Below are 55,754 nucleotides of genomic sequence, written 5' to 3'. Positions count from 1 at the left end.
TAGGAAAGTGCCAGTACAGCGCGCCGGGTGCAACTCCTAGCACGGTGGCTAATCGCCGCATGGAAAGATCGGGTAGGCCGTAGGTGCCCAGAATTTCCTCGGCGGCGTTCAGGATCACGTTGCGGTTGAGTTGCACGGTTTTCAGGGTAGTCTTTCTTTTCATGAAGTATCGAAAGTCCCTACTTGCCCTAACATGCGCTATACCGCTTGTCCTGACGGCCTGTGGTAAAGACGAGGGCGGTAACGACAATGGCGCTGCCACGAACGCTGCTGAGAATTCGTCGGCAGCGGACTCTTCGGCATCCACACCCGGCGGCGATAAGCCGGCAGAATCTAGCGATTCCTCTGGCTCCGCGAAAGCCGATGATAAGGCTGATAAAGACGAAGGACAGCAGGGCCAGGGGAGCGATGCCGATTCCACGAAGGGCGATCGCGATGGGGCCGATAAGCCTGCAGAGGGTAATCGTCCACCGGCACCTGCGGGGGACCGCAATGAAGGCGGCCGGGAGCAGAAACAGGGAAATCGCGCGTCAGGTGGGGCAAACGGTGGCGATACCCAGGCAATCACCACTTTGGTGCAAGGCATGGGCAAGCAGCGCTCGGCCTACGACTTCCTCAATTACAGCCTGAATAACTCGTGCAAGGCTTATATCGATTCCCAGGGCGGGGAAAAGACCATCCGGTCCAACAACGACACGATTAAGGCCATGGGGCCCGAGGGCAACAAGGCCATTCCGGTACCTAAAATTAGCTCGGTGAAAGAGGTCAACGTCAACGGTGATCGGGCTACAGCTCGCGTGACTGCCAGCTACGGCACCAAGGCACCTCAGACCGAATCGATGAGCTTCGCACGCGAAAACGGTAAGTGGACTCTGTGCCCGAACTAAAACGCGCACGAAAGCTAGCTCCCACGCACAAGCGAAACGTCATCCCCCGAGGCATAGGCGATGCCGCCCTGGTGGTCGTGGTCTGCTTGCTGACATACACCATCGCTGCGGTGGTGTGGGGATGGACGGTGCCCACTTTGGCCATTGAGGTCATGCCGGACCTCAGCGCTGAAAGTGTCCCCGGGACCGAGGATGCGAAGTTCGAGGCGTTCGGGCGGGCAATCCTTACCACATCGTGCATCGCCTTTGTGGCCTCTATCTGGGCTTTTGCCACCCGGGTGCGCAGTCTGTCCATGATGTTGTGGTTGGGGCTTGTCACAGGCTTTGGATCGTTATGGTTCGTAGTCCTTGGAAACACCGTGGCTCGCGCCACGCATCCCACGCCCGCATCTCACCCAGAACCCGGGCAAACCATCGAGGCATTGAGCCCCATTAGTTTGTCACCGGCCCTCTTGCTGGCGCCAACATTAGCGCTGTTGTTCTACTGGGTGGCATCCAGCTTCGTAGATAGTCGCAAGTTTTAAGCCACCGCACCCCTGGTGGTTACTCACCGGGGCTGGCTGCTCGCTCGCGAACCCGAGCTGCCCACATCTCGGCTTCCTCGGTATCGCCTCGCTCCAGCGCGCAATTGCCCAGCACCGTCAGTAGGTTCTGCTGTGCGTCACCATTCGGCATCTGGTCACACGCGGCCAGTGCGCGCGTGGCCAATTGCGCGGCGAAATCGATCTGCCCTGCCGAAAACGCCGCCCAGCTGGCCGAGGCCGCCCGCTGTAGAGCAATAACTGGGGCGCCGTGCTTGGACACAATGTCAAAACACATGGCGAAGTGCCGTGTGATGTCGGGTTCATCAACAGCCATTAACGCAAAATTGCCCAGCATATCGTGGCCCTCGAAGCGTGCGATCTCATCACCGGTCTCCGTGCCCAGCGCAATGACCTGGTGCGCCATGGCTTGTGCCCCCGCGATATCGCCTGCACCGTGAGCCTGCTGCGCCCGCCACAACAACCGATCGGCCTGGGTGGGATTGTGCGAGCCGTATGCTTCGGCGATTTCCACATACAACGTCAGCCGGTCGCTGTTCGGGGTCTGCGTCCCCACCTCCACCGTATGCCCCAGCATCGCAGTGGACGCGATGAGTGAGGCGTCGGTCGAAGGTACAGTGCGAAAGCTACCGCCACGCCAGCGTTCCAACCGCTCGGCCAGGTGCGCCAGAGCCTCTTCGCCCGGTTGCAAAAAGCTCAAGCTGGCCCACGCAAGATCGGCCCGTGCAATGTCTTTCGTGCTGGTCCTGGCGCTATTGGGCCCATTCGCTACAGCGCTGTCCCCGCGTTCCAGTAATTGCGAATACGCCACGGCGGCCTCGTAAGTACACCCGGTGTTTTCAGCCACCGCCGCGCGCATCAGCCAGTAGTCGCCCACAACATCGTTGGGCAGCTGTTTTACCACCGCGGCGAGGTAATCGGGGTCCGCCACCCAATGCTTCAGCGCGAACTCATTTGTCAGTTGCCACGTCCGCATCGTGAGATTCTCCGCGGAGGCCGCAGCGCTCGCACGGAGCAGTGATTCTAGGTCTGCACCCATCGGCTAAACTCCTGTTTATCAATCTTTCCAGTTGAAAGTACCAACTCTGTCCATTTCCAACCCCATGGAGGAGGGCCTCCACGCCATGACCTCGCTGAAACTTTCGCGCCTCGACCTTCGCGGAACAACCCCCACAACGGCCTCCCTCCGCCATAGCCTCCCACGTGGTGGGACGGATGTGGATTCAGTGCTACCGGCAGTCGCGCCGGTCGTCGAGGATATCCGCGCTCACGGTGCCGCTGCCGCCCTGCGGTACGGGGAGAAGTTTGACGGTGTAGTGCCTCCTGCGGTGAAGGTCCCCGCTTCAGTTATCGACGCCGCCACGGACGAGCTCGACGAAGCCGTCATGGGGGCGCTGGTGGAAGCGATCCGGCGTGTGCGTGCTTTCCATGCCACCCAAGTTCCCGCCGATCACGAGGAGGAAATCGCCCCCGGCGGAATCGTTGGAGAGCGCTACATTCCAATCCGTCGCGTGGGACTATACGTGCCCGGCGGCAAAGCTGTGTACCCATCCAGCGTGATCATGAACGTTGTCCCCGCCCAGGAGGCGGGGGTGGAATCGCTCGTGGTGGCGTCGCCCCCACAAGAAACCGGCTGGCCGCACACCACCGTGCTCGCCGCGTGCAAGCTGTTGGGCGTAGAAGAAGTGTGGGCTGTCGGTGGCGCCCAGGCCGTGGCCCTCATGGCGTACGGCGATGATGCCGAGCAATTAGAGCCCGTGGACATGATCACCGGGCCGGGCAACATCTTCGTGACCGCCGCCAAGCGACTGGTACGCAGTGTGGTGGGTATCGATTCGGAGGCGGGACCTACGGAAATCGCCATTGTGGCCGATGACAGCGCGGATGCGGTGGAGGTGGCCTATGACCTGATCAGCCAAGCCGAGCATGACCCTATGGCAGCCAGCGTGCTGATCACCGATTCGCCCCAGCTGGCGGATGCGGTGGAAAAGGAAATCGCACAGCGCTACTCGGTGACGTTGAACGCAGACCGCGTGCGAGAGGCCCTGGAGGGTCAGCAATCCGGCATCGTTGTCGTCGACGATCTTGACATGGCAATCCAAGTAGCCGATGCCTACGCGGCCGAGCACTTGGAGATTCACACTCGCGATGCCGAATCCGTAGCTGCGCGTATCACCAATGCCGGCGCGATCTTCATCGGTCGTTACAGTCCCGTGCCTTTAGGCGACTATGCAGCGGGCTCCAACCACGTGTTGCCGACCTCCGGAACCGCCCGCCACGCATCGGGTTTGTCCACGCACACGTTCCTCAAGGCCGTGCACGTGGTGAACTATTCCAAGCAGGCGCTGGAAGAGGTGGCGGGTGCCGTCATCACACTGGCCAATGCCGAGCGATTGCCAGCCCACGGTGAAGCCATCAAAGCGCGCCTGAATTCGAATGCAACCGGGCCGACTGTATCCCAGGGAGTGAACTAAAAGCGCATGACCGATTACCAGCTGTCCGATCTGCCGCTGCGCGACGAACTACGTGGAAAAAGCGCCTATGGTGCGCCGCAGTTGACGGTGACCAACCAGTTGAACACCAACGAGAACCCATATCCGCCGGGACCGGCCATCGTGGAGGACCTGGTGGAGGAAGTCCGGAAGCTTTCCGGTTCTCTTAACCGTTACCCCGAGCGCGATGCACACGACTTGCGGGTGGACTTGGCGCGGTACGTCTCGTCACAAACCGGTGTGGAGGTGACTTACGAGCAGCTGTGGGCCGCCAACGGTTCCAACGAGGTGCTACAGCAATTGTTGCAGGCCTTCGGTGGGCCAGGCCGCAAGGCGATGGGTTTTACTCCGAGTTATTCCATGCACCCCATTTTGTGCGCCGGAACCCAGACGGAATTCATCGCAGTGGAGCGCCCCGAGGCCCTAGATTTCGCCATCGACGTGGAGGCCGCTGCCGCAGCCATTGCGGAACATTCGCCGGACGTTATTTTTATTACGACGCCCAACAATCCCACCGGCAACATCACCACCTTGGGTGACATTGACACCTTGGTTCGACTGGCCCCTGGGATCGTCATCGTCGATGAGGCTTACGCGGAATTCTCGCACGAACCCAGCGCCGTGCAACTGCTGCAGAAATACCCTACCAAGCTGGTGGTTTCCCGCACGATGAGCAAAGCCTTCGACTTCGCGGGTGGCCGGCTGGGATACTTTGTGGCGCACCCCGCGTTCGTAGAAGCCGTGATGCTGGTGCGCCTGCCGTATCACCTGTCCACCCTGGGACAGGCGGCCGCGCGGGTGGCGCTGCGCCACAGTGACGACACCCTCGCCACTGTGGAACTGTTGCGTCAACAGCGCGAAGTTGTGGTCGCCGGGCTACGGGAATTGGGGTTGCGCGTCATCGAATCACATTCGAACTTCGTGTTCTTCGGAGTGTTCCAGGACAGCCACGCCACGTGGCAGGAATTCCTGGATCGCGACGTGCTGATCCGCGACGTAGGCGTACCTGGCTGGCTGCGCGCCACCATTGGCCTGCCCGAAGAGAACCAGGCGTTCCTCGAAGCAGCCCGCGAGGTCGTGGAGCAGCGTGGCGTCGAGAATAAAGACCCCCAAGGAGTACAACCATGACACAACGAATTGGCACGGCAAGCCGCACCACCCGCGAGTCGGACATCACAGTCGAATGGAATCTGGACGGAACGGGGAAGACCGATATCTCCACCGGTTTGCCATTCTTCGACCACATGCTGACGGCCCTGGGTGCGCACGGCAGCTTCGACTTGAAGGTGCACGCGACCGGAGACGTGGAAATCGATGCCCACCACACGGTGGAGGACACGGCAATCGTCATGGGCCAAGCCTTGCAGCAAGCCCTGGGGGATAAAGCCGGCATCCGGCGGTTCGGTGATGCATTCATCCCCATGGACGAGTGCTTGGCACATGCGGCAGTAGACGTTTCCGGTCGGCCGTATTACGTTGGCACAGGCGAACCCGAAACCATGGTGACGGCCGTCATCGGCGGGCACTACGCCACGGTCATCAATCAGCACTTCTTTGAATCGCTGGCGTTTAACGCGCGCATTGCACTGCACGTGCGCTGCCTCTACGGGCGCGATCCGCACCACATCACAGAGGCCGAGTTCAAAGCCGTGGCTCGCGCACTACGCGAAGCCGTGGAAGCTGATCCACGCACCACCGGCATCCCATCGACCAAGGGTGCTCTGTAAACAACTCTTAAGGAAAGGACGCGATACCTGTGGCTTTGCTGGCCCGACCCGAAGGCTTATCACCGGAGGACATGGACAAGCTGGATTCGGTGTTCAAAGCTCCAGGTCTGGTCGCTACCCTCATTTCCGTCTTCTGTGCCTTCGGCGGGTGGGCTTTGCTGCTGCCGGTGGTGCCGCTTGCTGTTATCGACGCGGGCGGGTCGGATTCCCTCGCCGGCCTTTCCACCGGTGTGTTCATGGTGGCTACCGTGGTCACGCAGGCTTTCACCCCAGCGATTTTGCGCCGGGTGGGGCACATGCCAGTGATGGCGCTGGCCTCGTTGCTGCTGGGTGCGCCGGCGGCGTTGTATGCGTTGGATATGTCACCGGCAATGGTCTTGGGGGTGGCTGTTGTCCGTGGCATTGGTTTCGGCGCCGTGACGGTCGCCGAGGCTGCGCTGATCGCAGAGTTAGTTCCGCCGCGTTTGGTTGGTCGATCCTCGGGTGTGTTCGGCGCCACGGTGGGGGTAACGCAGCTGGTGGCCTTCCCGTTGGGTATGTGGCTGTACTCCACGGCGGGGTCTTTAGTGTTCGTACTGGCCTTGGTCTATTCGGTCGTGGGGGCGATGGCAGCGATTGGGCTTCCTATTTTGCGACGCCACACGGATCCCGCCGTCGATTCCGAGTCCTTGGACTTCACCCCGCCCGAGCCACGCGCTGCCACGTGGAAGCTGGCCACGGTCCCCGGTTTGTGCATCGCTGTGGCCGCGGCGGGATTCGCAGCCTTCAGCACGTTCATGGCCCCCGCGATCGGGGAGCTCGATGCCGGGGCGGCAGCCACGATCGCGGGCCTGACGTTGTCCGTGATGGGGGGCATGCAGATCATCACGCGTTTGGGGTCCGGCTGGTGGGCTGACCGCGTGGGTGAACCCGGCCACCTGATGGTCGCGGGCCTAGTGTTGTCTTTGCTGGGGCTGGTGGTCGCTGGAGTGGCGATCTCCTGGGAACTGACCGGCTGGAAGATCCTCGTTTCTGCCTTGGGTGCAGCTGCGTTGTTCGGCGCTGGTTTTGGGGTTGCGCAGACGGAGGCACTGTTGATGATGTTCCATCGCCTACCGCGCGAAAAATCCGCGCTGGCCAGTGCGTTATGGAACATGACCTTTGATTCCGGTACGGGTATCGGTGCCACCGTGCTGGGTGTAGTCGCTGGAACTTTCGCTTACCAGGGGGCTTTTTTCGTTGCGGCCGCATTCGTCGTGGTGGGCATCGTGGTGGCCGTGTTGGATCACGTCGTTGGTCGCCACCGAGTCACTGACCACGGCAATGTCCGAGAGCGGTTGCGGCGTGTGGTTCGCCGCTCAGTATCATAAACACCATGACACACCCTGGTTCCCCCGAATCCGCGGCCACTGAGTCCACCGCAGTCCCCACGGTGGCGTTGCTCGATTACGGCAGTGGCAACGTTCGCTCGGCACAACGCGCGGTAGAACGCGCCGGCGCAACGGTATCTGTCACGCGGGACCCGTACGAGGTTCTCGAAGCAGACGGGTTGCTGGTCCCAGGGGTCGGAGCCTTCTCTGCCTGCATGCGCCAGCTCAAGGAAGTCAACGGCGACCGGATGATCGGCCAGCGGCTGGCCGGTGGGCGGCCCGTTCTTGGCATCTGCGTTGGCATGCAAATTCTCTTCGACGCCGGCGTGGAATTCGCCGACCACTCCGACCACGGCAGCACTCCGGGTATGGGCGAGTGGCCCGGCATGGTGACCAAGCTCGAAGCGCGTGTCCTGCCACACATGGGGTGGAACACGGTGCAGGTGGATGACGACAGCCAGATGTTCGCCGGAGGCTTGGATCACGAGCACTTTTATTTTGTGCACTCCTACGCGGCACGCGATTGGGAGCTGTTCACCGATGGGCGCACTGAAGCTCCCAAGGTGCACTGGGCGGAACACGACGGGTGCCGTTTCGTCGCTGCTGTGGAAAACGGGCCGCTGTGGGCTACGCAATTCCATCCGGAGAAATCCGGCGATGCCGGCCTAGGGCTACTCCGGAATTGGGTCGCCACTCTATGAAATATCCATAAATAGATAAGAATCAGATTTTTACACGTTAGGATCACTCCATGTCACAAAACGCGAATACCAAGTTGACCCTGTTGCCCGCTGTCGATGTTGCCGAGGGCCAGGCGGTGCGCCTGACCCAAGGTGCTGCGGGAACCGAAACCAGTTACGGTTCCCCCTTAGAGGCCGCCTTGGAGTGGCAGAATGCCGGCGCCGATTGGATCCACTTGGTGGACTTGGATGCTGCGTTTGGGCGTGGATCCAACTTCGACATCCTCAACGAGGTCACCGGTGCGCTCGATATCGACGTGGAGCTGTCCGGCGGAATCCGCGATGACGAGTCCCTCGAGCGTGCCCTGTCCACCGGGTGCCGGCGCGTCAACATTGGTACCGCAGCCCTCGAGAATCCGCAGTGGTGCGAGGAGATTATTCAGAAGTACGGCGATCGGGTAGCCATCGGCCTGGATACCCGCGAGATTGATGGCGAGTGGCGCCTGCGCGGTCGCGGATGGACGTCCGATGGTGGTGACTTGTGGGAGGTCCTAGAGCGTTTGGATTCCCAAGGTGTCAGCCGCGTAGTGGTTACCGATGTCAGTCGCGACGGTATGCTCAACGGACCGAATATCGACCTTCTGCGCGACGTTTCCGCTGCTACGCAAGCCCCTGTTGTTGCCTCCGGCGGTATCTCCAGCTTGGACGACCTGCGGGCGCTGCGCCAGATCGTGGCGGAGGGCGTGGATTCTGCCATCGTCGGTAAGGCCCTATACGCCGGCAAGTTCACACTGGCTGAGGCGCTGGAGGTCGCTGGGCAATGAGTGGGCTAGATACCCGCGCACTGTTGGCGGTAGCAGAAGCTGCCGTCGACGAAGCGGAATCCACCTTCACCGCCGCAGTCGGTGCTGAACCGGAGATCATTAAATCCCCAGGGGATTTCGCCACGGAGGCCGACCTCACCGTGGAGCGACAGCTGCGCACTCTTTTGACGCAATACACCGGCCTTCCCGTGCACGGTGAAGAATACGGCACAGTACTGCCAGGGGAGCAACCCGTAGAACGTATCCCAGCAGACGATATGGCTGATGGATTGGACGGTCCGCGTCGGCGTCGGAAGAATCACAACGGCACCGAAGAGTTACCGGAAACCTACTGGGTGGTCGACCCGATCGACGGCACGGCCAACTACGCAGTCGGCAACCCGTTTGCCTGCATTTTGGTTTCACTGATCCACCACGGTGATATTCAACTATCTGTGACTGAAATGCCCCTGCTGGGCAAGCGCATTACCGCCCGCCGCGGGCACGGCCTGTTCGTCGATGGTCACCCAGCCCGGTCGATGCCACCCTCCGATCCCGGGGTGACCCAGATTAGTTTCGGTTCTATCTTGTCCCAACGCCGCGGTAACTTGCCCATTTCCTATCGCCAGGACATGCTCAACGAGATCGGAAAGTCCTACCCACGGATGCGCGTGACGGGCTCAGTGGGTATTGACTTGGCCTTCACCGCCGCCGGTGTGTTCGGCGGAACGGTAACTTTCAGCCCGAACCTGTGGGATAACGCCGCGGGCATCCTAGCCGTGCAGGAAAACGGGGGAGTGGCCACCGACTTCGCTGGAAATCCGTGGCGCCCCGGGGTTTCAGGCTTGGTAGCCGGCGAGCCCGAGGTGCATGCCACCCTGATCCAACACATTCAATCCGTTCCCATCGGCACTGCGGCCCGTACGGCCCAGGATGTCATGGACCGAGGAGGCATTCGATGACGTTGACCACCCGCGTGATTCCCTGTCTGGACGTCGACAACGGCCGCGTTGTCAAGGGCGTGAATTTCCAGGGGCTGCGCGATGCCGGCGATCCCGTTGAGCTCGCCGCGCGCTACGACCGCGAGGGAGCCGATGAACTGACGTTTCTGGATGTCTCCGCGTCGAAGGACGGTCGGGGCACCATGTTGGAGGTGGTGCGTCGCACTGCCGAGCAGGTGTTCATTCCGCTAACCGTTGGCGGTGGCGTGCGTTCGGCCGAGGACGTGGACGCACTACTGCGTGCGGGAGCCGATAAAGTCTCGGTCAATTCCTCTGCGGTCGCACGCCCCGAACTGCTCCGCGAGCTGTCCGAGCGCTTCGGTGCTCAGTGCATCGTCTTGTCGGTCGATGCGCGCCGAACTGCTGATGGTTCCTTCGAAGTCACCACCCATGGAGGTACCAAGTCCGCGGGCCTGGATGCCCTGGAATGGGCGAAGAAGGGTGAGGCGTTGGGCGTCGGTGAAATCCTGTTGAACTCCATGGATGGCGATGGCACCAAGTCCGGATTCGATCTCGAGCTGATTGAGGCAGTGCGGGCTCAGGTGAGCATCCCCGTCATCGCCTCCGGCGGCGCAGGCAAGGCCGAGCACTTCCCGCCGGCAGTGCACGCTGGAGCCGATGCTGTACTGGCTGCGTCCATCTTCCACTTCGGAGAGGTCTCCATTCCCGAGGTGAAATCCGCCATGGCAGCAGCGGGGTTGGAGGTTCGACAGTGAGCGACGACTACTCGCTCGACCCCGTGATCGCAGCACGGTTAAAGCGCAACGACGCGGGCCTAGTCCCGGCCGTGGTTCAAGACGTATCCACCGGCGATGTTCTGATGATGGCTTGGATGAACGATACGGCTCTGGCCCGCACACTGGCCACACGCGAAGCCACCTATTGGTCACGCTCCCGCCAGGAATTGTGGATCAAGGGCGCCACCAGTGGCCACACCCAGCTCGTGCACGAAGTTCGTTTGGACTGCGACGGAGACACGGTCTTGTTGAAGGTAGACCAGGTCGGCGCGGCCTGCCATACCGGCGACTGGACTTGTTTCGACGCCGCCCGTCTTGACCAACCCCAAAACCCCGCAGGCGAAAACCAATAGGGCACAATAGACTTCCATGAGCACCAGCACCCACGTGACCAGCCGCGAGCAATTCCGGGTATTGGCGAAAAGCCACCGTGTGGTCCCGGTAGCGCGGAAAGTTCTCGCCGACCAAGACACAGCCCTGTCGGTGTACCGGAAACTCGCCGCGGATCGACCCGGCACGTTCTTGCTGGAATCCGCTGCACACGGGCAGTCGTGGTCGCGTTATTCGTTCATCGGCACGGGCTCGCGTTGTGCGCTGTCGGCGAAAAACGGTGTGGTGCGGTGGCTGGGGGAGCCACCGGTGGACCTGGCCGTGGATGTGGACATAAACCCACTGACAGCCGTTGCGGATGTGCTGCAAGCGCTGCACACTAACCCGCCAGCCGGATTGCCCCCGCTGACGTCCGGTTTGGTGGGTTATATGGGTTACGACATGGTCCGTTACATCGAGGACCTGCCCGATACCTGCACTGATGACCTAAATCTGCCCGATATGGTCCAGTTGCTGGTTGAGGATATGGCCGTCGTGGATCACCACGAGGGCTCGGTGTGGCTCATCGCCAACGTCATCAATTGGGATAACTCCGATAACCGGGTGGATGACGCCTACGACGAAGCCATAGCGCGCATCAACGCAATGACCAGTCGGCTCGCTGGTGGGGTAGAGCGGGGCGTCGATACATTTTCGACGCCTACCCCCTCCCCACGAAGGCAGCGCAACCAGAGCGACCACTTTGCGCGGATCGAGCAGTGCAAGGAACACATCCGGGCAGGTGACGCCTTCCAGATTGTGCTGTCCCAGCGGTTCGAGATGCAAACAACTGTGGCGCCACTGGATGTGTACCGCATGCTGCGCGTGGCTAACCCCAGCCCGTACATGTTCTTGGTCAACGTGCCGAATGACGAATTCACGCAGACAGCTTTCACGATCGTGGGTTCCTCGCCGGAATCCCTAGTGCGCGTGCAAGGCCGCGAGGTGACCACGTTCCCCATTGCGGGTTCGCGACCACGTGGGGCGACGGTGGAGCAGGATATTCAGTACGAAAAGGACCTGGTCAACGACGAAAAGGAGAACTCCGAGCACCTCATGTTGGTGGACTTGGGGCGCAATGACTTGGGCAGGGTGTGTGAACCCGGATCGGTGGAGGTTCACGACTTCCGCCACGTTGAGCGCTACAGCGCGATCATGCACTTGGTCTCCGGTGTGAGCGGTCAGCTGGCTGCGGGAAAAACTGCCGTCGATGCTTTCGCAGCTACGTTCCCAGCGGGCACGTTGTCCGGGGCGCCCAAACCCTCGGCGCTGAGCATCATTGACCGGTTGGAGCAGACGCGTCGTGGTGTGTATGGCGGCACTGTTGGCTACTTTGACTTCACGGGCAATACGGATCAGGCGATTGCCATCCGCACGGGTGTATATAAGGACGGCACGGTGTACGTGCAGGCGGGCGGTGGAATCGTCGCGGATTCGGATCCCTTAGCCGAGGACGAGGAAACTCAAAACAAGGCGGCCGCGGTGCTGCGTGCGGTGGCGGCGGCCGGGACACTCAGCACGGCCGGGACACTCAGCACGGCCGGGACAGCCCAGGCCGAAGAGGGAGACTAGAACACATGAAAAAGAATCGTGCGGCTCTTGTGCTCGTCGGGCTGAGCGCCATCGGATTGTGGGTGGCGGGGCGTCTGAAGTTCCTCACAGCTACGGTCTCCGACGACAAGGCCGGGGATTCCGTGAAAACTCTCGTTGGTTCCGTGTGGGATCCGGCGATGGTTCCGCTGGCGTTGGCGATGATCGCCGCGGTCATCCTAACCCTCGCCGTGGAGCCCGTGATTCGGCGATTTCTCGGTGGTGTGGTCGCGGTACTGGCGGCGGTGGCCAGCTTCCGTTCGGTGACTTTGTTGACTTCCGACGTCGACCTCGCTCGTGCCCGGAACATTCTCGCGTCGGGTTCTGCTACGCAGCGGGCCACGAAGCCCGTGCAAATCTCGGAATGGGCGCAGGTCACCGACGCACAGGTGCATACCATGCCCGTCGTCGTGGCATTGGTGGCCGCCACATTGGGTGTGATCGGTGGTGTGCTGTTGTTGATGCAACCGGGCAAGGCTTCGAAGGGGCACTCCCGGTACGAAACTCCGGAAAACCGCCGTGCGGGGGCGAAGGAAGATCTAGCGGAGAACCCCAATAATTCACGCGCTCTGTGGGATGTCATGGATACGGGGGTGGACCCCACCGACGATGATTCTGACGATTTCACCCCGCCTACGCGAGGTCGATAAGCTATCCCCAGGCTCAAGTAGCTATTAGTAGTAATTCTCGCCACATTTTCATCCGAAGGACGGGGTGACCCACATGTCGACGGTTTTGGATCAGATCATCGCCGGAGTGCTGGAGGATCAGGCCGCCCGCGAGGCCAAGGTGCCATACGCCGAGATCAAAGCTCAGTCTCTAAACGCACCTGCGCCAATTGATGCGTATGCAGCGCTATCGGGTCGCAGCGTGAAGGTCATCGCAGAGGTCAAGCGCGCGAGCCCCTCTAAGGGCAACCTCGCAGACATTCCGGAGCCCGAGGTGCTGGCCAAGGCCTATGCCGATAATGGGGCCGCAGTTATTTCCTGCCTCACGGAAGAGCGCCGTTTTAAAGGCTCACTTGCTGATTTCGATGCCGTTCGAAGCGCAGTTGATATCCCCCTTCTGCGCAAGGACTTCATCGTCAACCCGTATCAGATCCACGAGGCTCGCGCCCACGGTGCTGACATGATTCTGCTGATCGTGGCGGCCCTGGACCAGGATCGGCTCTCAGCTTTGTTGGACCGCACGGAATCCTTGGGTATGACTGCCTTGGTGGAGGTACACACGGAGGAAGAAGCCGAGCGCGCGGTTGCCGCCGGGGCCAAGGTCATTGGTGTGAATGCCCGCAACCTCAAGACACTCGAAGTCGACATGGGTGTGTTTGGCCGTATCGCGCCCGCTTTGCCTTCATCGGTAATCAAGGTCGCGGAATCTGGCGTCAAAGATAAACATGACCTTTTGGCCTACGCCGGAGCAGGAGCCGACGCCGTGTTGGTAGGCGAGGGGCTGGTCACCGCGAGTATTCCGGGCCAGGCTTGCAAGGAATTGGTCGTGGCTGGTCAGCACCCCTCATGCCCACAGTCCTGAGCTGGGCAAGTAGCATAGTCACTTGTGAGTGACAAAACCCCATTGCCGACAGCGGGCGAAGTTCTAGCTACGCCCACCCATCATGAACCCGACGAGCGTGGTCACTGGGGTGACTTCGGTGGTCGGTACGTTCCCGAGGCCCTGATGGCCGTCATTGACGAGATCACCGATGCCTGGTCCAAGGCGAAGGCCGATCAGGCTTACCTCGATGAACTTGATGAGCTACACCGCACCTACACTGGTCGCCCATCGCCGTTGTACTTCGCGAAGCGCTTTTCCGAGGCCGTAGGCGCGAATGTCTGGTTGAAGCGCGAAGATCTGAACCATACCGGGTCCCACAAGATCAATAACGTGCTGGGGCAGGTCCTGCTGGCCAAGCGCATGGGTAAAACCCAGGTCATTGCTGAAACCGGCGCTGGTCAGCACGGTGTGGCCACCGCCACCGCCTGTGCCCTCATGGGTATTAAATGCCGCATCTATATGGGCGAGGTGGATGCGAACCGTCAGGCTCTAAACATTGCCCGCATGCGCCTGTTGGGTGCGGAAGTAGAAGTGGTCACGATCGGTTCTCGCACCTTGAAGGATGCGATTAACGAGGCCATGCGTTACTGGGTCGCCCACGATGAGGACACCTATTACTGCTTCGGCACCGCCGCCGGCCCGCACCCGTTCCCACAAATGGTTCGCGATTTGCAGCGCATCATTGGTTCGGAGGCACGCCAGCAGATTCTAGAAGAAACCGGCCAGCTGCCCGATACTGTCGTGGCGTGCGTGGGCGGCGGATCTAACGCCATTGGTTTGTTCCACCCATTTATTAATGACGAGTCCGTGAAGATCGTCGGCGCAGAGGCCGCTGGTGACGGCCTAGATTCCGGTCGCCACGCCGCTCCCATCAACATGGGTGCACAAGGTGTGTTCCAAGGCGCGTTTTCCGACCTCATGCAAAACGAAGACGGGCAGATCATTGAGTCCCATTCCATTTCCGCGGGCTTGGACTACCCGGGCGTCGGCCCAGAGCATTCCCAATTGCACAGCGAAGGCCGAGCTGAGTATCTAGCCATCACCGATGCCGAGGCCATGGATGCGTTCCAACAGTTGTCGCGTACGGAGGGGATTATCCCAGCTATTGAATCGGCGCACGGGGTGGCGGCTGCAGTGAAGGTAGCGGCCCGCGAACCCGGTAGCACCATCATCGTGAACCTGTCTGGACGTGGCGACAAGGATGTCGATACCGCGGCGAAGTGGTTCAACCAGGAAGGGGAGAATTAACCATGACTGAGGTAACCACTGAAGCAGCCCGCCCGGCGCAGCAATCCCGTCTGGCACAGGTGTTCCACCAAGCCAACGAGGGTAACCGCGCTGCGTTCGTAGCCTACATGCCCGCGGGATTCCCGAATGCCGAGGAATCGCGGGAAATCTTCGCGGCCCTAGCCGAGCACGCGGACCTCATTGAGGTTGGCATTCCCTTTACAGATCCCATGATGGACGGTCCCACGATCCAGGCGGCAGCCGATGAGGCCTTGGATAACGGATTCCGCGTGGCCCAGACGTTCGATGCGGTGCGGACTGTCACCGAAGCTGGTGGCCACGCCGTCATCATGAGCTACTGGAATCCCGTGTTGCAATACGGCCCGGAGCGATTCGCGGAGGATTTGGCTGCCACGGGTGGCTTGGGTTCGATCATCCCGGATTTGCTACCGGAGGAAGCTGAGCGCTGGACCAAGGCCTGCGAGAAGCACGGTCTGTCCCCGGTGTACTTGGTTGCTCCCTCTACCACGCCGGAGCGCCTGCAGATGACCGTCAACGCAGGAAACGGTTTTATTTACGCCGCCTCTCACATGGGTGTCACCGGCGCGCAGGAGGAAGTGTCTTCCCATGCCCGCGAGCTCGTGCAGCGCACCCGCGAGGCCACCGACTTGCCAGTCGCGGTGGGTCTTGGTGTGCGCGACGGCAAGCAGGCTGCGAGTATCGCTGCCTTCGCCGATGGTGTTATCGTCGGTTCCGCTTTGATCCAGGCGGTTCAAGCTGGCCGGGATGGCGCTGGTCAAGACAGCGGGGTCAACAAGGACCGCATGATTGCCCTGGCCCGTGAACTGCGGGAGGGTTGCCAGCGCTAATGGTTACCACGTACCTCGCTAGCATTCCCTCTCCACCACAGGGCGTGTGGTATTTGGGGCCTATCCCGATCCGAGCGTATGCCCTGTGCATCCTCACCGGCGTGGTCGTGGCTTACTTCTGGACGCGCAAGCGTTACGCGGACCGCGGGGGTGATCCTGAACTCGTCGTGGATGCCCTGTTAGTCGCCATCCCCTTCGGCATCATCGGTGCTCGCCTGTACCACGTGATTACCGATCACGAGAAATACTTCGGCCCTGGTCGCGATCCCATCGACGCATTCAGAATCACCAACGGTGGACTCGGCATCTGGGGCGCCATTGTTCTAGGCAGCCTCGCTGTCTGGTTGCTGTTTAAGTTCAAGAAAGTGCCGCTTTCTCCCTTTGCCGACGCCGTCGCGCCCACCATCGCTCTAGCCCAAGCTATCGGGCGCCTCGGCAACTGGTTTAACCAGGAGCTTTACGGTGGCCCGTCTACCGCACCCTGGGCATTGGAAATCTACCAACGGGTCAATGGCCGATCCACGGGTCAAGTCCTCGAGGTTGTCCAGCCCACCTTCCTTTACGAGATGCTGTGGAATCTGCTCGTCGTTGTGCTCCTCCTAGCGATCGATAGGCACTGGCGAATGGACCGCGGACGGTTGTTTATGTTGTACGTTGCGGCTTACACCTTTGGGCGCTTCTTCATTGAGAACATGCGCACCGATCCCGCTACGACGGTCTTTGGGGATATCCGCATCAACGTTGTGGTGTCCGCAGTTGTCTTCTTGATTGCGACGGGTTTGTTCTTGTTTAAAACCCTTCGCAAGCGCCCCCAGTAGCGGGAGCCCAGAGCGCAGGGTTATTCTCGAGGGCGTGGATAGAAGAACGAAGATCGTATGTACCCTCGGTCCCGCAGTTGCCTCGAAAGAAGGCATCACGGGCCTCGTCAATGCGGGCATGAATGTTGCCCGCCTGAATTTCTCCCACGGTGAGCACGCTGACCACGAGCAGAACTATAAGTGGGTGCGCGAGGCCACCGACGAAACCGGTAACGCAGTCGGCGTTCTCGCTGATCTCCAAGGTCCCAAGATTCGCCTCGGGCGCTTCGCTGAAGGCGCAACTGTCTGGGCTACGGGCGAGACCGTCCGAATTACAGTCGACGACGTACAGGGCACCCACGACCGCGTGTCGACCACGTACAAGGGCTTGGCCCACGATGCTCGTCCCGGTGACCGCCTGCTTGTCGACGATGGCAAGGTCGCCCTCGTCTGCAAGGAAGTCGACGGCAATGACGTGGTCTGCGAGGTCGTTGAAGGCGGCCCCGTCTCCAACAACAAGGGCGTGTCACTGCCCGGCATGAATATCTCCACCCCAGCCCTGAGCGAAAAGGACCGTGAGGACCTGCGCTTCGCCCTCAAGCTGGGCGTGGATTTCATTGCGCTTTCTTTCGTTCGTTCCCCCTCCGATGTTGAGCTCGTCCGCGAAATCATGGACGAGGTTGGCCGGCGCGTGCCGGTTATTGCGAAGTTGGAGAAGCCCGAGGCCGTTGAATCCCTCGAGCCAATCATCCTAGCGTTTGATGCCGTCATGGTCGCCCGCGGTGACCTCGGTGTGGAGGTTCCTTTGGAGGAAGTTCCGCTAGTTCAAAAGCGTGCCATTCAGATCGCGCGCGAGAACGCTAAGCCCGTCATTGTGGCCACGCAGATGCTGGATTCCATGATCGAGAACTCTCGCCCCACTCGTGCGGAGGCCTCCGACGTTGCTAACGCGGTGTTGGATGGCGCCGATGCCGTCATGCTGTCCGGAGAGACCTCGGTGGGCAAGCACCCCATCACCACCGTCGAAACGATGGCGCGCATTGTCTCTGCGGCCGAGGTCGATGGAGAGGTCCCACCGCTGACCCACCGTCCGCGCACTCGGCGGGGCGTCATCTCCTATGCGGCGAAGGACATCGGCGAGCGACTAAATGCGCGTGCCCTCGTGGCGTTTACGTCCTCGGGTGATACCGCCAAGCGAGTGGCTCGTCTGCGTTCGCGCCTGCCGTTGCTGGTGTTCACGCCGTTCCAGGCGGTGCGTTCGCAGTTGGCGTTGACATGGGGTGTGGAGACCTTCCTGACCGACGATGTTTCCACCACTGACGAAATGATGGCCGCTGTCGATCAGGCCTTGCTGGGCATGGCCGAGTACAAGCATGACGACATGATGGTTGTCGTGGCGGGATCCCCTCCGGGAATCTCCGGCAACACCAACATGATTCAGGTGCACCTGCTGGGGCAGGAGCACAAGCGCTAGTGCGCCAGGTAGGCCGCCACCGCCGTGATACCGGCTTTCGTGGCGGCTTCTAGTGTTCCCGGGGCCGGCGCAAAGTGCGGGCTGTGGTTGCCAGGGACGTTGCCACTGTTCCAGGTTTTTTCATTTGTGACGCCCACCGTCCAGAACAAATACGGGACCCCAAAGTGGCGGGGGATTTCGGAAAAGTCCTCTGAGGCCGTCCAGCGCTCAGCCGTGACTGATTTTTCGCCGAAGGTGGCGTCGAAATGCGGGCGGACCTTGTCAAAGACATCTTGGTCGTTATCGGTCAGCTCCCCGTGCGCGGAGTATTCGATGATGGGGTCGCGTTCGCAACCGGAGGCATAGCATTCGCCGCGGATCACGCGCTCGATAGCTTTGTAGGTTTTGTCGCGCACTCCCGTATCGTAGAACCGACAGTTCAGCACCAGCTTCGCGTGATCGGGGATGGTGTTGTTGGTGTTCCCCGAGCTGAGCGTGCCTACCGTGATGACCGCGAAGTCTTCCGGGGAGACCTCTCGTCCGACGATGCCTTGCAGCCGGACCACGATCATCGCAGCGAGGAAGGTTGGATCTAGTGATTCATGGGGTTGCGATCCGTGGGCAGATTTGCCGAACAGGGTGATCGTGATTGTGTCGCATGCCGCCAGCACAGGGCCGGGGGCGGACATGACGGTGCCTACCGGTCCGGCTACGATGTGCTGGCCTAGGCAGACATCTGGGGTGGGGATCTTGTCCGCCAACCCGTCTTCGATCATCATTCCCGCACCACGGGTGACTTCCTCGGCGGGTTGGAACAGGGCAATGAAAGTACCTTCCCATGCATCCCGGCGGGCATCCATGACTGCGCATACCCCCAGTAGCGCAGAGGTGTGCATGTCGTGGCCACATGCGTGCATCACGCCTTCATTGGTGGAGGAATACGGCAGTCCCGTGTCCTCGGTGACGGGGAGGGCGTCGAAGTCCGCACGCATGAGGATGGTCTTGCCCTCGGGCGCATGACCATTGCGGAAGATGGCCACGATGCCGTGGCCTCCGATGCCGGTGGTGACGTCACAGTCGAATTCGGCAAGCTTTTGTGCAATAAATGCTGCCGTTTCTTGCTCCTGCAGCGACAGCTCGGGGTGCGCGTGCAGCCATTCATAGCAGCCCTGCTGCCACGACAAATCCACACCGTGCTGGGTTGCGAGTTCTGTGGGGTTGATGGGGGTTTCTCCTACTCTTTGTAGCTTGATTCCTGGCGGCCTGATTCCTGGCGGTTTACCTAATAGCTGGGTTGTACTTCAACGAGTTCGGCCGCATCGCGCAGTCTTCTCCCAAGGAGATTCCCGGTGCTAGGCGATCTTCTCCCTGGGCTTTCTGGAGGGCCGTGAGCACCCGATCCTTCAGTTGCGCGGGGGTGATCGTGTTGATGTAGATTTTCGTGCCACCCTCGAAGCCAGCCATCGTGGATACGCGCCATTTGATTAGGATTCGCCACGGCATCGGAACGTCAACATCCAGGGGGCGGTGCATCCACTCTTCATTGCAGGCGATGTGTGGGCCGGATGCCACATGGCATGCGTGCACAAGATCGGACACGGCATCCCTTTCGGCGTCGGACATAAGCCACGGTTCCGTCGTACCGGACTTGGAGAAGACCTCCAACGTTGGCCACCGGTGACCGAAGCCGGCAAAGGCGATGGCGTGCTCGTTTTCCGCGATGATGAGGTTGTGCCGCGCCGCGTAGTCCACCGCCCACTCGTTGTACATGTTGGGGTTGCTGCGGACCTGCGCGATCTCGGTTTCATTCTGCAGACCGTGCTCGTCAATGGCGACCAGTTGTTTGTGGAGGTGATCGAAGCTGGCACCGGCGGGGGAAAGCCAGTTTTGGAATGCTGCCACGTAACGGACGTAGCGGTTGGCCCGGTACAGCTGATCCATGCCGTCGACGGTGAACGCGAAGAAGTGGCGGTGCGTTTGCCAGTCCATACTGCCGGAGCTCGCTAGTTGGTCGGTGGAGGTTGCGCCCGGGACGAAGTGGTCTCGGGCGATGATGACGTCGTGCCCACCGGCGAACAGTCCGATGCCCTGTTCATTGAGGGTTTGCATGCGGGTGGCCGGGGAGAAGAGCGCGTCGATCGCTTCGGCAGGACGACCTGTAGCGGCCCACTTAGTGCGCAGGATTTTCTCCACGTGGTCCTGGCCGGCTTCCTCCTTGAGGTATTCGGCCATGTGCATGGCTGCAGCGGGGCTGGATCGGTAGCCGTAGTTGAGGTTCCAGTAGTCGTAGGTGAGGATCTCGAAGAGGTTGGCCACGCGGCGGAATAGAGGAGTGGTCTCCTCTAGTTCGCTGGGCTTGAGCCCGCGGAGGATGCGGGCTTGGCCGTCGGCATCCACAATGAGGCGGGATTTCTCAGGTGGGGTTTCGAGTTTGCGCTTCAGTCCAAATGCGGTCGTGGCATCGCGGTCGGCGATGTCCTGCGGTTCTGGCCGGTGCTCCGCGATGGGGCGGTTGGCGCGGCCGGGCACTGTCCAGACCTCGGTGCCGGAGAAGGGGTTGACCTGCTTGATGGTGCCGTCGGGCAAGGTGGTTAGCGGCGGCACTGGTGCGGGGCGGGGAGAATGCGAACCAATCACAATTCGATAGTAGCGTGCCGTGTAAAACTGAGAGGTATGCCTACCATCGTTTTTCGAATCCTGTCGCCCGCGGACGAGCGCAAGGCCATCGTCCAGGATTTCAATTCTCTTGTGAATGCCACTGAGGGTGCGCTGGGTGCGGAGGTTACCGTCGCCTCTGGTTCCTACGATCCTGAGTTGGCGCGTATCTGGTCGGAGGATTTCTCCGATGATTCCGCCCAAGCCGAACCCGCCACCATTCGCGTGGTCGTCACGCATAACGAGCTGGGGTCGCTGTCTCACGTAACCATGCTTTTCGCCCAGTTGTTGACAACCTACGACGAGAAACCTCCGGCAGAACCCCTGCTACGGCAAGTCCAGGACGACGCGGGCCGCCCGCGAGTGCCGTGGCATGTGGAGGTGCAACCCTAACCCGCCCCTTCCTGCATTGCTTTCTTTCGCATTGCTTTGTTGCGCAGTCTCTGTGTGTTGTATTCATTCGTCACCCGGACCCGTTCGACCGCACGGTGTTTAAAGGTCGGCCGGCCCAGTGGCCCATCGGGTGTTGTTACTATCACGTGCCCGTCGCCGTGGCTGGTCCAGGTCTCGGAAGCATCGCTGTGGATGGTTGCATCCCAGTTGCCGGCTGTTTTCAGTCGGTGGTGTTTGCCACAGAGTAGATGCAAGTTCGCGGTAGCCGTCGGTCCTCCGTCGGCTGGGTTGTCGTGATCGTATCGTTTCACGTGGTCAACCTGGCATCTATGTGCCGGAACGTCGCAGCCGGGGAATCGGCAGTGTGCGTCTCGGCCGATCACGTTGGCTTTCACGGTGGCGGTGGGGTGGTAGCTTTCATTCGACGCCTCCCCGGCCCCCGCGAGGTGCGTAATGCGGGTCAGCCAGTGCTGGCTGGCCGCGTTTGCCAACCAGTGGCCTTCGCCGAATACCTTATCGAGTGGGAGCCCGCCCGTGTTCTGGAATAGGTGAAGCACGACCTCGGCGTCGATGTTGCCTCGGATGAGCTCCAGCAGCGCAGCTCCTTGGGTGATTCCGTGAACTTTGGCGGCATTGCGTACGGCACGCAAAATCTCGATGCCCTCGAGTTTGCCCACTGTGAACGTGAAGGTGGTGTTGTATTCACTGCGGTCGTCCACGTGAAAGCTGCCCGCGCCACTTTCATAGTCGTCCGCTGGCGTTGGCGCGTCCTCGTCTGGATCCTCTTCCGGAATGGGGCGCGAAATGGGGTCCAGCTCATCGATCAGTTCTGTGAGTTTGAGGTCAATCCATCGCAACGTGCGCATCGCTTGATTCCTACGGGTGGGTTGAAGTAGTTCGACCGTGGCGGCGTCGATTAGGTGGCGGCGCTCGGCGCGTACAACCTCAAGGTGTTCGCAGATGCGGTGCATGAGTTGAAGGCAGAAGGCGCCCTCGTCGAACATGGCGGCAACGAGGGGGAAGCGCCGCAGGGTAAGGCCGATGGTCGCGAGCTGGTCGGCGCGGTAGTTTGTCAGGCCGGCGCGCGAGTAGATGCGGGTGTTGTGGTCAGGAATGTAGTCGTCCTCACTGGGGCAGGCCATCCGTACGGCTTGGAGGTGCAGCTTGTTGATCTGCACGAAGGTCTGACTCAGCGGATCTTTTGGATCCAACACTCTCCAAGACGGTTCACAAGAGCATTCGGGAGCGTCCTCGGCGGTGCGGGGGCAGTCGATATCTAATTCGTATTGCTGTTCTAATTCCTTGTGTGGTTCTGGTTGGTTGCCACCGTTTTCGGTAGGTTTTCCCACGTCAGCAGGGGAGCAGGCGGTTCCATTCGATTCTGGGTGATCGTGTGGATTAAAGCCGTCAGCAGCTTGTTCTGCCGGTAGTTCGTGGTTGTTGTGAGGTTGGTGGTCGTGTGGTTCCCCTTGAAACATCATTTCCCCTGATGGTTCGCCCTTTTCTTAAACTAACCATATTTTAGAACACCCATTCGCCTTACGTCAATAGCCCGGCGAAACTTTTTTAGACATTTTTAAGGTGCGGGGAATTGGGAGCAGAGGGTATTGAAACGAGCCGCAGTGGTGTGAAACGAGCCGCAGTGGTGTGAAACGAGCTGCGAGGGTGTGAAGCGAGCTGCGAGGGTGCCCCCAAAAAAACTACCCGCGGGCTGAATACCCTACCGACTGGCCGCGAACTCTGCCCATTGGCCACGCAACCCAGCCGGCCACCCCCAAAAACACCCTGCCCGCCGGCCGCGCACCCTGCCCGCCGGCCACCTGAGCCCACTCTAAAAACCTACAGAATGCTAGACAGAAACTCCTGCGTCCGCGGGTTTTGGGGGTTGCCGATGACCTCCGTGGCCGGGCCGATCTCCTGAATTACACCGGCATCCATGAACGCTACCGTGTCGGCAACTTCGCGGGCGAAGCCCATCTCGTGGGTCACGACCAGCATCGTCATGCCGTCGTTGGCTAGGTCCCGCATCACTCCCAGCACCTCACCTACGAGCTCGGGGTCCAAGGCGCTCGTGGGCTCGTCAAAGAGCATCAACTTCGGTCGCATCGCCAGCGCACGCGCAATCGCCACGCGCTGCTGCTGACCGCCAGAAAGCTGCACGGGGTACGCCGCCGCCTTGTGTGCCAATCCCACGCGCTCCAGCAGCTGGCGAGCATAGGCCTCTGCCGCATCCCGGGATTCGCCCCGCACCTGTATGGGCGCCTCGATGATGTTCTCCAGCACGGTCCGGTGCGTGAATAGGTTGAAGTGCTGGAACACCATACCGATATCAACGCGCTGTTTCGCGGCGTCCTTCTCGGAAATCTCGTATAGCGTGCCGTTCTTCTCGCGGTAGCCGATCAATTCGCCGTCGACTTCAATGCGCCCGGCCGTGGGCTTTTCCAGGTGGTTAACGCACCGCAGCAACGTGGACTTACCGGAACCACTTGGCCCGATGAGACACGTCACCGTCCCCGTGGGTACCTGCAGATCGATGCCCTTGAGTACCTCGATGCGCCCGTAACGCTTCCACAGGTCTCGGATATTGATCATCGGGGACCCGCCCGCACGGCTGGCCGCACCCGCACTACTATCTCCATTCACGCTCAGTTCCGCTTTCTCTTGGTTGGTCTTTTGGGGTGTTGACGCCCCCTCGTGCTTGCCCGTCATCGCCATTACCTCGTTCCCGCGCTTCCATTGGCATCGTCCACCGTGACATTGCGTGGTGGGATGCCTTCGGCGTCGGCTAAAGCAGCTAACTGGCGCCCGGTGAGCTGCCGCGACGAACCGCGAGAGAAGTATCGCTCCAGGAAGTACTGGCCGACCATCAGCAGGCTGGTGATAACCAGGTACCACGTGGCTGCAACCAGCAACAGCGGGACGGGCAGGAACAGGTTGTTGGAAATGTCGGTGGTGCGCCCGTAGAGCTCGCCTGCGTAGGGAATGGCGATGACCAGGGAGGTGGTCTTTAGTAGGCTGATGAACTCGTTGCCTGTCGGTGGGATGATGATGCGCATCGCCTGTGGCAATACGGTGCGGCGCATGTTCTGCCACCACGTCATGCCCAGTGCCTTGGATGCCTCCGATTGTCCCTCGGGTACCGCTTGGATACCAGCGCGGACGATTTCTGCCATGTAGGCGGCCTCATTCAGGCCCAGGCCTACCACTGCCAGCAGGAACATGTTGGTCAAGAATGCCTGTAGGTCAATCTCGGCGAATCCCACGCTGATGGATTGGTACAGCGACCCGAGTAGTCCCCAGAACACCAGCTGCACATAGATTGGTGTGCCACGGAAGATCCACAGGTACAGCCACGCCACTGATTGCAGCACCGGGTTCGGCGACATGCGCAGGACCGCCACGATGGCCCCCAGGATTACGCCGATCAGCATGGAGAACACAGTCAATGCAATCGTGCGCACCGCGGCCACTGCTACGCGCGTATCCAGAACGTACTTGAAGTATGTATCCCAGTGGTATGCATCATTGGTCGCAGCGCCAATGACGAACCACACCAGCAGGGCCAGCAGCACGACGGCTGCGACCCAACGCCATGGGTGTTTCAGTGGTACTGCCTGGATCTCGGAGGGGTGTGTTTTATTCTTCATTGTTGCTTAGCTCCTCCTGGTTGGGTGCTTACGACCTTTGTGTTCCGACGCCGCTCGCTTCGCGTGGCTATCAGCTTCAGGTTGATCGTGACCTCTTTGACGGCGGTATCCTCGAGTCCCCATGGGGTGAGAATCTTTGTGTATGTGCCGTCCGCAATGAGTTTCTTGAGTGCCGCAGCCATGGCCGGTGCCAGTGGGGAACCCTTTTTGAAGGCCCATCCGAATGGGGCGGTATCGAAGGCTTCCCCGGCTTGGGCTAGGCGCCCGTTAGAGCGTTTGATGGCGTAGCTGATGACGGGGGAGTCCGAGCTGTAGGCTTCCGCACGTTTCAAGATGGTAGCGGTGGCAGCGGCATCGGCGGTGGCGTAGACCAACTTGGTGATGGCGGGTTTGCCTTGCTTCACGCACTCGTCGGATTTGCCCTGAACCTCATCGGTATCGGAATACGTTCCCTTTTGTACGGCCACGGTCATGCCACAGGCGTTATTGGGATCGACGTTGCCTTCATTTCCGGGCTGGGTCGCCCACGCCACACCGGCATTGAGGAAATCCACGAAGTCGTAGTTTTTCTGGCGTTCCTCAGTATCGGTGAAGGCGGACGCTCCCATATCGATCGAGCCGGCAGAAATTGCTGGCAGGATGAGCGAGAAATCCATCTGGCGGGGTTGCACGTCCAAGCCCAGTACGGCGCCCGCGGCTTTTACCAGGTCCATCTCTACGCCGATGATTCTGCCTTTGGAGTCCTTAAACTCGTTGGGCGCGTAGGGGGTATTGGTAGCGGCGCTGACGGTGCCACGGCTTGCGATTTCCTTGGGTACGAGCTGCGCGAGTTCGGGATCTTTCGCTGGCAGGGTCTGCTGCCAGCCCTCGGGGTTCCCAGTTTCTTCGTTGGTCACGCACGCCCCGAGTGTGCTTGCTAGCATCAGCGCAGATAGCGCCTGAGCTGCAACGCGGAGCTTACTTTTAGACATACGGGAAAGTGTATACGAATAAGTGAAAAATATTAGTATCGCGGAAGTTTCCACACCGCTCGGTCGCATGATTGCTACCACAAGCGCGGATCTACTCACCGGATTGTGGTACCCGGAGCACGTGGCTACACGATTCGAAGGCCCAATTGAACAGGTGGGGCGGGGTGGGGCCGTGGTGGCGTCGTTACAAAAAGAACTACAGCGCTACTTTGACGGCGGGCTGAGACAGTTTAGCGTGCCAACAGCAATTACCCATAGCCCAGAGGCGCTGGCTCAGCTACCCAGCACCGAACTGCAGAAGGCCGTGTGGTGGCAGGTAGCGCAGGTGGGATTCGGTGAGCTAACGACGTATGGGCAGATCGCGCGGGAAATTGGGCGGCCGGGGGCATCGCGGGCAGTGGGGCAAGCGGTGGGGCGCAACCCGATCTCTATTGTCGTGGGATGTCACCGGGTGGTGGGTGCAGGTGGCAAGATCACTGGTTACGCTGGCGGGTTGGAAAGAAAGCGCAAGCTCTTGCACATTGAAGGGCACTCAGGGTATTGAATCTTGGCGCTGGCTCTCGTACGGAACCGGCCTGCCTGCACCTGATAAAGCTAGAGACAGAACCAGAGACAGAACTAGAAAAAGAGGAAGGCCAAGCACTGATGACTGATCTGCTCAACCGCGTGCAGCTCAACACCCCCGAGCACAAGCTGGTGAAGGAGGGGATAATCAGCGATTATCTTAACCACATCATGAAGGACAATGCCGATAACTCCGAGGGGCAGACTGCCCAATACATTTCTGCATTGCGCGATGCCGATCCCGAGCCCTTTGCCACCGCACTTTGTACCTTGGATGGCCGAATCTACTCGGCGGCCCTTGGGGGTACTTTTAACGACGCCGGCGTGGCAGCCGATCAAGTTGAATTCACGATCCAGTCCATTTCGAAGCCGTTTGTGTATGCGTTGGCCTTGCAGGAGCACGGTATCGACGAGTTGGTGAAGGTGGTCGGTATGGAGCCATCGGGAGAGGCCTTTAACGAGTTAAGCTTAGAAGGCGATACCAACCGGCCGGTCAACCCCATGATTAATGCGGGCGCGATTACCGTCAACCAGCTCATTAATGGATCAGAATCGACGGTGGATGATCGCGTGGCAAAGATCCACGGCTTTATGAATCAACTGGCCGGGCGGGAACTGACGTTAGATAAAAAGACCGCGGAATCCGAAATGGAATCGTCCGACCGCAACCTAGCGCTGGCACACATGCTGCGCAGCTACAACATCATTCAGGATCAAGCTGAGGATGCCGTCAACAGCTACGTGCAGCAATGTTCGATTCTGGTGACTGTCCGGGACCTTGCCGTCATGGGAGCCACACTGGCCTCCGGTGGGGTGCAACCCCTGACGGGCCGGCGCGTGATGGACCAGTCGGTGGCGCGCCAGGTGCAATCGGTGATGGCTTCGGCTGGAATGTACAACGCAGCGGGGCGCTGGATGGCGCGCGTGGGCATCCCCGCGAAATCCGGTGTGGCCGGTGGTGTGCTGGGCACACTGCCTGGGCAACTGGGGTTGAGTTCGTTTTCTCCGAAGTTGGACGAACACGGCAACAGCGTGCGTGGAGTGCGCGTGTTCCAGCGATTGAGCAACGACATGGGGTTGCACCTTATGGCGCCGGATCCGCGTGGCCGGGCCAGTGTGCGTAGCCTCACCGAGGACTCGCACACGGATGAGACGATCGTCCGTTTGCAGGGCGATATCGACTTCATTGGCGGGGAGCGCCTGTACCGCACGCTTTCCGAGCATGAACTCAAGCACAAGAAGTTGGTGTTCGATATGACCCGCGTGGACGGTGTGAACCCCGTGGGCTGTCGCATGTTGAATAACGGGATCGAGCAATTGCGCGAAGAAGGCTACGAGGTGAGGATTGAGGACCCCGAAGGGTGGCTCAAACTCAAGGACGCCTACTTGGCCGGTGACGGGGTGTAGCGGCGGGGTTAGCCAGCGATGCGCTCCCGCAGCTCAGCCGCAGTGACCACCTTGCCGAAGCTGGGGACGTCGTGGGTGAGCGCGTGCTCGTGGCGCGCCGGGTTGGGATCGTGCAGGATGTCCCGGACGGCTAGGACGTTGAAGCCCTCGTCGTAGGCGCTGCGGGCGGAGGATTCCACCCCTGCGCCGGTGGCGCCACCCACGAGGGCAACGGTATCCACACCGAGTGCGCGCAGTTGGTCCGCCAGATCGGACTTGGTAAACGCACTCCACGTGCGCTGCTTGTAGATGTGAATATCGGAGGGCTCAACGGGTAGACGGTCATCGAGTTCAGCGAAGTCCTCGGGCAGCTGCTCGGGTTCGGGGATGGGGTTATCCACCTCGCCAGCGGGCAGGCCCGTGGCGTGGACCCAGACAACGGGCAACTGGGCCTGGTGGAATGCGTTGGCGAGGGCCCTGATATCAGCGACGAACGGATCCACAACCTCGGCTGGTGACCAAGACAGGATGCCCTTTTGGGCGTCTACGACAATAAGTGCGTGCATGGGGTGAAGCCTCCTTTAGAATCTTCTTGTCATGTCACGTAACAGCATACGTCCACATTGGATCGCGCGAATTACTGCAGTTCGGGCATTAGTTCGCTGGGGTTACGTTTGTGGCGGAGGGGTGATCGTTCATCGTGCTCTGGGTTTTGATGGATCAGGATGCAGTCTCAGCGGAAGGCACTCGGCTGCCCACTGCTATCGCAAAGACGTACGGCGCCCTCGGTTTCACTGTCACCGATGTCAGTGGCTGTACCAGGGCCGGTTGTGATAGTGCGCGATAGCGCCTAAACTTGTATCCAATTTGAATACAAGTAGGGAGTTTTGTGGACACACGGTTCGCTCAAGCTCTCCATGCGCTGGTATATATCTCCGAAACTCCAGGCACGGCGAGTTCGCAGGCCTTGGCAGAAAGTATCGGTACCAATGCAAGCCATGTGCGCAAACTCACCGCACTGTTGAAGCAATCCGGCCTCGTCGAAAGTAGGCAGGGCAAGGCCGGATTCGCACTGGCCAAGCCTAAAGAATTGATCACACTGGCAGAGGTCTATAACGCGGTGTATCCGGGCAAGAAAATGCTTCATGTTCACCAGGATCCAAATCCAGAGTGCCCGATAGGCCAGCACATAGGAGCAGTTCTCGCAGCAGCATTTGTAGGTTTGGGGGATCAACTGGCTGCGGTACTCCAGGGCCAATCCTTGGCTGGGCTGATCAGCGCCCTTTACCGCAGTGCCAGCTCAACACCTAAAGGAAATCAATGAAATCCGCGCAGCTAACGAAATACACCAAAAACAGCATTGAACTCGAACTAAAAGAAGTTCCAAAACCCGAGCTTAGAGAAGGGCAAGCGGTTCTCCGGGTGCTCGCCGCCGGTGTAAATCCACTCGACAACATGATCACTCGAGGGGAAGTTAAATTGATTACCCCCTATCGGTTGCCGCAGATTGCAGGGAATGAAGTTGTCGGGATCATTGACGCCATTGATTCAAACGCGGCTGGGTTAAAAATTGGCGACCGCGTTTTCGCGCGCCTACCACTGGGCAGTATTGGGGGTTTTGCTGAATACGTTGCTGTTGACTACACCGCGCTGGCGCATGTGCCCGATTATTTGAACGATATTGAGGCTGCAGCAGTGCCCCTGACCGGTTTGACGATCACTCAAGCGTTGGCCCTGATGGAACCGGAACCCGGTGAATCGATTTTCATCTCGGGTGGTACCGGTGGTGTGGGGTCGATGGCCATTCCGATTGCAAAGGCGCGGGGACTGATGGTTTATACCAACGGCTCGGCGGCGAATAAGGATCGGGTGATCGCGCTGGGCGCGGACAGCTTCCTAGATTACAAGACCGAGGATTACAGCATTGAACTGAGCAACATTGATTATGTGCTCGATACCCTCGGTGGCGAAGAGACTGAAAAACAAATGGGCATTCTAAAACCCGGAGGTCATCTCGTTTCTTTGCGGGGGATGCCCAACGGTGCTTTTGCGCGGCGCATGGGTTTTTCGAAACCGAAGCGGGTTCTGTTCGGCTTGGCGGGTCGAAAACTCGACCGCATGGCGGAGCGCCATGGGGTTACCTACGATTTCATCTTCGTTGAACCTAGTGGGGCACAGCTGCGGGACGTTGCTGATCTTCTGGCAACTCAGCGGATCAAACCGTCTATCGATCAGGTTTACCCCCTGGCTGAAGTAAACCGTGCTCTGAGGAAGGTAGATTCCGGTAATTCCCGGGGTAAGACAGTGATCACCGTAGCAGGTAGAACCAGAACCTAGGCCCCGCGTTAGGGTTGTCGGTTATTTCCACGTTAAACACCGATGGAAAATGCATCTGGTCATGCGTAACCTCAGTTGGGTGTCTACCATTCAGCGGACTTACTTCATGGCAGATCGTGGCCCGCGCCCAGTAACTAGAGGCTGGGCCCACCTCGTTGCGGCGTTCTTGGCGGCAATAGCGTCAGCAGTTCTCATGACTATTGCGTGGATGACACTCGCGTGGCGCGAAGCCGTTAGCGTGAGTGTCTACTGCGCGGGGCTCATTTCCCTTTTCGCGGTCTCGGGCTTGTATCACCGCTGGCCGTGGAAGTCCCCCGAAACGGTCAGGTGGTGGCGGCGCGCTGACCACGCAATGATCGCGGTATTCATCGCCGCAACGTACACACCGATGTGCGTGATTCTACTGGATCCGCCGTATTCCATATGGATGCTGGCCGCGGTCTGGGCTGGTGCAATCTTGGGTGTAGTCCTGAATATGGTGTGGATCAATCACCCGCGCTGGTTGGACGTGGTTGTGTACCTGGTTCTGGGATGGAGCATCGTCCCACTGCTGCCAGCACTGACCCGCTCCGTGGACCATACGGTTATTTGGCTGCTGTTTCTCGGTGGCGTGGCCTACTCCGTTGGCGCGGTTGTGTATGGCTTCAAATGGCCTGGCCGGAACGCCAGCATCTACGGATACCACGAGCATTTCCACACACTCACCATTGTGGCCGCAGTGCTGCATTTGGTGGCGGTGTGGATGATTGTGGTTTAGGGGTTCCGGGGATAACGGTGCAACGGGGTGGGTACTGGGATTAAGTCAGTGGTTCATCTTCCCGAGGCTCTGAATGTTTTCAGGACAAATGCGTTATAGCATTTGTTGGGGTTGAGGGGATACTGGGTGTGGTCGGGGTGGCGTCGGAATAGAAACAAACCTACGGACGCAGAAGTAAACCAGTACGACGATAAGGGTTGTGCCTGCCATGTCGAACAACGCTGCCTCCCACGGGATGGCGTTCGGATCTTCGACGACCGAGAACACCGGCTGCGCGAAGGCGAGGTAGTTGTTGATCGTGTGAATGGCGATGACGGCCTCGAGGCCACCGGTCTTGTGCACCAGCACCGCGTACAGAATCGCCGAGTACGCGATGGCGACCGTGCCCCAAGAGTTGTAACCGTGCAAGGAGATCCACAGCAACGCGCCGGGTAAGTAGGCGACCCAGGGGGACTTAAACCAGCAGCCAAAAATTTGTGGCAGGAAACCGCGCGCGAAGATTTCCTCCGCGGCCGCTTGGAAGGGCACGAGTGCGATCACAGCGGCGAAGAGAATGACGTCCTGGTGTTCCGGGGTGCGGGGTTCTAGGCCTTCGCCGGACGCGTAGACAATGACCTGACCCACTACAGCGACAGCGAGGGCTATTCCTGCGGCGACGCCAACGATGCCCCACCTCATTCGCCCCACAATGGAGAGTAGGAATCTGGATTGGTAGCCCGCGATGCGCGCGGCAACGAAACATACCGGAACCATCGAGGCCAGCGATAGGAGCAGGACGATGTTGGATGTGGCGTTGTTGGGATCCTCGGAGAGGACGGTCGTGTCCACGTCTGTACCTACGAGGGCGGCCGCGAGCGTTGCAGCTATAAAGACGGGGATTTGCGCGACGAAGCTTAGAATCAGTGCGAAGACGAGCGCCCTGATGGGGCGGCGGCGCGCGTGGGCCTGGCCCTGCGGGCGCGGCTGGAGGCGCGGGTAGAAGAGGGCCGCGCGGTGATATGGGGTTTCTTCCCTGGCAGCCGGTTGATGAGGCGCGGGGAAATGGTTGGAAGAGTTCATGGCTTCTATTGTGTATGCCGGTGGGGTACGGAGGTATCGTCCGAGTGGGTGATTGTGGGGCGGCGGTGTAGATCTAAGGGCTGATATTGGGAGGGCCTGCGGCGCTGTTCGCGAGCGAGTGCTGATTGTGTACTCAATAGATTTAAATCCGCCGGGGGCGCGATAGATTGGGCTTGGCGTGGGATGCCAAGATGGGCACCGCGTTGCATCGTCAAGTGTGTTGACCGTGTTTCGTTGGAGAACTTCCCAAAGATTGGAAAGGGAATTCGGCACAATGAATGAAAGCCAAGCTGCGTGCACTGTGGTGCTCACCGCGTATGGACCTTTCGTGCGCGAGCACAATTCCTCGATGGAGGTTGGCCGGCACGCGGCTACCTTGCTGGAACAGGTCGGCGTGCGGGTCATCTATCGAGAAATCGAAACCAGTTGGACGACGTTCGCGCAGAACTTGAATGCACTGGTCGATGGCTACCACCCGGATGCGATCATCAGTTTGGGCGAGCGCCCCGATGTGACCGAACCGCTCGTGGAATTGGTTGCCAAGAATGAACGGCACAAAGACGACATCCACGGCACGCCCGGCGAAGGGCCCGTCGTCGACGGAGGGCCGGCGACGAGGAATGCCCCGGAGGAGATGACCCGCGTGCAGCGGGCCGTTCGCGAACACGGTGCACGGATTGGCCTGAGCCATGATGCGGGAAAGTATTTGTGCAACGCCGCGTTGTACACCAACCTCGGATTCTACGAAACCGGAAAGGTGCGCCACGCCGGATTCATTCACGTCCCCTCACGCGATGAAAACGATCCGCACACTGCCCAGGACGCGCAAGCCATCGCGGACTACATTCGCCAGTTGCTGACGGATGTCTAACGCTGACTGAATCCCGTCAAGAACAGCGTTGTGAGGTGCCTCCCGCTGTCCCAGGCGGGAGTTGTCTGACGTTTGTACGTTGTAGCGAGAGGGGTTCGCCGGCACCGCTACGAGCTAAGGCTCTTGACGATCCTGTTGGTTTCCATTGCCACCCGGGCTACTCGACCGATGAGATCGACGATGTAGCGCGGGTTGTCTACTTCATCGGCCCAATCGTTCGGGTCGTTGACGATGCCGGAGGCCTTGTCCTTCTTCACCTGGTAACGGTCAATGATCCACGCCAGCGCGCTGCGAGAGCCGAGCATGTACTCATCGGCTTCTGCGGGGATTCCAGTGATGGTCACCATCGGGCTGTAGATCAGCTTGGTGACATCGCTTATGCTCTTACCGGTTTCGGGATCCTTGCGTTTTGCCCAGCGCATCTTGGTCACGCGCCAGGTTTCCCGATCGGATTCGTCTCCCTTCACTTGTACGTTCAGTGGCCACGGTTCCACGTCTTCGTAGTTGACGTGCAGAGCCATCAGTTCGGCCCCCGCGGCGGCGAACTTATCGAATTCTGCCCGCAACGATGGCGTGTCAATGTGGGGAAGCATCTTCTTTAGATCCGCCGCGTACTTCGATCGGTACTCCGGATCGTGCAGCTTGCCGTACACGAAGTGGAAGATGTCGTCGCCCGTGATCTCCGCACCGAGCGCATCGCGGTAGATTTTCTTGATCTCATCGGTGATGTTATCCACGCGCACATATCCGTCGACGACCTCAGCAATCTCGCCGTACTGGCTGGTTTCGGAACTTCGTTGGGCGACGTCCCCCTGCCCGAACAACCCGCCATCCGCATCGATAAGAGCCCAGGTGAAGCGGGGGAAGAATTGGCCTGGATTGCCGGCACCCGCAACTGCGACAAGATCTGGGATGAGATAAGTCGCATTGCACGTGAACGGCGCTGAAGCGGCTGCTGCCGAAGCCAGAATGCCGATGTTGTGATGCGCCGGGGTCGGGAACATTGACGGGAGTTGGTAGACCATGTCGTTCAGAGTCTGCTCGAAATATGCGCTTTGCCTAGCGAACGGCCTGTATAACGACTTATAAACTCGCCCGGGCTTTACAGTTATGTCAGTCTTTTTCACCGCGTAGTTTTTCAACGTACGGTTCCACGAAATTTTCTTAGGGTCCGCGAACTGAGGATTGCGTCGCAGGAAAGTCGTGACATCTGCTTCGCTTGGCTTCGTGACCTGCTCGTCGTCGAACCAGTGGTGAAGGGCGGTCGTTGCGTCAGCGTAGGTATCCGTCAGTCGGGAGAGCTGATCAAGAAGCTGATCCTCCGTCTGGGCGTACGCCCATGCATCCCGAGCAGTCGAAAGCCCACGAGAGAAAGTTGTGAAGAATTTAGTCGAGTTTCCTTTCTTCTCGCCGATTACCGGCCAGGTAGCGAAGTCTTCGGAGCGCTGATTGACCCAGTCGCCTTCCTTATTTGGGGTGATGGCTTGCCACTCGATGGTCTCGATAGTGGAGGTGTCGACGATGTGGAGTTTTTCATCCGCGGTGAGGTAATCGCCGATATCGCGGTAATGCAGCTGGAAACCTGATTTGTTTGGATCCTTGATTCCGATGGTGATGGTCACGTTCGTACGAGATCCGGAGTCGAAGACGTTCCCGCCTTCCATTCGCCGTTGTTCGCCGGCAGTGCGTGCGTTACCCCGCAGGTTAAACACGTACAGATCCGTGAAGTCCTCGGCCATGGAAAGCCGCACGCCGTCGCCGGTGTTGCCATCGATCCAACCACCGTTGGATACGAAGGCGACCACACCTTGGTCTCCAATGCGGTCGGTGGCCCATCGAAAGGCGCGCAAGTAGGAGTCGTAGAGCGAATTCTTGTTGGTTGCGGTGGACCGGGCTGCGTAGGTTTCCGCAATCTTTTTATCGAGCGTTGGATACTTGAGGTTCGCGTTCAAATCGTTGGCAGACTTCTGACCAGCGGAGTAAGGCGGATTGCCGATCACTACATTGATTGGGGCTTTCCTCTGCCGTTCAATGGTCTCATTGTTCTCGCGGAAGATTTGCAGGTCAGCGATGTCGCCTTCTTCGTGAATCTGGAAGGTGTCGGCCAAAGCGATGTTGCTGAATGGGACATACCCCGGCTCCGGATCGCCGTTGCGCTTCGCTTCTTCAGCCCGCAGCGCGTTATAAGTGGTCTCGATGTTCACCGCAGAAACGTAGTAAGCCAGCAACATGATCTCCGTAGCGAAAAGCTCATTCGCGTACTTGCGGGCCAAGTCTTCCGGCTTAATTAGACCTGATTGCAGCAAACGGACGGTGAACGTGGAAGTGCCAGCGAAGGGGTCAAGGATACACACTCCTTCATCGGTCAGCCCCTTGCCGAAGTGCTTCCGCGAAACATCATCGGCAGCGCGAAGGATGAAGTCCACGATCTCCACCGGGGTGTACACAATCCCAAGGGCTTCGGCCTGCTTCCTGAACGCCTTCTGGAAGAAGCGCTCGTAAAGTTCCTTAATCACTTGCTGCTTGCCAGAAGCGCTATTCACCTCCGAGGCCCGCACACGCACCGAATCGTAGAACTTTTCCAACGATTCGGTTTCAGTATCCAGATCTTCCTTCTCCAGCACCATCGTCATGCGCTGCATCACTTGCGCAACTGGGTTGTGCTCGGTGAAGTTGTGCCCCTCAAAGAGCGCATCGAATACCGGGGCGGTGATCAGGTGCTGGGACAGCATACTGATGGCTTCGGCATCCGTGATTGAATCATTGAGGTTGCCGCGAAGCCCTTCCACAAAGCGGTCGAATTCCTTACGCAGTGAGGGGTTCGCACCATCGACCAGCGCAGTGATTCGCGTAATTTGCGCCTGGGCGATCTTGGCAACATCATCGGCCCAATCCTCCCAGTACGTGCGGGTCCCCACCTTATCGACCAGCTTCACATGCATGGCCTCTTGCCATTTCTCCAGGGAGAACAAGGCGAACTGTTGCGCGAGGTCACGCTGTCCGGCCTCGGTAGCATCGGGATCCACGCGGCGTGAATCATCGCCGTTGAGCAAGTCCTTAGGGTTTGGAACCGGATTCACTACCAGGGGCAGCTCGCTTGCATCCCCTTCATTCATCGCGATGGAATTGACCTTCGCGTTGAAACGATCGTCATGCGCACGCAGCGCGTTGAGGATCTGCCACACCACCTTGAACCGAGCATTGTCGTTCAGCGCTTGTGAAGGGCTCACATTGGGCGGAACCGCAACGGGCAAAATGATGTAACCGTAGTCCTTGCCATCGGCCTTGCGCATTACACGCCCCACGGATTGCACCACATCCACCATGGAATTACGTGGGTTGAAGAAAATAACCGAATCCAGCCCAGGAACGTCCACACCCTCGGACAGGCAGCGAGCATTAGTTAGTACTCGCGTTTCGTCACCTTCAATGTCGGCTTCCAGCCACGAAATCCGAGACGACCGCTGCATCGCGTTCATCGTGCCGTCTACGTGTTGAGCAGCAACGTCCACGTTCACGTTATGCAAATCCACGTGATTCAAAGCAGAGTTTTGCATCAACACGTTCTGGTAGGAGCGAATCAGAACCGGGAAAGATTCCGCGATCTGCTTCGAGGCCCGAATGTCCTTCGCGAAAGCAACCGTCCGCAGCATCGGCTTGGCGCCCTTTTCAAACCCAGCCTTCGTTCCCTGCAAACCGCCGGACCGTTTCGCCAGCGCAGTCCAAGCGCCGATCATCGCCGAAGCCGTCGTTAGATTGACTGTCTGGCCATCGGCCTGGGCCATTACTTCGGCGGCGACGCCCTCGTCCACCGTCATCACGAGTACCTTGTAGTCCGTCAGCAATCCCTTGTCGACGGCCTCCCCAAAGCCCAACCGGTGGAATTCAGGACCGAAAACTGCTTCGTCATCCATAGAGGCAAGCTCGGCGGAGTGTTCCTTGGCTTTGCCCTTCACTGACTCATCGAAAAGCCGCGGAGTCGCGGTCATGTACAGGCGCTTGTCGGCTTGGATGTATTCGGCATCGTGGATGCGTACGAAAGCGGAGGCATCCTCACCGGCAAGAGTCACGCCTGTCGTGCGGTGGGCCTCATCGCAGATCACCAAATCGAAAGGCTCCAGCCCCTTCTGCTGGGCATCATGGACCGCACCCAGTGATTGGTACGTGGAGAACACAACGTGTAGCCCCTTAGCACGCTTACCAATGGAGAATGCTTCAGTGATCATGTCGCCATTGGTTGAAACGGGAACTTCCAAATCGTATGGCGCAATGTCCTCAGCAGCTTTGCCGGCTTTAGTATCTGAACACACAGCGAAACTACGTAGTTCGACCGTCGCCTGCGCAGTCCACTCCCGCAGGGTCTGAGACAGCAACGCGATGGAAGGGACAAGGAACAGGACTCGAGCGCGGTCACCGCGAGCCGCGGCGAACTGCTCCGCCAAGCGCAATGCGGTGAATGTTTTACCTGTACCGCACGCCATGATCAGCTTGCCGCGGTCGCGGTTTTCGAAACCCTTGAGGACTTTTTCGATAGCTTCAGTTTGGTGCTTACGGGGCTCGAAGGCTTTCTTCTTCGACAGATTGATTTGAATCTCGGAACCAGGGAATGCAACATCCCAATTCACGGGCGCATTGGCGATGTCTGCCATGCCAATGCGGCTGGTTTCGATCATTTGGTTAGCCAGGGCATCTTCCGCGTTCGCTGACCATCGATCGGTCGTGGAGATGATGTAGCGATGTGCGAAGTGTTCACGGCCGTTCTCAGTCTCGAAGGACTTACCGGAAGCCTCGAAAAACGAGTCGATGTGTTGTTTTTGAATACTCGTGGTGGGTTTGTAGAACTTCGCCTGAATGGCGACCCAGCGGTGATCATCTGCCCGTCGTGCTACCAGATCAATGCCCGTATCTGCTTTGCCCCCGTTGTACCGCCAGTCCTTCCACCGGCACACCTCGTCGAACTGCTCGGCCAAAGTGGGGGCCGTTCTAAAGAAGTTGACCATCAGTTTCTCGAAAGCGATTCCGTACTTCGCTTGCGGTTGATTATCGCGGAGTTGAGTGAGAACTTCAGTGAACGTTGCCATGAGGGAAATTATGCCTGCACACATTCCCTCACGGCCGACTGACTGCAATAAAACACGAAACTGGGGGGACCGTGGATGCGGTCGCCACCCAAGAGGGGCTAGACGTTCGAACGAATTTATCGAACACGAAAGGGAGTGTCGCAGATCGCCTTTAAAGTAACCGTAGGAACAAACCGAGAACGAGGTCCTGGGATTGGCGCGGGGCGTCAGATCAAAAAAGTAGTTGGGCCAAAACCAAGCAAGAACAAACGATCAAAGCACAAACCCCGAACGCGAATAAGATCACTAGCCCCCAAACCCCAACCTCTAGCCCCCAGACTCCAAGCACCAGCCCCAGCCCCCAAGCACTAGCCCCAGCCCCAAAGAAGGAACCATGCACAACCCGCAGCGCTACGCCGTCATCGACCTGGAAACCACCGGCTTCAGCAAATCCGATCGCGTGATTGAGATCGGTGTGGTTCTGCTGGACCAAGCAGGCAACGTGGAACGAACGTGGGAGACCATAGTGCAACCCAACCGCGACATTCCCAATAGCTTCGTGCATAAACTCACGCCCTCGCACCTGGTGCATGCCCCTCAATTCGAAGACATCGCCGGGGAACTCGCGGAGATCCTTCACGGGCGCACCATCATCGCCCACAACGCGCCCTTCGATATCAGGTTTTTGACTACCGAGTTCGAAAGAATCGGTGTCACACTTCCTGCCTACGGCGCTTGGGTCCACGACACCCTGCCGCTGTGCCGCCAGTGCTTCCCGGAAACCAACGGATCGCTAGACAAGGTTGCCAAGCTTTTGGGCATCACCAACGACCGCCCGCACGCCGCTCTAGCCGATGCGCTGGCGACCGCGGAAATCTATCGCCACCTGCGCAATGACCTCGGCCGGGTGGCGTCCGGCGCCGCAAGTCTCGCCGTGCCACCCACAACTTATCCTCGCCGCGGGCGGGCGATCTCTCGGGACGACGCCACTGGGGCCGCGCCACACGACGGTAGTTGGCTGGCGGGCCTGGCGGCGAAGCTCCCCGGAGGGCGCGGAACAGCGGATTCCGACCGTTACCGCAAGCTGCTCGCAGCAGCACTTACGGATAGGCACCTGTCAGCCAGCGAGATTAAGCAGCTGGAGGAAAGCGCTGTCCGCGACGGGATATCGCACGATGACATCCTGGCGATTCACGAAGACTTCCTGCGGCAACTGTCGGTAGAAGCGTGGCTGGATGGAGTAGTCACCGAGGAAGAAAAGCACACCCTGCGCACAGTGGCTGGTCAGCTCGGCGTGGATGCGAACCTGACGGAACAGCTCATTGCCACGCCCCAAACTGGCGAACAAACCGTGGGATTAGCATTGACGCCGGGCGATCGAGTGACGTTCACCGGGCAACTGGACTTGCCCCGCGGCGAGTGGGAACAGCGCGCGAAGTCGGTGGGACTAGATGTCGGGGGAGTGACGAAGAAGTCCGTCCTTGTGGTTGCCGCTAACCCGGATTCCACCAGCGGGAAAGCGCGGAAGGCCCGCGATCTTGGCGTGCCGATTATCGGTGAGCGCGTGTTCGCGCAGTTGCTTTCCGCCATGACGGAGGCCGAGACGTCCCCGGAACCCGACTTGGATGCTGCTGGGGTGCACAGCACAGAGCCGCAGGAGATTGCGTTGTTCCCATGGCTGCGGGAGGTGGAATTCGAAGCAGGCGAAGAATTCGATACCTTGCGAGCCGCGGAGCTGTGGATTGAGCACCATCCGACACGCGCGTTGCATTCCCTTTCGCACGTGTTCGGGGGAGTGCAAGGGGAGGAAGCTCGCGGGCAGAACCACGGTGGAATGCTGGAACTGCGTGTAGACACCCCTACGGAACGGCGATGGATGGAACTGTTCGTCAACCCGCTGGATGCGAGTGTGATGGACCTGCAGGGCGTCAAAGGAATGGGGAAGCAGCGCGTAAGAAACGCTGTTGAGCGTGTAGTTCTGGCCGCGATCGACGCCGAAGAAGCGACCGGAGAGCATCTGGAAGATGACGATCGGTTGGGTGCGGGAATGTATGGGGGATTGGCTGATGAATTCTATGACTCCGAAGGGGATGGGGCTGGGGTTGAGTCTGTGACTGGGGCCGTGGCTACGGCCGGGGTTGCGACGCGCAGTGGGCTGCGCAGCGGCGAGATGCTGGCTAGTGTGCCCACGAATGAGGTGCGTTTGTGGTTGGGGTGGCTGCAGCTCAGCGGAATGAATGCGGAGGCTGCGGGGAGTGTGGTGCCTACCGCTGACGACTCGCTGGCGGAGTACGTGCCGAACCTGATCGACAGTTGCGGGGAGGTAGATCCGGTAGAGGATGTGTTCCGTGTGGCGGTGGACCCACTGCGTGCGGCAACGCGGGGTGACAACCGGAAGTGGTTGATCCTGATGGAGCGTTGGTTCGGCGCGGCCACGCTCGATGAGCTGGGGCAAAGGATGGGTGTGACTCGCGAGCGCGTGCGTCAGTTAGAAAAGCAGATGGCGGAGTAATTCGAGGCCCATCGGGATTTGTTTGACCTGGTTGTGGCGCGGATTCATCAGTGGATCGCGCCAATCGCCCGGGTGGAGCACGTGCGCAGGGACCTGCCGGCGCTGGCCGCGGTCGCTTTCGGCAGCGACGTGACCTACAACGACGTGTTCATGGCTGTGGGGCGCGTGGAGAACGAGGGACGGGCAACAGCGCCATGGACTGTTGAAGGTGGGTGGATTTGCGAGCCAGATTTTCCGCAGCGGTTGCGCGATGCCGTGGAGGCTACGGCGAATGAGGACGGCATTATTGCCTTGGACGACGCGGCGCGGGCCGTGGGCATCGATCGCGAGACGTTCGAGGAATTCTGCGCGCGAGAGATGATGGCGAAGTGGATGATCCTGGATGATCACGTAGTTGTCCGAACCGGTAGCCACCCGGATCGTGCGGTGGCGGTGCTGGCGCTGCAGGGCGAGCCGATGACAGCGGAGGACATGGTGGAGGCCAGTGGTGGCGGTAATGCCCGGAGCGCGGCCAACCAGTTCAGCGTGGATCCGCGATTGGTGAAAGTTTCGGCGTCGAAATGGGTGCTCGCGCGGTGGGAACACGAGGAGTTCAACAGCATCGCAGACTGGATTGGCCAGCGGATCGAGACCAGCGAGAACACGGTCGAGATTCCCGAGCTCGGCGAAATCCCTGCCGTAAGCGTCGCGGAGCTCGTCGCCGAGGCGGAAGCCAAGGAAGTCGCGGAAAGCTCGGTGAAGATGTACGCCAACGGTAGTGACTACCAAACCATCGATGGAATGGTCATCCGTCGGCCAGCGGAAGAGACTCAACGAGTGTCCCGCGCTCCAGAGGAAACTCGCGACCTCGTGAACATCGATGGTCACTGGCACCAGCTGGTGACGGTGACTCACGATCATCTGCGTGGCAGTGGTTCCAGCGTGGGGTCCGGCCTGGCCAATCACTTCGACCTCGGGTGGGGGGAGGAGAAGATCTTTGAGTCGCGCTTGGGTGACCAGCGGTTGGGTGTGAACAAGCTGGGGCAGACTAACACCTCCACCGTGCGGGGATTCCTCGAAGACCTGGGCGCGCAGGAAGGTGATCGCGTGTTTCTCCGCTTCGGCAACGACGGCACTTTCGACGTGATCCCAGCCCCGGCTGCTCGTATTGGAGCGGCAGCGGGACCGTCGGTGGGATCGGGTGGCTCGGGTGGCTCGGGAGATTCCGTCGACTCGCACGTTGGCAACTCGGGCGCTGGCGACTCAGGTGTTGGTGACCCAGGAGCTGGTGACGTGGGTGCTGGCGAGGCGCACCCACCTATCGCAATTGTTTATGACGCCCTCGGCCTGCCCGCCACCGATTTCCGCGGTTCACCGGAGCAGCTTTTGGAGCCGATCAATGTTGCCCTCGGGTTGCGTCCGGGAGCTCCTCGCCGACGGGCGGTCGCGTTGCTCACGCACCGTCGGCAAGAAGACCTCGCGGACATTGTGCGCGGGCTGAGCTAAAAACGTACTGCTGCAACCCATCGATCATTTTGCGTAAAAGCAAGTGTGTGCCTCCAACCTCGCTATTCTTAGAGCCATGAGCTGGAGTAATGGCGATTGGCAAGCCAAGCAGGAGCAATTCCGTAACGCAGCATACTTAAAAGAAAGCCTGATTCAAGAGGCACAGCAGCTGGCTCACAGTGATGACTTCCGGTCGGCTGGCCTGTGAATGTGATCGATATATGGCGTGATTCTGTGGTCGCTCTGTGGCGTGCAGGGCCCAACTCCGCACCTAAAGCTGTCGTCTCAAACCGGGTCACGTTACACAGAGGGACATAAGGTTTTGTATCCGATCGTGACCTGCCCCTCACACAGCTTCAGGGTCGGGAGGGAACGCCACCGCCCTGATAGCTGCGACCGTCTGCTCCTGGGTCAACGAGGAAACGTCGATGTTGGTAAACGCACGTCGGAGCCATGCTGCCTGTTGAAAGACTGGGAATTTGTTCAGCCTCCATCGCAGAGCACCAGACTCTTCAGTGTCCTCTTCTGCGCGGCGTCGGTGTTCTACTGGATCGATGTTCAGTACCACAGGCGTGAGTCGGACCGATGGATCAAGGTCGGACGTAATCTCCGACCAGTAGTCCTCCACCATCACAGTCTGGGGAACAACGATGGTCACGGGGCTGCCCTCCGGCAACTCCCGGAGGACAGCGTTGAGCGTGGTAGCCACAAGCTTTCTCCATGCGGGCCATTCCTGGAAGTCGTGGACGGGCACCACCGGCTGAAGAACAGGCCTTAGAAGAGCCCCGACCTCTTCAGGGTCAACGATCACCACACCGGGAACTTTTCGTGCCAACAACTTCGCTGCCGTCGTCTTGCCCGAACCGAACGCACCGTTGATCCATATGACGTGTGGCTGAGTCTGCTGCATGCGGGCAGTTTACCTTTCGATACCCGCTGCCTCACTCGAAGTGGCCTACTGCCACACACACGAGAAGGTCATGACATCACTAGGCGGCGAAACCGTTGATCAGCGCCTCGACGGTGGGCAAGCCGCTGATAGCCCTCCGACATCGGGACATGTCATCATGAGGCCATGAACAGCACGCATATGCTTCTGATCGGCGGGCGATCCGGTGTAGGAAAATCAACCGTGGCCTTCGCCCTTCATGACCTCCTGTCTGCACGCGGAGTCAAGCACGTCGTCATCGAGGGCGATGCGCTCGACCTCGCGTACCCTGCACCGTGGGAGCAGCAGATGGCAGAGCGAAACCCGACATCGCACAGCAATCGAACCGCTGACTCGGCGATTTCGTTTACGTTCGGCGTGCAGTTGCTCCGCCTGGCGCATGTTCTGCAGGCTAAGGACAGTGCATCTCAGGAATCATGCTGCGAACCGACCCACATCAGAGCGATGTTGCTACGGGGTGAGACATCGGGACAGCGCGTGGCCCTCCAATGAGCAAAGTGCCTGGTAGTCGACTGCATTCCCCCGAGCAGACCCCAGCTACGAAGGTAGACGACGGGTAGTCGCCTGGGCGTGTAGCTCGATGCTCGTGTGGCCGCCCTGTGGCCAAGCAAAAAAGGAACCGGCCCTGAGATCTAATCTCAGCGCCGGTGTCCTGTAACTGCGGGTACTGTCCCGCTATATGGGCTAAACAGTACCGCTCCCCCGAACGAAAGGCAAGTATCCAGTGCCCAGGCTGACATATTGTGCCGCCAGGCAGATCGAGCACGCCATCCCGACCGCCCGATTCCAGACCTACAGGCAGGCCACGGGAGACGTCGTCGAGGCGGCACGGCTCTACCTGTGGAACATCCAGGCCGCGAGCGCGTTGATGACGAGCTGGTCGAGGTTACGCAGACGAAGCTCTGGAGCGCGAACGGGCTCGCCAAGCTTCTCGACACCATCACGCAGGTGTAGAACAGCTACAACCCCCGGCTGCGCGTTGGCGGCGTCGTTCTCAACCAGCACGAGTCCCGCACGGTCGGAGGCGGCCACTGGGCGAGCGAAATCGAGGCGGCCGCCGAGGCGCGCGGCCTCTCGCTGCTCACCCCGCCTGTTCCAAAGCGGCAGTCAATCTCGGATGCGACTGAGGAAGGGCTCGGGCTCGACGAGGGTGGCCCGGACTGGCGCGAGCTCGCAGCGATCTACGACGGATACCTCAACCAGCTCACCGGAAGGAACTAAGAACATGGCCACGAAGCGAAGCGAACGCCGCACGTCCGCGCTCAGCGGGCAGACGCCCGTCAACACCCAGGCAGTGCCGGCAGCGCAGCCGACACCGACCCCGGCTGCGGAAGCGCCGGCAGCATCGACGCCGAGCGGGGGAGAGGGAGCGAGCAAGCTCACCCGCCCGAAGATGACCTACTACGCGGACAGCGACCAGAGCGGCCGCATCCGCGCCGCGTACTTCGCTGGTCGGGATAAGTACCGCTGGCGGAACATGACCGACATGCAGCTGCACGGCGTCATGGGCCTCGTCGAGGACCTGGAGCGTGAATTCAACGGGGGCAAGCACTTCGAGCTGATGCCCCCCGGCACCGGCCCCGTGGGCCGGCCGCTGGAATGACGAAAGCGAACCGCAATGTTTGAGAACCTGAACAACATCATCCAGTGGGTTGCGATCGTGGCTGCCGTCGCGTCCGTGATCCTTGTCATCTACTCCTTCGCCACGAGAAGCGTTATGGAACCCAAGACGGGAAGCCTCGTCATTGGCATCGTTGGCTTCATCGCTGCGGGCCTGATCTTCGTCCTGTCCGGCGGAGTGGTCACCTTCCAAGCGGCATAGTTCCGTGCACCGTACGTTCAGAGCGGCGGCGGCGGCCGCCGTTCTCACAGCGATACTCGCCGGATGCTCAGCGGGCGTCGACGAGCTGCGCGTGACCATCGACGGGGTGACGGTCACCGCCGAGCAAGCAACCAGCACCGAGGCGCAGCGCCAAGGGCTCAGCGGGCGCGACAGCGTGCCGGAGGGCACCGGCATGTGGTTCCCGCTCGAGCACGCACAGCGCACGGAGGTGTGGATGCAGGACACCCGTGTGCCGCTCGACGTCGTGTGGATCCGCGACGGGCGCGTGACGGGCGTTGTGACGCTCCAGCCGTGTTCGACGGACCCATGCCCCCGTGAGGCGTCCCCGGGTGTCGTAGACGCGATTCTTGAGGCCCCGGCTGGCACATTCAGCCATGTGTCGCCAGAGACAACCGTGCAGGTAGAGAGCGAGTAGGACAGATGGGCGTAGGACGGATTGACACCCCGCAGGCCAGGCAGATTGTGCAGACCGTCGCGGCGCAGCTCATCATCGGCTATGCGCCCCCGCATATGGTGGCGGCCGACGACCGGCGAAGAGCGGCGCAGCTCCGGAGGATCTTCGGAGACGACACCCACCCTGAGCCGAGCATCATCATCGGTGCGAGTGATGACCGGGGGATGATGCTGGGCGGCGCCGTGGTCGAGCCGTTCGTGTCCGACGAGCTGATATCGAAAGAGCCCGACGCCGCGCGGCAGTTCGCAACAACACACCGAATCCTCGCCGCCCTCTTCGTGCTGCCTGAGGCCCGCGGGTCCGGTATCGGCCGAGAGCTGCTTTCAGAGGCCGCGTACTGGGCTCTTCCTCATGGTGGCCGCTACCTCGACGGGTTCGTGGACGACCGGAATAATAGCGCGGACTTCTACCGCAGGTCCGGCGCGACCGTTGTCGGTCACAACACGGGACTCCCCGCACGGCGTCCCACCAACAGCGAGCTGAGCCATTACCCGGGCATTGACGGAACATGGTTTTACGTCGACGCATGGCGAATGCACCAGGGCAAGATCAACTGCGCGCGGTGCCGCGACGTGTTCGAGTTCGTCGACGAGGACGGCGGCTACCTCCTATGCCCCAACTGCGGGACGCCCGAGGCGAAGTAGCCACGCTCGACGTCTGATGTTCCCGTAACGATGTCACAGTGGGAACGAACAAGCGCTACCCGCATCTGCCGGCGCAGAGGGGCGAAGAGCGAGAGCTGCGCGAGGCGCGCAAGCGCGGGCCGCTGCGCACCCTCGATTCCCTCCAGCTTCGATTGCATGCGCAGCCGCTCACCATCGTTCCCGAGCAGATGACGATATGGGGTCACGCCTGGCTCCAGTTCGGGGATACGAACGTCCGGTGCGTCGTCCAGGTGAAACGTTGGACGGCCGACGCCGTGGGCGTCCAGGTGACGATCGACGGCGACAAGCTGCGGTGCTGGGTATGGCAGGGAGCATGTCAGCGAATCTCTGACCCGACCGACGTTTGGTAGCCCCGCTGTAAACGATCGCCGGGTTAGTGGACGGCTCCGAGTTCAATGCAGAGAACGCCACCGACGATGAGGACGATGCCGAGGCCCATCAGCCAGGTGAAGGGCTCTTTGAAGAGGAACTTGCTGAGGATGGCGGTGAGTGCGACGCCGGATGCGGCCCAGATGCCGTAGGCGACGCCGAGCGCCATGCCGCCGGCGAGGGCGAGGCTGAGCATGGTGAATGCGAGGACGTAGCCCACCGCCACGCCGACGTACCAGCGCTTCTTGTCGACGGCCATACGCAGGGAGAGCGTGCCGACGACCTCGAAGATGATTGCGCCGATGAGGAACAGCCAGACCATCACGCGACCTCTGCCTTCTTCTTGTGACCGGCCTGTGCGCCGAGTTCGACGCAGAGCACTCCGGCGATGACGACGACGATGCCGATGCCCATCAAGAGCGTGAGCGGTTCGCCGAAGATGATGAGGGAGAGGAGCGCCGTGAGTGCGACCCCGGAGGCTCCCCAGATGCCGTATGCGACGCCGAGGGCCATGCCGGTGCGCAGCACGAGGCTGAGGAACACGAAGGCGCCGATGTAGCCGGCTGCGACGAGTGCATAGAGGGCGGGTGCGTCGAGCGCCCCCTTGAGGGATAGTGAGCCGGTGACCTCTGCGGCGATCGCGCCGATGAGGAACAGCCAGCCTTTGGCTTTGTTGGTCACTGGGGGTCTCCTTCATTCACGAGTTGCAGGGCGATCGCGCGCAGGACGGATCGTTCGTCGTCGCGGACGGTGGGGATGCCGAGAGCAGCGTTGAACCATGCGCCGTCGGCCAGCAGGCGGGCGGCTCGAAGTGATGCGCGGCTCGCCGGGTCAGTGTCGATGTCGCTGCCGAGCCACGGGGTGAGGCGTTCCGCCCACAGAGCAGACAACCGCTCCCGCAGGTTCACGTCCGCGAGCAGGGCGAGATCGCTGGAGTCGAAGTCGCCATTGAGTGCGTAGTCGACGTACGCGCGCAGCTTGTCGATCGGCTCGGCATCCGTCGAGGCCCGAGTATGCAGATCCGCTTCCCAGCGGTCGATGATGCGGTTCACGACTGCGACAGTGAGAACTTCTTTCGTGCCGAAATGGTGGACCACCCCGGGCTTCGTCAACCCCGCCTCGCGAGCGACTGCATCGAGGGCGAGGGCATCGCCGCGGCGAAGGACTTCAACTGCGTGATCGAGAAGTTCGATTTTGGTTGGCACATTTCAAATATACCTACCATACGTATGGTAAGTCAACTTAGCTGCGGGCTCAGCCGTAAACGATCGTTTTCGGCGGCCTCGTCGACGTCGACGACCAGGTGTGAATGTTGACGCTCTTTGGCGGTGTTCTTGCGTTGTTGTTTGGCGGTGGCTATCCGATGACGAGGACGCTGGCGGCGGCTTCGACGACGTCGTCGGTGATGGTCTCGAGTTCGTTGATCTTGAGCACTCGTGCGATTTGGGGGAAGAGGCGTTCGAGGAGGCGGAAGTTGCCGCGAGTGATGCGTTCGATCGCGGCGATGGCTTGCGCGTCGGTGAAGTCGTCGGGGTCGAGGGTGCGGCCCAGTCGCTTCCAGCGACGTTCGAGGACGAAGAGGAGTTCGTCGCGGCCGAGGTTGCGGTAGCGGTGGGAGAACCCGAGGCGGCTGTAGAGCTGGGGGTAGTGCCGGAATCGTTGGTCGATGCCGGGCATGCCGATCAGGATGATCGCGGTGTGCTCACGGTCGTGCCGGTCTCGGAGGACTTCCAGGGCCGTGGGCGTGAGGCGTTCGGCCTCGTCGATGATGAGCAGCTCGACCCGCTTGCCCATGTTGTAGCGGCCGTGAGTCCCCGTAACTTTGCCGGTGGCGCGCAGGTGCTCATCGATGCAGATGCCCAGCCTGGTCTGCAGGTGGTCGATCTCATGGACGAGCTGCGCCGGCTTGGGGAGGACCGGTGGCGTGTAGAACAGGGTCCGGGATCGGTTCGCGGTGGCGTAATGCTCTGTGTCGGTCTCGCTCCGCGGTCCCCACTCGGTGATGAAGGGTTCCAGGGTGTCCCAGTGGGCGTATCGGCGGCCGGATTGCGTCTTGCCGACGCCGGCATCGCCGTGGCAGATGCCGATCGTGCGTTCCTTGCGGACGGCGTTGGCGAATTCGATGAAGCGGCGGTGTTCTTTCGTGACGATGAAGTCGCGGCTCATGGCTCGTCCTCTTCGTAGGTGCGTAGTCTCACCTGGCGTGGTGTCCGCGGCTCGGTTCGCGGCTCGTCACGGACGGCTGTCTGGGGGATGCGTTCGTTGATCTGTTGACGCAGCCGCCGACGGCGGGCGCGTCGGGCGGTCTCGATGTCGCGCAGGGAGAGTCGCTGGTTGGGGTGTGCTTCGTCGATCGCGATGCAGATGTGCGTGTCGTGGTCGTAGACGCGGATCTCGGACACGTCGCGCGGGTCGTACCTGATTGTCACGCTGCGTCCGACGAACGGCGCGAGTGTGGGTGAGAGGTACCGCTGGCCTTGGAAGTGGATGCCATCGCGTTGGACGACGCGGTTCTTCGGCAGGGTCAGCAGCAGCCCGTCGAGCTGGTCGAGGCTGTCGGGCATCCGCGGCAACCAGCCGTCACCGATCCAGGCCTCCTTCGGGCTGGCGCCGATCTCGCTGTGGGGGCGCTCGTTGTACTCGGTGACGAACCGGCCGATGGCCTGATCGAGGTCCGCGAGGCTGAGCTGCGGCTTCGGGGCTCGTGCCCGAGGGGTGAGGTGGCCGGGGAGGGTCGTGAGAAGTTCGGTGTTCACGGTGCCGAAGAATCGCTCGATCTTCCCGCGACCTTGCGGCCGGCCGACTGTCGAGTAGATCAGCCGGATCTTCAACGCCACCGCCGTGTACTCCAGATGCCTGCTGGTGAAGTCGCTGCCGTGGTCGACGTGGAGCACGTCGGGGAGACCGCACATCGCCCAAGCCGGGTTGGTCTTGCGCCAGATCGCCTGCCGCAATGCGAGCGCCGTGTTGATCGCCGAGGGCGCCCCTGTGAACACGGTGTACCCGCAGATCGCGCGCGAGTAGTCGTCGATCACGACCGTTAGCCAGGGGCGTTCCGGCTTCCCATCGGCGCCGACGATGAGGATGTCGAGTTCGGTGTGATCGGCCTGCCAGATCGCATTCGGTCGCTCGGCTCGGCGGCGGAACACTAGCTCGTGTCGGTCCCGGTACGCGGCTGGGCCGTCCAGCGCGAGGGTCACGAGTGCCGGGTCAAGGCGGTGCAGGATCGACCGGACCGTCGAATAGCTTGGACGGGCGCACCCGATGCGGTCGGCCTCGGCCATGGCGAGCCGGTGCAAGGCCGCCATCCCGGGACGCGGTTTGGTGAGTCCGAGCTGCTCAACGAACGCGACCAGGTCTGGGTCGGTGCGCCGGGTCCCCGCGTCCGCTCGCGCGCTCGGTTTCAGCCCGTCGATCCCCGCCACCGCGTAGTCATGGTTCCAGCGTTGAAGGGTGCGCAGACCGATTCCGGTCTCCCTGACCAGCGTGGCCAGGGGAATGTCATCCTCGACATGGAGACGCAGGATCCGCCACCGGGCCAGCGCGTCCATGGCACATCTAGTCGCCGACCGCTGCCGGGGTGCCGGTGGCGTGCTGATGACGGTAGAGCGTCGCTCTGGACCATCCGACCAGTCGGGCTGCGTCTTCGGCGGTGCGTCCCTTCGCGCGCGCGTCTCGCACGATCGCAAGCTTCTCCTTCACGACGCCCGGATCCACGGGTGGCCGGCCGAAGCGCGTGCCAGCCTGCTTCGCCGCGGCGATGCCGGCGTTGACTCGCTCGGTGATCAGTTCACGCTCGTACTCCGCCAGCGTCGCGAGCATGCCCAGCATCATCCGCCCGGACGAGGTCTCGGGGTCGATGCCATCCGAAATCGATCGAACCTTCACGTCCTTCTCGCGCAGCAGGTTCACCGTGTTCAGCACGTCGATGAGGGAGCGCCCGAGTCGGTCGATGCGCCAGACGACCACCGTGTCGCCGGGCTCCGCGTACTCCAGAAGTCTCTTCATCCCTGGCCGCTGCACCGCGGCACGGCTGCCCGAGGTCACGTCTGAGAAGACGTCCCTCGCCTCAACACCCGTCGCGCCCAGGGCGTCGAGTTGCAGGCGCGCGTCCTGACTGACGGTGCTCACGCGCGTGTACCCGAGAAGCCTCACCCGATCAGCATGCCTCACAAACTCCTGTCGCGCGACCCCGTGAGGCAGAGCGCGATGAGGCAACTTTTCGAGACGTTCTCAGCGCCCGAAATTGTGCGACGACGGCACCCTTTGACGCATCGCTCATCATGTCTCATTTAGCTAAAGGTTTACAAGACATCTACGGCGAACGCACTGAAACAGGGCGCTCCTGCGAGAATCGACCCGAAAACTGTCTCGTATACCTGTCTCACCGTAATGTGTTCCACCTTCTTCCAATCTGGGGTTTGGTGAGGCATGATGGTGGTCATGAGACTGTTGGGCTACACCCGGGTGTCCACCGTCGGTCAGGATCCGACTCTTCAACACGACGCCTTGGTCACCGCCGGGGTTCAGGACCGTGATGTCTTCAGCGATGTCACCTCCGGGGCGAAAAACGCTACTGAGCGTCCGGGGATGAAGAAGCTCCTCGCCTACGCTCAACCCGGTGACACGGTGGTGGTGTGGCGCATCGACCGGCTGGGCCGGTCCCTACTCGATGTACTCAACACGGTGAACCTGTTACGCGAACGAGACGTGAAAATCAAGTCCGTCTCCGACGGCATCGACCCGGAGACCTCCTCGGGCCGGTTGATGCTCGGCATGCTGGGCACCCTGGCTGAGTACGAACGAGAACTGATCACCGAACGCGTCAACGCCGGCATCGCCGCAGCAAAGTCCAACGGCACCCGCTTCGGCCGACCACCTGTGGATCCAGAGGTGGTCGACCGCAAACTCGCCATCGTCGCCGAGGAACGAGCCAAAGGCCGCAGTGCCGAAGACGCCGCGAGCATGGTCGGCTGGTCACGGGCGACACTGTACCGCCATCTGCAGGGCGCCAAACGACGACAGTCAGCACTGCCCGCCTGACACGGACACAATGACCAGCGCGTGAGGTGACGGTGATGGACGAGATGCAACGCTGGGAGATCCTCCGGCTCCACATCGAAGACGACATCACCCTGACCGACCTGGCACAGGCCACCGACATCAGCACCCGAACCCTATCCCGGTGGGTAGCCCGATACCGCGCCGACGGAATCCGCGGGCTACGCAACACCACACGATCCGACGCCGGAGCCCATCGCATATCCGCGGAACTCGTCGCCTACATCGAACACCTTGGTCTCACCAAGCCACGCCCATCGATCGCCGCCCTGCATCGCCTCGTGAGCTGTCGAGCACAACAACTATCGCTGAAACCACCCAGCTACGCCACCGTGCGCAGCATCATCCAAGCCCTTGACCCGGCGATGGTCACCCTCGCATTGGAGGGCCCGACGTCCTACCGAGATCGACACGAACTGGTCTACCGGCACCGGGCTGAACACCCCAACGCCATCTGGCAGGCCGATCACACCCAACTCGACATCCTCATCCAGAACCCGGACGGCACCCCGACTCGCCCCTGGCTCACCATCATCATCGACGACTACTCCCGGGCAGTGTGCGGCTACATGGTCACCACCACCGCACCCTCGGCAATGAACACCGCCCTGGCACTACGCCAGGCGATCTGGCGAAAAACAGACCCCACCTGGGCGATGTGCGGTATTCCCGACGTCCTCTACGTCGATCACGGCTCCGACTTCACCAGTGGCCATATCACGTACACCACGACAGCACTGAAGATCCGGATCATCCACTCGACCATCGCCCGTCCGCAGGGCCGCGGCAAGATCGAGCGGTTCTTCAGCACCGTCAACACCGAACTTCTCACCACCCTGCCCGGCCACCTCGCCCCCGGCGTCCGCAACCCACACCCCGTACTAGACCTGACGAGCCTGGATACCGCCGTCGGCGAGTTCATCAGCAGCTACAACCAGCGCACGCATTCTTCAATCAACACCAGCCCGAAAGCCGCGTGGATCGGGCAGGGGTGGATCCCCAGAATGCCGGAGAACCTTGAAGAACTCGACGGACTCCTGCTGCGGGTCTCCACCCACCGCCGAGTCCAGCGAGACGGCATCCACTTCCAAGGCCAGCGCTACATCAGCCCGACCCTGGCACCTTTTGTCGGCCATGACGTCACCATCCGCTACGACCCGCGGGATCTCTCCGAGATCCGGGTCTACGACCACGACACGTTGCTGTGCGTCGCTGTCGATGAAGACCACCCCAACCAGCGCTACAGCCTGGCCGATATCCAGGCCGCTCGTCGACGCCGACGGCGTCAACTACGTGCCGGGATCAACGAGCGCATCCCCATCCACGAGCCACGCCCATCAGACCTTGCCCCTGTGAACCCCGATGTGAGCGCCGAAGCGCCACGGCCGCGTGGTCGTACGTCTCGCCTGCGGACCTATGAAGAGGACCTGTCACCATGAACCGCGACTTCATCGTCACCAAAGAGCACCGCCGCTTCGTCGAGTTCGCCAACGCGATCCGCAAAGACGCCACCATCGGCATCTGCCACGGTGATGCAGGAGTCGGCAAAACACAGTCCGCCAGACGCTATGCCCACTGGGATGCTCTGGGCTCGTTCATTGACGACTGGGGTCCACGCAGTGAATCTGACCTGGCCATCTACGCGACGGCTCATCGGGCGCGCACCGTGTTCTACACCCCTGAGGTGCAACCGAAGTACCGGACGTTGATCCGTGACATCGAATTTTACCGGGGCAAACTCGACGTCTGCATCATGGAGCATCTGATGGCCACCGGACAGCGGGACAGGCTCCACATGCGCAGATCCAGTGGCGAGAAGCTCACCCAACTGATCATTATTGATGAGGCAGAACGTCTGCCTCCCACCGCCCTGGAGATGCTGCGCGACATCCACGATCGTGACGGTGTGGCGATCATGTTCATCGGCATGCCCGGTATTGACCAGCGCTTCCGGCACTACCCTCAGTTGTTCAGCCGGCTGGGGTTCTCGCATCGCTACCGTGCCCTGGGCAAAGACGAGCTGCTGTTCGTGCTGAACCGGCACTGGAGGCGCCTGGGTAGAGAATTGAACCCGGAGGATTTCACGGATGCGCAGGCCATCGCCGCGATCGAGCGGCTGACCCGCGGCAATTTCCGTGTGGTGGAGCGATTGTTCCCACAGATCAAGCGAGTGTTGAAGATCAACGAGTTGGAGACCATCACCGACGATGTGATTGAAGCTGCCGCCAGCACCCTGGTACTCGGCCACTGACCAGGTCAGTACGACACATAGTGATCAAAAAAGCAGGCCACATAGCGATCACATTCACAGGCTGGCCCCCGGATGAAGCAACTAAGCGCGGAATTCAAGAACGCCGGTTTTGCGGGCAAAGACGAAAATCAACGCTTGTGGGATGAGTTCTCTCACGCACGTAGCACTTTCTACGAACGCCAGAATCAATACTATGAACAGCGAGATTTAGAAGCTCAAAGGAATGCGTCACAAAAGAGAAGAATCATTTCTGAGCTTCAATCGCTTCTTGGAGCCCAAGACTTTCGCGAGCCCGGCCAGCGGACGAAATCATTGCATGCAGAATGGAAAGCCATTGGGTTTGCTGGTCATGACGAAAACCAGATGCTGAACGATCAGTATTACTCCATTCGTAATGAATTTTACGAACAATCAAGACTTCACTGGGAACAGCGCTCTATGGAAATGGAGTTGAACAAGAACAACCGGATGCGGCTGGTAGATCAAGCCGAGTTCATAGCCGATCATCCTGACCCGAAAAGTATGAGTGGCGATATGCGGACACTGCTGCAGCAGTGGAGGGAACAGCGCGGTCCGCTCAAAAAAGAAGATCGGGAAGAACTGAACCGGCGGTTCTGGGCGGCCAAAGATCGTTTTTATTCACGCCGCGACGCGCAGTTCACGCAAGGCCAGAATCAGTGGTCGTCCGGAAAAGGGGAGAGGTCCTCGGTGCAAGACGATCCAGCATGGAGGCCGAAAGACAAGATTGATGCCATCAAGCACCTTGAACAAGCCATCCGAGACAAGGAACAGGCTGTTCGACATGCAGATGCGCATTTCGAAAAGGTGCGCTCGCAGGGTCGTAGTTGGCTTCTACCTTCTAAGCAGAATGAACGTATCGCCAAAGCCGAACAATGGCAGCGAATTCATCGCGAGGAATTGGAAAAACTCTACAATCGTCTATACAAACTCCGGAATCAGACATAGTCGCCTTCTTACGATCCACCTGTGCCGGCATTTTTGAGCCGTCATTAGTGCAGGCGGTGGCCATGCAGATTAGTTTTCTATTGGAATGAACTACGGTTAATAGTGATACTTTTTCTCGATCGTTGTTTCCAACGAGGCGTAAATACCAGTCGTGGCGACTAGTATCCGGCTGCGGCACATTGTTGAGGGTCAATGTAACCGTGGCGGCAACCGTATTCGAATTGGAGCTGTCCACTTCCTTTATTTGGCGTGCCGTCTGGAGCAGTGCCGTATCCGCACTTGTATGCGGGGCAAGTCCCGCCGTTAGTGTACGGCACTTCCGATGGATCGAGACCGGCGCCACGTTCTGATTCCATGTATGTGTCAGCCCCTGGCTGGTTGACGCAGAAATCCGTCGCTCGAATTGTTCCGTCGGACATGCGAGATGGGCCCGGCGTGCCTGGTAAGCACTCGATAACGTATGGCTCTTGAGTTGGCGCTGCTGCGGGCGTTTCAGAAGAAGCCTCTGTAGGTACGGGACGCGGGGCGGTAGGTGATGGAGCGGGTTTCAACGGTTGAGTCGTGGTAGATAGAGCCGTAGACGCGCTGGGAGCGTTGCTGGTGGTAGCAGGTGTTGTCGTTGTGGCTTCGTCGTTGCTTGAACATGCACCCAGGGTTAGCAGGGGCATGATGAGTGTGGTTGTGAGTGCCTTGTGAAGTTTCATGTTGCGTTATCCCCATAAGAGACGTGAATAGTGCTGAAAGTGAGCTGGAGTGGTGCCCCAGATGAGACGCGAACTCACTCTCGACCGGCTGCACTCATTCACTGAGAATCCTCCGGATTAGAAAATACCTTAGCTCGAACAGCGAACTAAGGAGGGATAAATGGGGTGTTGATCCCACATAACGGCAGCACCGAAGGCGCGGATTCAAGCCAACTACACCATGACCAAGGGACGGTGTACAGAAGAGAAACGCGGTGCGACAAGGTAGGCTCCATAGAGTTTTAAGGAGGGTGAGCCATCTTGTGGAACAATGCTCAGGTTCTTGTTCTTTTCGCTCGACATAATGAGACATTTGAGGAAGACTTCGTGGGTGTGGCCCTCACCCGTGAACAGGAAAAGGCCATGGGAAAGCATGTTGATTCCGATACCGTCACGTGCTGGACGGAGCGGGTTACGCTGCAGGGCTGGGAAGGGGAATTGAATGAACACAATTTCCCCCAACCTGTTTTTTTGGTTTTTCGTGCCGGAGCTGCGCAAGGCGAGAAACGTGAGGAAGATGGGTTGGACCCAGAGATTCTTGGTGCTTTCGTTTCTCGTGTCGCCGCCGAAGTAAAGGTTGAGTCACTAGAGCGTGCGAACTCGATTAGTATACCTAGCAAGTTTCACATCTGGGAGTTGCAATTCGGCTGGCTCGCAGAACCATACAGGCACAACGGCCCAC

At 60.2% G+C, this 55,754-nt stretch carries 59 protein-coding genes (1 of these 59 only partly in view); 39 read left to right on the top strand and 20 right to left on the bottom strand.

The genetic code is table 11. From position 1 onward, the window contains the following. On the bottom strand, positions 1-163 hold the 5' portion of the coding sequence (locus tag HMPREF3098_RS11380; RefSeq protein ID WP_070434747.1) for a TetR family transcriptional regulator. It extends 380 nt beyond the left edge of the window; only the first 163 of its 543 coding nucleotides appear in the window; its start codon is at positions 161-163; its stop codon lies beyond the left edge, outside the window. Between HMPREF3098_RS11380 and HMPREF3098_RS11375 the strand changes: the two genes are divergently transcribed. Then, the gene (locus tag HMPREF3098_RS11375; RefSeq protein WP_070434746.1) at positions 162-887 is read left to right on the top strand and encodes an Rv0361 family membrane protein; all 726 of its coding nucleotides are present in this window, start codon (positions 162-164) and stop codon (positions 885-887) included. The two genes, HMPREF3098_RS11380 and HMPREF3098_RS11375, sit on opposite strands and share 2 nt — an antisense overlap. Then, on the top strand, positions 875-1,411 hold the full coding sequence (locus tag HMPREF3098_RS08285; RefSeq protein WP_070434745.1) for a hypothetical protein: 537 nt from the start codon (positions 875-877) through the stop codon (positions 1,409-1,411). The genes HMPREF3098_RS11375 and HMPREF3098_RS08285 overlap by 13 nt, the downstream gene beginning before the upstream one ends. Positions 1,412-1,430: 19 nt before the next feature. On the opposite strand, the gene HMPREF3098_RS08280 is transcribed toward HMPREF3098_RS08285, so the two are convergent. Continuing rightward, positions 1,431-2,468, bottom strand: coding sequence for a hypothetical protein (locus HMPREF3098_RS08280; protein WP_070434744.1), 1,038 nt, complete (start codon positions 2,466-2,468; stop codon positions 1,431-1,433). 85 nt (positions 2,469-2,553) lie between these two features. Here HMPREF3098_RS08280 and hisD point away from each other — a divergent pair, with 85 nt between their 5' ends. From hisD to pyk, 16 genes are all read left to right on the top strand, one after another. Then, positions 2,554-3,903 carry a histidinol dehydrogenase gene (gene hisD / locus HMPREF3098_RS08275; protein ID WP_070434808.1) on the top strand — a complete coding sequence of 450 codons (1,350 nt, stop codon included), beginning with the start codon at positions 2,554-2,556 and terminating at the stop codon, positions 3,901-3,903. A 6-nt stretch (positions 3,904-3,909) separates the two neighbouring features. Then, on the top strand, positions 3,910-5,049 hold the full coding sequence (locus tag HMPREF3098_RS08270) for a histidinol-phosphate transaminase (RefSeq protein ID WP_070434743.1): 1,140 nt from the start codon (positions 3,910-3,912) through the stop codon (positions 5,047-5,049). Continuing rightward, positions 5,046-5,648 (top strand): imidazoleglycerol-phosphate dehydratase HisB, encoded by a 603-nt coding sequence (hisB, locus tag HMPREF3098_RS08265; protein ID WP_035113380.1) that lies wholly within the window; start codon positions 5,046-5,048, stop codon positions 5,646-5,648. Before HMPREF3098_RS08270 ends, hisB begins: the two co-directional genes overlap by 4 nt. Before the next feature lie 29 nt (positions 5,649-5,677). After that, positions 5,678-6,997, top strand: a complete 1,320-nt coding sequence (locus HMPREF3098_RS08260) for an MFS transporter (RefSeq protein WP_235700678.1) — start codon at positions 5,678-5,680, stop codon at positions 6,995-6,997. 5 nt (positions 6,998-7,002) lie between these two features. Next, complete coding sequence (gene hisH, locus HMPREF3098_RS08255) at positions 7,003-7,698, top strand: imidazole glycerol phosphate synthase subunit HisH (protein WP_052094869.1); 696 nt, start codon at positions 7,003-7,005, stop codon at positions 7,696-7,698. A 50-nt stretch (positions 7,699-7,748) separates the two neighbouring features. Beyond that, the gene (priA, locus tag HMPREF3098_RS08250; RefSeq protein WP_035113379.1) at positions 7,749-8,501 is read left to right on the top strand and encodes a bifunctional 1-(5-phosphoribosyl)-5-((5-phosphoribosylamino)methylideneamino)imidazole-4-carboxamide isomerase/phosphoribosylanthranilate isomerase PriA; all 753 of its coding nucleotides are present in this window, start codon (positions 7,749-7,751) and stop codon (positions 8,499-8,501) included. Continuing rightward, the gene (locus HMPREF3098_RS08245; RefSeq protein WP_035113378.1) at positions 8,498-9,442 is read left to right on the top strand and encodes an inositol monophosphatase family protein; all 945 of its coding nucleotides are present in this window, start codon (positions 8,498-8,500) and stop codon (positions 9,440-9,442) included. The genes priA and HMPREF3098_RS08245 overlap by 4 nt, the downstream gene beginning before the upstream one ends. Beyond that, positions 9,439-10,197 (top strand): imidazole glycerol phosphate synthase subunit HisF, encoded by a 759-nt coding sequence (gene hisF / locus HMPREF3098_RS08240; RefSeq protein WP_035113377.1) that lies wholly within the window; start codon positions 9,439-9,441, stop codon positions 10,195-10,197. Before HMPREF3098_RS08245 ends, hisF begins: the two co-directional genes overlap by 4 nt. Beyond that, positions 10,194-10,571 (top strand): phosphoribosyl-AMP cyclohydrolase, encoded by a 378-nt coding sequence (gene hisI, locus HMPREF3098_RS08235; protein WP_035113376.1) that lies wholly within the window; start codon positions 10,194-10,196, stop codon positions 10,569-10,571. The genes hisF and hisI overlap by 4 nt, the downstream gene beginning before the upstream one ends. Before the next feature lie 16 nt (positions 10,572-10,587). Further along, the gene (locus HMPREF3098_RS08230) at positions 10,588-12,159 is read left to right on the top strand and encodes an anthranilate synthase component I (RefSeq protein ID WP_070434742.1); all 1,572 of its coding nucleotides are present in this window, start codon (positions 10,588-10,590) and stop codon (positions 12,157-12,159) included. A 5-nt stretch (positions 12,160-12,164) separates the two neighbouring features. Beyond that, entirely contained in the window at positions 12,165-12,827 is a 663-nt protein-coding gene (locus HMPREF3098_RS08225) for a TIGR02234 family membrane protein (RefSeq protein WP_035113375.1), read from the top strand. A gap of 73 nt (positions 12,828-12,900) precedes the next feature. Next, the gene (gene trpC, locus HMPREF3098_RS08220; protein ID WP_035113374.1) at positions 12,901-13,707 is read left to right on the top strand and encodes an indole-3-glycerol phosphate synthase TrpC; all 807 of its coding nucleotides are present in this window, start codon (positions 12,901-12,903) and stop codon (positions 13,705-13,707) included. Between the two features lie 24 nt (positions 13,708-13,731). Further along, the gene (gene trpB / locus HMPREF3098_RS08215) at positions 13,732-14,976 is read left to right on the top strand and encodes a tryptophan synthase subunit beta (RefSeq protein WP_070434741.1); all 1,245 of its coding nucleotides are present in this window, start codon (positions 13,732-13,734) and stop codon (positions 14,974-14,976) included. A gap of 2 nt (positions 14,977-14,978) precedes the next feature. Continuing rightward, complete coding sequence (gene trpA / locus HMPREF3098_RS08210) at positions 14,979-15,824, top strand: tryptophan synthase subunit alpha (protein WP_070434740.1); 846 nt, start codon at positions 14,979-14,981, stop codon at positions 15,822-15,824. Continuing rightward, a complete protein-coding gene (lgt, locus tag HMPREF3098_RS08205) occupies positions 15,824-16,642 on the top strand; it encodes a prolipoprotein diacylglyceryl transferase (RefSeq protein WP_070434739.1) in 819 nt (272 codons plus the stop codon). The genes trpA and lgt overlap by 1 nt, the downstream gene beginning before the upstream one ends. 34 nt (positions 16,643-16,676) lie before the next feature. Next, positions 16,677-18,095 (top strand): pyruvate kinase, encoded by a 1,419-nt coding sequence (gene pyk / locus HMPREF3098_RS08200; protein WP_070434738.1) that lies wholly within the window; start codon positions 16,677-16,679, stop codon positions 18,093-18,095. On the opposite strand, the gene HMPREF3098_RS08195 is transcribed toward pyk, so the two are convergent. Both HMPREF3098_RS08195 and HMPREF3098_RS08190 read right to left on the bottom strand, forming a co-directional pair. Further along, complete coding sequence (locus HMPREF3098_RS08195; RefSeq protein WP_083284354.1) at positions 18,092-19,297, bottom strand: amidohydrolase; 1,206 nt, start codon at positions 19,295-19,297, stop codon at positions 18,092-18,094. The two genes, pyk and HMPREF3098_RS08195, sit on opposite strands and share 4 nt — an antisense overlap. 55 nt (positions 19,298-19,352) lie before the next feature. After that, the gene (locus tag HMPREF3098_RS08190) at positions 19,353-20,711 is read right to left on the bottom strand and encodes a DUF4921 family protein (protein WP_070434736.1); all 1,359 of its coding nucleotides are present in this window, start codon (positions 20,709-20,711) and stop codon (positions 19,353-19,355) included. A 36-nt stretch (positions 20,712-20,747) separates the two neighbouring features. On the opposite strand from HMPREF3098_RS08190, the gene HMPREF3098_RS08185 reads away from it, so the two are divergent. Then, positions 20,748-21,122: a hypothetical protein gene (locus HMPREF3098_RS08185; protein ID WP_070434735.1), complete on the top strand. Its 375-nt coding sequence runs from the start codon at positions 20,748-20,750 to the stop codon at positions 21,120-21,122. On the opposite strand, the gene HMPREF3098_RS08180 is transcribed toward HMPREF3098_RS08185, so the two are convergent. The 4 genes from HMPREF3098_RS08180 to HMPREF3098_RS08165 form a co-directional block, all read right to left on the bottom strand. Beyond that, a complete protein-coding gene (locus tag HMPREF3098_RS08180) occupies positions 21,119-22,603 on the bottom strand; it encodes an HNH endonuclease signature motif containing protein (RefSeq protein ID WP_210385962.1) in 1,485 nt (494 codons plus the stop codon). The two genes, HMPREF3098_RS08185 and HMPREF3098_RS08180, sit on opposite strands and share 4 nt — an antisense overlap. Positions 22,604-22,961: 358 nt before the next feature. Then, complete coding sequence (locus HMPREF3098_RS08175) at positions 22,962-23,714, bottom strand: amino acid ABC transporter ATP-binding protein (RefSeq protein ID WP_070434805.1); 753 nt, start codon at positions 23,712-23,714, stop codon at positions 22,962-22,964. Between the two features lie 122 nt (positions 23,715-23,836). Next, positions 23,837-24,769 (bottom strand): amino acid ABC transporter permease, encoded by a 933-nt coding sequence (locus HMPREF3098_RS08170; RefSeq protein WP_070434734.1) that lies wholly within the window; start codon positions 24,767-24,769, stop codon positions 23,837-23,839. Beyond that, positions 24,766-25,740, bottom strand: coding sequence for an ABC transporter substrate-binding protein (locus HMPREF3098_RS08165; RefSeq protein WP_070434733.1), 975 nt, complete (start codon positions 25,738-25,740; stop codon positions 24,766-24,768). Before HMPREF3098_RS08165 ends, HMPREF3098_RS08170 begins: the two co-directional genes overlap by 4 nt. Before the next feature lie 22 nt (positions 25,741-25,762). On the opposite strand from HMPREF3098_RS08165, the gene HMPREF3098_RS08160 reads away from it, so the two are divergent. Both HMPREF3098_RS08160 and HMPREF3098_RS08155 read left to right on the top strand, forming a co-directional pair. Beyond that, positions 25,763-26,284 carry a methylated-DNA--[protein]-cysteine S-methyltransferase gene (locus HMPREF3098_RS08160; protein WP_246815899.1) on the top strand — a complete coding sequence of 174 codons (522 nt, stop codon included), beginning with the start codon at positions 25,763-25,765 and terminating at the stop codon, positions 26,282-26,284. Positions 26,285-26,385: 101 nt separating this feature from the next. Further along, positions 26,386-27,711, top strand: a complete 1,326-nt coding sequence (locus HMPREF3098_RS08155; RefSeq protein WP_083284352.1) for a glutaminase — start codon at positions 26,386-26,388, stop codon at positions 27,709-27,711. Positions 27,712-27,719: 8 nt separating this feature from the next. Here the strand turns inward: HMPREF3098_RS08155 and HMPREF3098_RS08150 are convergent, their stop codons facing one another. Continuing rightward, entirely contained in the window at positions 27,720-28,256 is a 537-nt protein-coding gene (locus HMPREF3098_RS08150; protein ID WP_070434732.1) for a cysteine hydrolase family protein, read from the bottom strand. 323 nt (positions 28,257-28,579) lie between these two features. Here HMPREF3098_RS08150 and HMPREF3098_RS08145 point away from each other — a divergent pair, with 323 nt between their 5' ends. From HMPREF3098_RS08145 to HMPREF3098_RS08135, 3 genes are all read left to right on the top strand, one after another. Further along, entirely contained in the window at positions 28,580-29,014 is a 435-nt protein-coding gene (locus HMPREF3098_RS08145; protein WP_070434731.1) for an Rrf2 family transcriptional regulator, read from the top strand. Then, positions 29,011-30,027: an NADP-dependent oxidoreductase gene (locus HMPREF3098_RS08140; RefSeq protein WP_070434730.1), complete on the top strand. Its 1,017-nt coding sequence runs from the start codon at positions 29,011-29,013 to the stop codon at positions 30,025-30,027. The genes HMPREF3098_RS08145 and HMPREF3098_RS08140 overlap by 4 nt, the downstream gene beginning before the upstream one ends. A 61-nt stretch (positions 30,028-30,088) precedes the next feature. Continuing rightward, on the top strand, positions 30,089-30,784 hold the full coding sequence (locus tag HMPREF3098_RS08135; protein WP_070434802.1) for a PAQR family membrane homeostasis protein TrhA: 696 nt from the start codon (positions 30,089-30,091) through the stop codon (positions 30,782-30,784). A gap of 93 nt (positions 30,785-30,877) precedes the next feature. Here the strand turns inward: HMPREF3098_RS08135 and HMPREF3098_RS08130 are convergent, their stop codons facing one another. After that, positions 30,878-31,843: a CPBP family intramembrane glutamic endopeptidase gene (locus HMPREF3098_RS08130; protein ID WP_070434729.1), complete on the bottom strand. Its 966-nt coding sequence runs from the start codon at positions 31,841-31,843 to the stop codon at positions 30,878-30,880. Positions 31,844-32,117: 274 nt separating this feature from the next. On the opposite strand from HMPREF3098_RS08130, the gene HMPREF3098_RS08125 reads away from it, so the two are divergent. Then, entirely contained in the window at positions 32,118-32,714 is a 597-nt protein-coding gene (locus HMPREF3098_RS08125; RefSeq protein WP_070434728.1) for a pyroglutamyl-peptidase I family protein, read from the top strand. 107 nt (positions 32,715-32,821) lie between these two features. Here the strand turns inward: HMPREF3098_RS08125 and HMPREF3098_RS08120 are convergent, their stop codons facing one another. Beyond that, a complete protein-coding gene (locus HMPREF3098_RS08120; protein WP_070434727.1) occupies positions 32,822-37,795 on the bottom strand; it encodes a DEAD/DEAH box helicase in 4,974 nt (1,657 codons plus the stop codon). 373 nt (positions 37,796-38,168) lie between these two features. Here HMPREF3098_RS08120 and HMPREF3098_RS08115 point away from each other — a divergent pair, with 373 nt between their 5' ends. From HMPREF3098_RS08115 to HMPREF3098_RS11975, 3 genes are all read left to right on the top strand, one after another. Continuing rightward, a complete protein-coding gene (locus tag HMPREF3098_RS08115) occupies positions 38,169-40,286 on the top strand; it encodes an exonuclease domain-containing protein (RefSeq protein ID WP_070434726.1) in 2,118 nt (705 codons plus the stop codon). An 18-nt stretch (positions 40,287-40,304) separates the two neighbouring features. Beyond that, positions 40,305-41,771, top strand: a complete 1,467-nt coding sequence (locus tag HMPREF3098_RS08110) for a hypothetical protein (RefSeq protein ID WP_070434725.1) — start codon at positions 40,305-40,307, stop codon at positions 41,769-41,771. A 76-nt stretch (positions 41,772-41,847) separates the two neighbouring features. After that, the gene (locus HMPREF3098_RS11975) at positions 41,848-41,979 is read left to right on the top strand and encodes a hypothetical protein (RefSeq protein ID WP_256364850.1); all 132 of its coding nucleotides are present in this window, start codon (positions 41,848-41,850) and stop codon (positions 41,977-41,979) included. Between the two features lie 138 nt (positions 41,980-42,117). Here the strand turns inward: HMPREF3098_RS11975 and HMPREF3098_RS08105 are convergent, their stop codons facing one another. Continuing rightward, positions 42,118-42,681, bottom strand: coding sequence for a P-loop nucleotide/nucleoside kinase family protein (locus HMPREF3098_RS08105; protein ID WP_070434724.1), 564 nt, complete (start codon positions 42,679-42,681; stop codon positions 42,118-42,120). A 165-nt stretch (positions 42,682-42,846) separates the two neighbouring features. Between HMPREF3098_RS08105 and HMPREF3098_RS11895 the strand changes: the two genes are divergently transcribed. After that, positions 42,847-43,212, top strand: coding sequence for an adenylyl-sulfate kinase (locus tag HMPREF3098_RS11895; protein ID WP_228073762.1), 366 nt, complete (start codon positions 42,847-42,849; stop codon positions 43,210-43,212). 342 nt (positions 43,213-43,554) lie between these two features. On the opposite strand, the gene HMPREF3098_RS08095 is transcribed toward HMPREF3098_RS11895, so the two are convergent. After that, entirely contained in the window at positions 43,555-43,752 is a 198-nt protein-coding gene (locus HMPREF3098_RS08095; protein ID WP_070434722.1) for a hypothetical protein, read from the bottom strand. Between the two features lie 193 nt (positions 43,753-43,945). Here HMPREF3098_RS08095 and HMPREF3098_RS08090 point away from each other — a divergent pair, with 193 nt between their 5' ends. The 5 genes from HMPREF3098_RS08090 to HMPREF3098_RS08070 all read left to right on the top strand — a co-directional run bounded on the left by HMPREF3098_RS08090 (position 43,946) and on the right by HMPREF3098_RS08070 (position 46,032). Then, positions 43,946-44,323 carry a hypothetical protein gene (locus HMPREF3098_RS08090; RefSeq protein WP_070434721.1) on the top strand — a complete coding sequence of 126 codons (378 nt, stop codon included), beginning with the start codon at positions 43,946-43,948 and terminating at the stop codon, positions 44,321-44,323. A gap of 15 nt (positions 44,324-44,338) precedes the next feature. Then, positions 44,339-44,542, top strand: coding sequence for a hypothetical protein (locus HMPREF3098_RS08085; RefSeq protein WP_070434720.1), 204 nt, complete (start codon positions 44,339-44,341; stop codon positions 44,540-44,542). Between the two features lie 91 nt (positions 44,543-44,633). Then, positions 44,634-44,978: a DUF192 domain-containing protein gene (locus HMPREF3098_RS08080; RefSeq protein WP_200818375.1), complete on the top strand. Its 345-nt coding sequence runs from the start codon at positions 44,634-44,636 to the stop codon at positions 44,976-44,978. 5 nt (positions 44,979-44,983) lie between these two features. After that, entirely contained in the window at positions 44,984-45,661 is a 678-nt protein-coding gene (locus tag HMPREF3098_RS08075) for a GNAT family N-acetyltransferase (protein WP_070434718.1), read from the top strand. 38 nt (positions 45,662-45,699) lie between these two features. Next, complete coding sequence (locus HMPREF3098_RS08070) at positions 45,700-46,032, top strand: hypothetical protein (protein ID WP_046746590.1); 333 nt, start codon at positions 45,700-45,702, stop codon at positions 46,030-46,032. A gap of 23 nt (positions 46,033-46,055) precedes the next feature. On the opposite strand, the gene HMPREF3098_RS08065 is transcribed toward HMPREF3098_RS08070, so the two are convergent. The 6 genes from HMPREF3098_RS08065 to HMPREF3098_RS08040 all read right to left on the bottom strand — a co-directional run bounded on the left by HMPREF3098_RS08065 (position 46,056) and on the right by HMPREF3098_RS08040 (position 50,206). Further along, a complete protein-coding gene (locus tag HMPREF3098_RS08065; protein WP_046746591.1) occupies positions 46,056-46,373 on the bottom strand; it encodes a DMT family transporter in 318 nt (105 codons plus the stop codon). Further along, entirely contained in the window at positions 46,373-46,732 is a 360-nt protein-coding gene (locus HMPREF3098_RS08060) for a DMT family transporter (protein ID WP_046746592.1), read from the bottom strand. Before HMPREF3098_RS08060 ends, HMPREF3098_RS08065 begins: the two co-directional genes overlap by 1 nt. Beyond that, positions 46,729-47,256 carry a TetR/AcrR family transcriptional regulator gene (locus HMPREF3098_RS08055; RefSeq protein WP_070434717.1) on the bottom strand — a complete coding sequence of 176 codons (528 nt, stop codon included), beginning with the start codon at positions 47,254-47,256 and terminating at the stop codon, positions 46,729-46,731. The genes HMPREF3098_RS08060 and HMPREF3098_RS08055 overlap by 4 nt, the downstream gene beginning before the upstream one ends. Positions 47,257-47,407: 151 nt before the next feature. Then, complete coding sequence (locus HMPREF3098_RS08050) at positions 47,408-48,217, bottom strand: AAA family ATPase (protein ID WP_070434716.1); 810 nt, start codon at positions 48,215-48,217, stop codon at positions 47,408-47,410. Continuing rightward, the gene (locus tag HMPREF3098_RS08045; protein WP_070434715.1) at positions 48,214-49,602 is read right to left on the bottom strand and encodes a Mu transposase C-terminal domain-containing protein; all 1,389 of its coding nucleotides are present in this window, start codon (positions 49,600-49,602) and stop codon (positions 48,214-48,216) included. Before HMPREF3098_RS08045 ends, HMPREF3098_RS08050 begins: the two co-directional genes overlap by 4 nt. A gap of 7 nt (positions 49,603-49,609) precedes the next feature. Then, on the bottom strand, positions 49,610-50,206 hold the full coding sequence (locus tag HMPREF3098_RS08040) for a recombinase family protein (RefSeq protein WP_070434801.1): 597 nt from the start codon (positions 50,204-50,206) through the stop codon (positions 49,610-49,612). Positions 50,207-50,482: 276 nt separating this feature from the next. Here HMPREF3098_RS08040 and HMPREF3098_RS08035 point away from each other — a divergent pair, with 276 nt between their 5' ends. From HMPREF3098_RS08035 to HMPREF3098_RS08020, 4 genes are all read left to right on the top strand, one after another. Further along, the gene (locus HMPREF3098_RS08035) at positions 50,483-51,094 is read left to right on the top strand and encodes a recombinase family protein (RefSeq protein WP_228073766.1); all 612 of its coding nucleotides are present in this window, start codon (positions 50,483-50,485) and stop codon (positions 51,092-51,094) included. A gap of 35 nt (positions 51,095-51,129) precedes the next feature. Then, complete coding sequence (locus tag HMPREF3098_RS08030; RefSeq protein WP_070434714.1) at positions 51,130-52,551, top strand: Mu transposase C-terminal domain-containing protein; 1,422 nt, start codon at positions 51,130-51,132, stop codon at positions 52,549-52,551. Next, positions 52,548-53,363: an AAA family ATPase gene (locus tag HMPREF3098_RS08025; RefSeq protein ID WP_070434713.1), complete on the top strand. Its 816-nt coding sequence runs from the start codon at positions 52,548-52,550 to the stop codon at positions 53,361-53,363. Before HMPREF3098_RS08030 ends, HMPREF3098_RS08025 begins: the two co-directional genes overlap by 4 nt. A 72-nt stretch (positions 53,364-53,435) precedes the next feature. Continuing rightward, positions 53,436-54,329, top strand: coding sequence for a DUF349 domain-containing protein (locus tag HMPREF3098_RS08020; RefSeq protein ID WP_070434712.1), 894 nt, complete (start codon positions 53,436-53,438; stop codon positions 54,327-54,329). 158 nt (positions 54,330-54,487) lie between these two features. On the opposite strand, the gene HMPREF3098_RS11890 is transcribed toward HMPREF3098_RS08020, so the two are convergent. Further along, positions 54,488-54,685 (bottom strand): hypothetical protein, encoded by a 198-nt coding sequence (locus tag HMPREF3098_RS11890; RefSeq protein ID WP_246815898.1) that lies wholly within the window; start codon positions 54,683-54,685, stop codon positions 54,488-54,490. Positions 54,686-55,333: 648 nt separating this feature from the next. Here HMPREF3098_RS11890 and HMPREF3098_RS08015 point away from each other — a divergent pair. Then, on the top strand, positions 55,334-55,754 hold a 421-nt coding region (locus tag HMPREF3098_RS08015), incomplete at its 3' end, for a hypothetical protein (protein ID WP_210385961.1).

The sequence above is a fragment of the Corynebacterium sp. HMSC28B08 genome (genome assembly GCF_001806865.1).
Classification (GTDB): domain Bacteria; phylum Actinomycetota; class Actinomycetes; order Mycobacteriales; family Mycobacteriaceae; genus Corynebacterium; species Corynebacterium auriscanis.
Note: the sequence above shows the minus strand (reverse complement) of the source record. Positions and strands in the feature narration are given on the sequence as shown.

Excerpts from the sequence above, each read along its gene's own strand:
- HMPREF3098_RS11375 (WP_070434746.1), top strand. The coding sequence starts at position 162 with ATGAAGTATCGAAAGTCCCTACTTGCCCTAACATGCGCTATACCGCTT.
- HMPREF3098_RS08280 (WP_070434744.1), bottom strand. The coding sequence starts at position 2,468 with ATGGGTGCAGACCTAGAATCACTGCTCCGTGCGAGCGCTGCGGCCTCC.
- hisD (WP_070434808.1), top strand. The coding sequence starts at position 2,554 with ATGACCTCGCTGAAACTTTCGCGCCTCGACCTTCGCGGAACAACCCCC.
- HMPREF3098_RS08270 (WP_070434743.1), top strand. The coding sequence starts at position 3,910 with ATGACCGATTACCAGCTGTCCGATCTGCCGCTGCGCGACGAACTACGT.
- hisB (WP_035113380.1), top strand. The coding sequence starts at position 5,046 with ATGACACAACGAATTGGCACGGCAAGCCGCACCACCCGCGAGTCGGAC.
- hisH (WP_052094869.1), top strand. The coding sequence starts at position 7,003 with ATGACACACCCTGGTTCCCCCGAATCCGCGGCCACTGAGTCCACCGCA.
- priA (WP_035113379.1), top strand. The coding sequence starts at position 7,749 with ATGTCACAAAACGCGAATACCAAGTTGACCCTGTTGCCCGCTGTCGAT.
- HMPREF3098_RS08245 (WP_035113378.1), top strand. The coding sequence starts at position 8,498 with ATGAGTGGGCTAGATACCCGCGCACTGTTGGCGGTAGCAGAAGCTGCC.
- hisF (WP_035113377.1), top strand. The coding sequence starts at position 9,439 with ATGACGTTGACCACCCGCGTGATTCCCTGTCTGGACGTCGACAACGGC.
- HMPREF3098_RS08230 (WP_070434742.1), top strand. The coding sequence starts at position 10,588 with ATGAGCACCAGCACCCACGTGACCAGCCGCGAGCAATTCCGGGTATTG.
- HMPREF3098_RS08225 (WP_035113375.1), top strand. The coding sequence starts at position 12,165 with ATGAAAAAGAATCGTGCGGCTCTTGTGCTCGTCGGGCTGAGCGCCATC.
- trpC (WP_035113374.1), top strand. The coding sequence starts at position 12,901 with ATGTCGACGGTTTTGGATCAGATCATCGCCGGAGTGCTGGAGGATCAG.
- trpA (WP_070434740.1), top strand. The coding sequence starts at position 14,979 with ATGACTGAGGTAACCACTGAAGCAGCCCGCCCGGCGCAGCAATCCCGT.
- lgt (WP_070434739.1), top strand. The coding sequence starts at position 15,824 with ATGGTTACCACGTACCTCGCTAGCATTCCCTCTCCACCACAGGGCGTG.
- HMPREF3098_RS08185 (WP_070434735.1), top strand. The coding sequence starts at position 20,748 with ATGCCTACCATCGTTTTTCGAATCCTGTCGCCCGCGGACGAGCGCAAG.
- HMPREF3098_RS08180 (WP_210385962.1), bottom strand. The coding sequence starts at position 22,603 with ATGATGTTTCAAGGGGAACCACACGACCACCAACCTCACAACAACCAC.
- HMPREF3098_RS08175 (WP_070434805.1), bottom strand. The coding sequence starts at position 23,714 with ATGATCAATATCCGAGACCTGTGGAAGCGTTACGGGCGCATCGAGGTA.
- HMPREF3098_RS08170 (WP_070434734.1), bottom strand. The coding sequence starts at position 24,769 with ATGAAGAATAAAACACACCCCTCCGAGATCCAGGCAGTACCACTGAAA.
- HMPREF3098_RS08165 (WP_070434733.1), bottom strand. The coding sequence starts at position 25,740 with ATGTCTAAAAGTAAGCTCCGCGTTGCAGCTCAGGCGCTATCTGCGCTG.
- HMPREF3098_RS08155 (WP_083284352.1), top strand. The coding sequence starts at position 26,386 with ATGACTGATCTGCTCAACCGCGTGCAGCTCAACACCCCCGAGCACAAG.
- HMPREF3098_RS08150 (WP_070434732.1), bottom strand. The coding sequence starts at position 28,256 with ATGCACGCACTTATTGTCGTAGACGCCCAAAAGGGCATCCTGTCTTGG.
- HMPREF3098_RS08140 (WP_070434730.1), top strand. The coding sequence starts at position 29,011 with ATGAAATCCGCGCAGCTAACGAAATACACCAAAAACAGCATTGAACTC.
- HMPREF3098_RS08135 (WP_070434802.1), top strand. The coding sequence starts at position 30,089 with ATGCGTAACCTCAGTTGGGTGTCTACCATTCAGCGGACTTACTTCATG.
- HMPREF3098_RS08130 (WP_070434729.1), bottom strand. The coding sequence starts at position 31,843 with ATGAACTCTTCCAACCATTTCCCCGCGCCTCATCAACCGGCTGCCAGG.
- HMPREF3098_RS08125 (WP_070434728.1), top strand. The coding sequence starts at position 32,118 with ATGAATGAAAGCCAAGCTGCGTGCACTGTGGTGCTCACCGCGTATGGA.
- HMPREF3098_RS08120 (WP_070434727.1), bottom strand. The coding sequence starts at position 37,795 with ATGGCAACGTTCACTGAAGTTCTCACTCAACTCCGCGATAATCAACCG.
- HMPREF3098_RS08115 (WP_070434726.1), top strand. The coding sequence starts at position 38,169 with ATGCACAACCCGCAGCGCTACGCCGTCATCGACCTGGAAACCACCGGC.
- HMPREF3098_RS11975 (WP_256364850.1), top strand. The coding sequence starts at position 41,848 with ATGAGCTGGAGTAATGGCGATTGGCAAGCCAAGCAGGAGCAATTCCGT.
- HMPREF3098_RS08105 (WP_070434724.1), bottom strand. The coding sequence starts at position 42,681 with ATGCAGCAGACTCAGCCACACGTCATATGGATCAACGGTGCGTTCGGT.
- HMPREF3098_RS11895 (WP_228073762.1), top strand. The coding sequence starts at position 42,847 with ATGAACAGCACGCATATGCTTCTGATCGGCGGGCGATCCGGTGTAGGA.
- HMPREF3098_RS08090 (WP_070434721.1), top strand. The coding sequence starts at position 43,946 with ATGGCCACGAAGCGAAGCGAACGCCGCACGTCCGCGCTCAGCGGGCAG.
- HMPREF3098_RS08085 (WP_070434720.1), top strand. The coding sequence starts at position 44,339 with ATGTTTGAGAACCTGAACAACATCATCCAGTGGGTTGCGATCGTGGCT.
- HMPREF3098_RS08075 (WP_070434718.1), top strand. The coding sequence starts at position 44,984 with ATGGGCGTAGGACGGATTGACACCCCGCAGGCCAGGCAGATTGTGCAG.
- HMPREF3098_RS08065 (WP_046746591.1), bottom strand. The coding sequence starts at position 46,373 with ATGGTCTGGCTGTTCCTCATCGGCGCAATCATCTTCGAGGTCGTCGGC.
- HMPREF3098_RS08050 (WP_070434716.1), bottom strand. The coding sequence starts at position 48,217 with ATGAGCCGCGACTTCATCGTCACGAAAGAACACCGCCGCTTCATCGAA.
- HMPREF3098_RS08045 (WP_070434715.1), bottom strand. The coding sequence starts at position 49,602 with ATGGACGCGCTGGCCCGGTGGCGGATCCTGCGTCTCCATGTCGAGGAT.
- HMPREF3098_RS08035 (WP_228073766.1), top strand. The coding sequence starts at position 50,483 with ATGATGGTGGTCATGAGACTGTTGGGCTACACCCGGGTGTCCACCGTC.
- HMPREF3098_RS08030 (WP_070434714.1), top strand. The coding sequence starts at position 51,130 with ATGGACGAGATGCAACGCTGGGAGATCCTCCGGCTCCACATCGAAGAC.
- HMPREF3098_RS08025 (WP_070434713.1), top strand. The coding sequence starts at position 52,548 with ATGAACCGCGACTTCATCGTCACCAAAGAGCACCGCCGCTTCGTCGAG.
- HMPREF3098_RS08020 (WP_070434712.1), top strand. The coding sequence starts at position 53,436 with ATGAAGCAACTAAGCGCGGAATTCAAGAACGCCGGTTTTGCGGGCAAA.
- HMPREF3098_RS11890 (WP_246815898.1), bottom strand. The coding sequence starts at position 54,685 with ATGGAATCAGAACGTGGCGCCGGTCTCGATCCATCGGAAGTGCCGTAC.